This window comes from Streptomyces tremellae (assembly GCF_039540215.1).
GTDB classification, from domain to species: Bacteria; Actinomycetota; Actinomycetes; order Streptomycetales; family Streptomycetaceae; genus Streptomyces; species Streptomyces tremellae.
The window spans coordinates 1-55619 of record NZ_BAABEP010000025.1 but is presented as its reverse complement, the minus strand read 5'-3'; the positions used below and the strand labels follow the sequence as shown (position 1 = coordinate 55619).

The 55619-nt window shown below is 74.3% G+C and carries 52 protein-coding genes and 1 pseudogene (1 of these 53 running past the window's edge); 31 read left to right on the top strand and 22 right to left on the bottom strand.

What is annotated here, in order from left to right; all coding sequences use genetic code 11:
• From ABEA77_RS18475 to ABEA77_RS18455, 5 genes are all read left to right on the top strand, one after another.
• Positions 1–110, top strand: the 3' portion of a protein-coding gene (locus ABEA77_RS18475; RefSeq protein WP_345648470.1) for a GNAT family N-acetyltransferase. It extends 427 nt beyond the left edge of the window; only the last 110 of its 537 coding nucleotides appear in the window; the start codon falls outside the window, past its left edge; its stop codon occupies positions 108–110.
• Between the two features lie 249 nt (positions 111–359).
• Positions 360–1742 (top strand): ATP-grasp domain-containing protein, encoded by a 1383-nt coding sequence (locus ABEA77_RS18470; RefSeq protein ID WP_345648468.1) that lies wholly within the window; start codon positions 360–362, stop codon positions 1740–1742.
• Positions 1743–1855: 113 nt separating this feature from the next.
• Positions 1856–3283, top strand: coding sequence for a pyridoxal phosphate-dependent decarboxylase family protein (locus ABEA77_RS18465; RefSeq protein WP_345648465.1), 1428 nt, complete (start codon positions 1856–1858; stop codon positions 3281–3283).
• Positions 3284–3411: 128 nt separating this feature from the next.
• Complete coding sequence (locus ABEA77_RS18460; protein WP_345648462.1) at positions 3412–4896, top strand: pyridoxal phosphate-dependent decarboxylase family protein; 1485 nt, start codon at positions 3412–3414, stop codon at positions 4894–4896.
• On the top strand, positions 4889–5764 hold the full coding sequence (locus tag ABEA77_RS18455; RefSeq protein ID WP_345648459.1) for a hypothetical protein: 876 nt from the start codon (positions 4889–4891) through the stop codon (positions 5762–5764). The genes ABEA77_RS18460 and ABEA77_RS18455 overlap by 8 nt, the downstream gene beginning before the upstream one ends.
• 18 nt (positions 5765–5782) lie before the next feature.
• Here the strand turns inward: ABEA77_RS18455 and ABEA77_RS18450 are convergent, their stop codons facing one another.
• The 5 genes from ABEA77_RS18450 to ABEA77_RS18430 form a co-directional block, all read right to left on the bottom strand.
• Positions 5783–6202: a PIN domain nuclease gene (locus ABEA77_RS18450; protein WP_345648456.1), complete on the bottom strand. Its 420-nt coding sequence runs from the start codon at positions 6200–6202 to the stop codon at positions 5783–5785.
• Positions 6202–6444 carry a type II toxin-antitoxin system VapB family antitoxin gene (locus ABEA77_RS18445; protein ID WP_345648454.1) on the bottom strand — a complete coding sequence of 81 codons (243 nt, stop codon included), beginning with the start codon at positions 6442–6444 and terminating at the stop codon, positions 6202–6204. Before ABEA77_RS18445 ends, ABEA77_RS18450 begins: the two co-directional genes overlap by 1 nt.
• Positions 6445–6568: 124 nt before the next feature.
• The gene (locus ABEA77_RS18440; protein WP_345648452.1) at positions 6569–7168 is read right to left on the bottom strand and encodes a hypothetical protein; all 600 of its coding nucleotides are present in this window, start codon (positions 7166–7168) and stop codon (positions 6569–6571) included.
• 120 nt (positions 7169–7288) lie between these two features.
• On the bottom strand, positions 7289–8149 hold the full coding sequence (locus tag ABEA77_RS18435; RefSeq protein ID WP_345648450.1) for a TrmH family RNA methyltransferase: 861 nt from the start codon (positions 8147–8149) through the stop codon (positions 7289–7291).
• A gap of 83 nt (positions 8150–8232) precedes the next feature.
• Positions 8233–9624, bottom strand: coding sequence for a beta-1,3-glucanase family protein (locus ABEA77_RS18430; RefSeq protein WP_345648448.1), 1392 nt, complete (start codon positions 9622–9624; stop codon positions 8233–8235).
• Positions 9625–10399: 775 nt separating this feature from the next.
• Here ABEA77_RS18430 and ABEA77_RS18425 point away from each other — a divergent pair.
• On the top strand, positions 10400–11254 hold the full coding sequence (locus ABEA77_RS18425) for an LAETG motif-containing sortase-dependent surface protein (protein ID WP_345648445.1): 855 nt from the start codon (positions 10400–10402) through the stop codon (positions 11252–11254).
• 108 nt (positions 11255–11362) lie between these two features.
• Here the strand turns inward: ABEA77_RS18425 and ABEA77_RS18420 are convergent, their stop codons facing one another.
• Positions 11363–11896, bottom strand: coding sequence for a VOC family protein (locus tag ABEA77_RS18420; RefSeq protein ID WP_345648442.1), 534 nt, complete (start codon positions 11894–11896; stop codon positions 11363–11365).
• A gap of 146 nt (positions 11897–12042) precedes the next feature.
• On the opposite strand from ABEA77_RS18420, the gene ABEA77_RS18415 reads away from it, so the two are divergent.
• The 8 genes from ABEA77_RS18415 (at position 12043) to ABEA77_RS18380 (ending at position 20261) form a co-directional block, all read left to right on the top strand.
• Positions 12043–12867: an IclR family transcriptional regulator domain-containing protein gene (locus tag ABEA77_RS18415; RefSeq protein ID WP_345648439.1), complete on the top strand. Its 825-nt coding sequence runs from the start codon at positions 12043–12045 to the stop codon at positions 12865–12867.
• A 217-nt stretch (positions 12868–13084) separates the two neighbouring features.
• Entirely contained in the window at positions 13085–14332 is a 1248-nt protein-coding gene (locus tag ABEA77_RS18410) for a CaiB/BaiF CoA transferase family protein (protein WP_345648436.1), read from the top strand.
• A 59-nt stretch (positions 14333–14391) separates the two neighbouring features.
• On the top strand, positions 14392–15261 hold the full coding sequence (locus ABEA77_RS18405) for a citryl-CoA lyase (RefSeq protein WP_345648434.1): 870 nt from the start codon (positions 14392–14394) through the stop codon (positions 15259–15261).
• Positions 15254–15955, top strand: a complete 702-nt coding sequence (locus ABEA77_RS18400) for an alpha/beta fold hydrolase (protein ID WP_345648431.1) — start codon at positions 15254–15256, stop codon at positions 15953–15955. The genes ABEA77_RS18405 and ABEA77_RS18400 overlap by 8 nt, the downstream gene beginning before the upstream one ends.
• A gap of 241 nt (positions 15956–16196) precedes the next feature.
• Entirely contained in the window at positions 16197–16403 is a 207-nt protein-coding gene (locus ABEA77_RS18395; protein WP_345648429.1) for a hypothetical protein, read from the top strand.
• A 117-nt stretch (positions 16404–16520) separates the two neighbouring features.
• On the top strand, positions 16521–17693 hold the full coding sequence (locus ABEA77_RS18390) for a serine hydrolase domain-containing protein (protein WP_345648426.1): 1173 nt from the start codon (positions 16521–16523) through the stop codon (positions 17691–17693).
• A 114-nt stretch (positions 17694–17807) separates the two neighbouring features.
• Positions 17808–19424 (top strand): glycosyltransferase family 39 protein, encoded by a 1617-nt coding sequence (locus tag ABEA77_RS18385; protein WP_345648423.1) that lies wholly within the window; start codon positions 17808–17810, stop codon positions 19422–19424.
• 99 nt (positions 19425–19523) lie between these two features.
• A complete protein-coding gene (locus ABEA77_RS18380) occupies positions 19524–20261 on the top strand; it encodes a (2Fe-2S)-binding protein (RefSeq protein WP_345648420.1) in 738 nt (245 codons plus the stop codon).
• A gap of 53 nt (positions 20262–20314) precedes the next feature.
• On the opposite strand, the gene ABEA77_RS18375 is transcribed toward ABEA77_RS18380, so the two are convergent.
• Positions 20315–21382 carry an NAD(P)-dependent alcohol dehydrogenase gene (locus tag ABEA77_RS18375; RefSeq protein WP_345648418.1) on the bottom strand — a complete coding sequence of 356 codons (1068 nt, stop codon included), beginning with the start codon at positions 21380–21382 and terminating at the stop codon, positions 20315–20317.
• A gap of 116 nt (positions 21383–21498) precedes the next feature.
• On the opposite strand from ABEA77_RS18375, the gene ABEA77_RS18370 reads away from it, so the two are divergent.
• Positions 21499–22098: a TetR/AcrR family transcriptional regulator gene (locus ABEA77_RS18370; protein WP_345648416.1), complete on the top strand. Its 600-nt coding sequence runs from the start codon at positions 21499–21501 to the stop codon at positions 22096–22098.
• An 84-nt stretch (positions 22099–22182) separates the two neighbouring features.
• On the opposite strand, the gene ABEA77_RS18365 is transcribed toward ABEA77_RS18370, so the two are convergent.
• Positions 22183–22413, bottom strand: a complete 231-nt coding sequence (locus ABEA77_RS18365) for a hypothetical protein (protein ID WP_345648410.1) — start codon at positions 22411–22413, stop codon at positions 22183–22185.
• Positions 22414–22447: 34 nt separating this feature from the next.
• Between ABEA77_RS18365 and ABEA77_RS18360 the strand changes: the two genes are divergently transcribed.
• Positions 22448–25084: an alpha-L-rhamnosidase-related protein gene (locus ABEA77_RS18360; protein ID WP_345648407.1), complete on the top strand. Its 2637-nt coding sequence runs from the start codon at positions 22448–22450 to the stop codon at positions 25082–25084.
• Positions 25085–25169: 85 nt separating this feature from the next.
• On the opposite strand, the gene ABEA77_RS18355 is transcribed toward ABEA77_RS18360, so the two are convergent.
• The gene (locus ABEA77_RS18355; protein ID WP_345648404.1) at positions 25170–27041 is read right to left on the bottom strand and encodes a phospholipase C; all 1872 of its coding nucleotides are present in this window, start codon (positions 27039–27041) and stop codon (positions 25170–25172) included.
• A 429-nt stretch (positions 27042–27470) separates the two neighbouring features.
• On the opposite strand from ABEA77_RS18355, the gene ABEA77_RS18350 reads away from it, so the two are divergent.
• Together ABEA77_RS18350 and ABEA77_RS18345 are read left to right on the top strand one after the other, a co-directional pair.
• Positions 27471–28493, top strand: coding sequence for a tetratricopeptide repeat protein (locus tag ABEA77_RS18350; RefSeq protein ID WP_345648402.1), 1023 nt, complete (start codon positions 27471–27473; stop codon positions 28491–28493).
• An 80-nt stretch (positions 28494–28573) separates the two neighbouring features.
• Complete coding sequence (locus ABEA77_RS18345; protein ID WP_345648399.1) at positions 28574–29548, top strand: epimerase; 975 nt, start codon at positions 28574–28576, stop codon at positions 29546–29548.
• Between the two features lie 55 nt (positions 29549–29603).
• On the opposite strand, the pseudogene ABEA77_RS18340 reads toward ABEA77_RS18345, so the two are convergent.
• Positions 29604–29804, bottom strand: a pseudogene (locus ABEA77_RS18340) (VOC family protein); the annotation flags it as partial.
• 264 nt (positions 29805–30068) lie between these two features.
• On the opposite strand from ABEA77_RS18340, the gene ABEA77_RS18335 reads away from it, so the two are divergent.
• Positions 30069–32159: a restriction endonuclease gene (locus ABEA77_RS18335; protein ID WP_345648396.1), complete on the top strand. Its 2091-nt coding sequence runs from the start codon at positions 30069–30071 to the stop codon at positions 32157–32159.
• A gap of 107 nt (positions 32160–32266) precedes the next feature.
• On the opposite strand, the gene ABEA77_RS18330 is transcribed toward ABEA77_RS18335, so the two are convergent.
• Positions 32267–33454: an FAD-dependent monooxygenase gene (locus ABEA77_RS18330; protein WP_345648393.1), complete on the bottom strand. Its 1188-nt coding sequence runs from the start codon at positions 33452–33454 to the stop codon at positions 32267–32269.
• Positions 33455–33593: 139 nt separating this feature from the next.
• On the opposite strand from ABEA77_RS18330, the gene ABEA77_RS18325 reads away from it, so the two are divergent.
• Both ABEA77_RS18325 and ABEA77_RS18320 read left to right on the top strand, forming a co-directional pair.
• Positions 33594–34133, top strand: a complete 540-nt coding sequence (locus tag ABEA77_RS18325; protein WP_425588309.1) for a MarR family winged helix-turn-helix transcriptional regulator — start codon at positions 33594–33596, stop codon at positions 34131–34133.
• Positions 34134–34472: 339 nt separating this feature from the next.
• Positions 34473–35636, top strand: a complete 1164-nt coding sequence (locus tag ABEA77_RS18320) for an acetamidase/formamidase family protein (protein WP_345648391.1) — start codon at positions 34473–34475, stop codon at positions 35634–35636.
• Here the strand turns inward: ABEA77_RS18320 and ABEA77_RS18315 are convergent.
• Positions 35621–36487, bottom strand: coding sequence for a helix-turn-helix domain-containing protein (locus ABEA77_RS18315; protein WP_345648390.1), 867 nt, complete (start codon positions 36485–36487; stop codon positions 35621–35623). The two genes, ABEA77_RS18320 and ABEA77_RS18315, sit on opposite strands and share 16 nt — an antisense overlap.
• Before the next feature lie 187 nt (positions 36488–36674).
• Here ABEA77_RS18315 and ABEA77_RS18310 point away from each other — a divergent pair, with 187 nt between their 5' ends.
• From ABEA77_RS18310 to ABEA77_RS18300, 3 genes are all read left to right on the top strand, one after another.
• Positions 36675–37397 (top strand): alpha/beta fold hydrolase, encoded by a 723-nt coding sequence (locus ABEA77_RS18310; protein WP_345648387.1) that lies wholly within the window; start codon positions 36675–36677, stop codon positions 37395–37397.
• Between the two features lie 50 nt (positions 37398–37447).
• Positions 37448–37666, top strand: a complete 219-nt coding sequence (locus ABEA77_RS18305) for a hypothetical protein (RefSeq protein ID WP_345648385.1) — start codon at positions 37448–37450, stop codon at positions 37664–37666.
• Between the two features lie 201 nt (positions 37667–37867).
• Entirely contained in the window at positions 37868–38344 is a 477-nt protein-coding gene (locus ABEA77_RS18300) for a GNAT family N-acetyltransferase (RefSeq protein ID WP_345648382.1), read from the top strand.
• A gap of 97 nt (positions 38345–38441) precedes the next feature.
• On the opposite strand, the gene ABEA77_RS18295 is transcribed toward ABEA77_RS18300, so the two are convergent.
• Positions 38442–39179: an SDR family oxidoreductase gene (locus ABEA77_RS18295; RefSeq protein ID WP_345648379.1), complete on the bottom strand. Its 738-nt coding sequence runs from the start codon at positions 39177–39179 to the stop codon at positions 38442–38444.
• A gap of 142 nt (positions 39180–39321) precedes the next feature.
• On the opposite strand from ABEA77_RS18295, the gene ABEA77_RS18290 reads away from it, so the two are divergent.
• Entirely contained in the window at positions 39322–39900 is a 579-nt protein-coding gene (locus tag ABEA77_RS18290; protein WP_345648376.1) for a TetR/AcrR family transcriptional regulator, read from the top strand.
• A 113-nt stretch (positions 39901–40013) separates the two neighbouring features.
• Here ABEA77_RS18290 and ABEA77_RS18285 read toward each other — a convergent pair whose 3' ends face one another.
• Both ABEA77_RS18285 and ABEA77_RS18280 read right to left on the bottom strand, forming a co-directional pair.
• On the bottom strand, positions 40014–40547 hold the full coding sequence (locus ABEA77_RS18285; RefSeq protein WP_345648373.1) for an ATP-binding protein: 534 nt from the start codon (positions 40545–40547) through the stop codon (positions 40014–40016).
• Positions 40544–40858 carry a hypothetical protein gene (locus tag ABEA77_RS18280; protein ID WP_345648370.1) on the bottom strand — a complete coding sequence of 105 codons (315 nt, stop codon included), beginning with the start codon at positions 40856–40858 and terminating at the stop codon, positions 40544–40546. Before ABEA77_RS18280 ends, ABEA77_RS18285 begins: the two co-directional genes overlap by 4 nt.
• 213 nt (positions 40859–41071) lie before the next feature.
• Here ABEA77_RS18280 and ABEA77_RS18275 point away from each other — a divergent pair, with 213 nt between their 5' ends.
• Both ABEA77_RS18275 and ABEA77_RS18270 read left to right on the top strand, forming a co-directional pair.
• Positions 41072–41950: a helix-turn-helix domain-containing protein gene (locus ABEA77_RS18275; RefSeq protein WP_345648482.1), complete on the top strand. Its 879-nt coding sequence runs from the start codon at positions 41072–41074 to the stop codon at positions 41948–41950.
• Between the two features lie 3 nt (positions 41951–41953).
• Positions 41954–42169 (top strand): DUF397 domain-containing protein, encoded by a 216-nt coding sequence (locus ABEA77_RS18270; protein ID WP_345648367.1) that lies wholly within the window; start codon positions 41954–41956, stop codon positions 42167–42169.
• Positions 42170–42229: 60 nt separating this feature from the next.
• Here the strand turns inward: ABEA77_RS18270 and ABEA77_RS18265 are convergent, their stop codons facing one another.
• Entirely contained in the window at positions 42230–43852 is a 1623-nt protein-coding gene (locus ABEA77_RS18265) for an MFS transporter (protein ID WP_345648365.1), read from the bottom strand.
• A gap of 229 nt (positions 43853–44081) precedes the next feature.
• On the opposite strand from ABEA77_RS18265, the gene ABEA77_RS18260 reads away from it, so the two are divergent.
• Positions 44082–44807, top strand: a complete 726-nt coding sequence (locus tag ABEA77_RS18260) for a pentapeptide repeat-containing protein (protein WP_425588310.1) — start codon at positions 44082–44084, stop codon at positions 44805–44807.
• Between the two features lie 342 nt (positions 44808–45149).
• On the opposite strand, the gene ABEA77_RS18255 is transcribed toward ABEA77_RS18260, so the two are convergent.
• Entirely contained in the window at positions 45150–45692 is a 543-nt protein-coding gene (locus ABEA77_RS18255) for a DUF4232 domain-containing protein (protein WP_345648359.1), read from the bottom strand.
• Between the two features lie 273 nt (positions 45693–45965).
• Here ABEA77_RS18255 and ABEA77_RS18250 point away from each other — a divergent pair, with 273 nt between their 5' ends.
• Positions 45966–46397, top strand: a complete 432-nt coding sequence (locus tag ABEA77_RS18250) for an ANTAR domain-containing protein (protein WP_345648357.1) — start codon at positions 45966–45968, stop codon at positions 46395–46397.
• 241 nt (positions 46398–46638) lie between these two features.
• Here ABEA77_RS18250 and ABEA77_RS18245 read toward each other — a convergent pair whose 3' ends face one another.
• On the bottom strand, positions 46639–47988 hold the full coding sequence (locus tag ABEA77_RS18245) for a baeRF2 domain-containing protein (protein ID WP_345648355.1): 1350 nt from the start codon (positions 47986–47988) through the stop codon (positions 46639–46641).
• A gap of 352 nt (positions 47989–48340) precedes the next feature.
• Between ABEA77_RS18245 and ABEA77_RS18240 the strand changes: the two genes are divergently transcribed.
• Positions 48341–49192 carry a SigB/SigF/SigG family RNA polymerase sigma factor gene (locus ABEA77_RS18240; RefSeq protein ID WP_345648353.1) on the top strand — a complete coding sequence of 284 codons (852 nt, stop codon included), beginning with the start codon at positions 48341–48343 and terminating at the stop codon, positions 49190–49192.
• 225 nt (positions 49193–49417) lie between these two features.
• On the opposite strand, the gene ABEA77_RS18235 is transcribed toward ABEA77_RS18240, so the two are convergent.
• The 4 genes from ABEA77_RS18235 to ABEA77_RS18220 form a co-directional block, all read right to left on the bottom strand.
• Entirely contained in the window at positions 49418–49807 is a 390-nt protein-coding gene (locus ABEA77_RS18235; protein ID WP_345648351.1) for a hypothetical protein, read from the bottom strand.
• Between the two features lie 156 nt (positions 49808–49963).
• The gene (locus ABEA77_RS18230; RefSeq protein ID WP_345648348.1) at positions 49964–51514 is read right to left on the bottom strand and encodes an ABC transporter substrate-binding protein; all 1551 of its coding nucleotides are present in this window, start codon (positions 51512–51514) and stop codon (positions 49964–49966) included.
• Positions 51511–53508, bottom strand: a complete 1998-nt coding sequence (locus ABEA77_RS18225) for a hypothetical protein (RefSeq protein WP_345648345.1) — start codon at positions 53506–53508, stop codon at positions 51511–51513. Before ABEA77_RS18225 ends, ABEA77_RS18230 begins: the two co-directional genes overlap by 4 nt.
• 218 nt (positions 53509–53726) lie before the next feature.
• Positions 53727–54590, bottom strand: coding sequence for a helix-turn-helix domain-containing protein (locus ABEA77_RS18220; RefSeq protein WP_345648342.1), 864 nt, complete (start codon positions 54588–54590; stop codon positions 53727–53729).
• Positions 54591–54692: 102 nt separating this feature from the next.
• On the opposite strand from ABEA77_RS18220, the gene ABEA77_RS18215 reads away from it, so the two are divergent.
• A partial coding sequence (locus tag ABEA77_RS18215; RefSeq protein ID WP_345648339.1) for an SDR family NAD(P)-dependent oxidoreductase occupies positions 54693–55619 on the top strand: 927 nt, incomplete at its 3' end.

The window sequence follows — 55619 nt, the reverse complement described above, 5'->3', positions numbered from 1 at the left end:
TGGGCTTCCGCCATGTGCGGGATGTCAAGGGCGACGACGGGACGGTGACCAGGATGCTGGTCGTGCCGACCGCGGCGGCGGCCGCCCAGGAGGAGGGCGCCGGGGCGTGAGGGCGCCGGGAGGTGGGGCGCAGGGGCCCGGGGGCGCCGGGAGGTGATGCGGGTCGTCCGCCGCGCGCGCGTACCGCCGGCGCCGTGACGCGAACGGATGTCCCCGGACGGCGCGTGCGTGCGGGGGCGTTCAGCCGATGCGGGTGTTTGCGCGGCCGGATTCGCGGAGCGGTGTGTGCGGCGGGCGGCCGGCGTGGCTGACTTCTTCCGGTGCGGGGCCGACGGGGCGCCGGCAAAGGGGGAGGCGCGATGGCTTCGTCGTACGGGGCGGACGTGGCGGCAGGCCCGGCGGGGGCGCGGGACGGCCTCCCGGACGAGGTACGGCTCGACGGGGTCGACGCGGACGAGGGGCTCGCCCTGCTGGGGGAGTTGGTGGACCGGGTGGCGTGGCTCGACCGGTCGGCCTTCCTGTCGGCCTCGTTCGGCCACCCGGCGCCGTGGCTGCGGCACGTGGCGGTGTCGCCGCTGCTGCGGACGGCCGCGCCCCAGCCCCGGCGCGGTGACCGCGCGCGGCCCGCGGGGCGCGCCTTCGCCGTGGCCTTCGCGCCCGAGCACGGGGACCACGCGGTGCGCTGGGCGCGGGCCCACGGGCACCGGCTGCTGGCGCCCGACCCCGCCGTCACCGCACGCGCCGCCGACAAGATCGAGGCGCTCGGGCTGCTGCGGGCCGCGGGCGTCGCGGTGCCCGAGCATGTCGTCGTGCCCGCGCGTGACCGCGCGGACGCGGCGGCGTACTGGCGCGCCGACTGGCCCGCCGCGGTGCTCCAACGCCGGGAGAACAACCTGCTCGGGCAGGGGACCGTACGGGTCGACGACGCGCGCGCCCTGGACGCGGCGCTGCGGGCCTGGCCGGGGCGCGCCCTGCGGCTGAGCCGGCTGGTGTCCGGCAGGTCCCTCACGGTCAGCGCCTGCGTGGGCGGCGACCGCACGGTCGTGGGCGCGGTGTCCCAGCAGCTGGTGGGCCTGCCGGGGCTGGGTGCCGGGTGGGGCACGCACTGCGGGAACCAGCTGCTCGACCCCGCCGACCTGCTGCCTGGCGCCTACCTGCGGGCACGCGCCGCGGCCCACTCCGTGGGCGAGGTGCTGCGCGCCCAGGGCTATCGGGGCGTCTTCGGCCTCGACCTCCTGGAATCCCCGGAAGCGGGCGGCGAGATGCTGGGCGTCGAGATCAACCCCCGCTTCCAGACGGTCTCCTCGCTCGGCCAGGCCGCGGAGCACGCGGCCGGGCTGCTGCCCGCGCTCGGACTGCACGTCCTCGCCTGCCTGCTGCCCGAGCTGCCGCGAGGCCGGGCCAGTACGACGCGGGTGCCGCCGCTGAGCCAGCTGGTGGTGCACGCCGAGCGCGCGGGGCACGCCCGGGCCGTCCCCGCGGCGGGCCGCTACCGGCTCGGCGCTGACGGCGTCGCGCACGGGCCGGACCCGGCGGGGCCCGTACCGCTGCCGCGGCTCGGCGCCGACGAGGCGCTGTGGTGGCCGCACGCGGCGCCTGGGCGGGTGGCCGCGGGGGACGAGCTGGTGCTCATGCAGTTCCCCGCGCACCGCTGCGCGCTCACCGCGGCCCGCCCCGCCCTCGACCCGGCGACCCTGGCCTGGCGCGCGGGCGCGGCCAGCGCCTGGGAGGGCGCCGCGTGAGCGGCGGGGAGGCCGAGCGGGTCGCGGCGGCCGGGAGAGTGCCCCCGGGCCGTGCGTCGCTTGACGATGAAAGGCCATACAGGCAAGGCGAGTTGGCGCTGTCCGCCGGGGAGATGCGGCGGGTTGGCCGGCAGGTCGTGGACCTGGTGGTGGAGCGGCTGCTCGGGGTCGCGCAGGCGCCGCCGCACGCCGTGCTCGGGGTGGCAGAGGCGCGGGAGCTGGTCGGGCGGGAGGTGCCCGAGGAGGGCGCGGACCTCGCGGACCTCGTGGAGCGGGTGGCGCGGGACGTGCTGCCGCAGGGGGTGCGGTTCGACCACCCGCGGTGCTTCGCGTTCGTGCCGACGACCGGCAACTACCCCGCCGTGCTCGCCGACGCGCTGGCCTCGGCCTTCCTCAGTGTGCCCGGCGCCTGGCTGGTGGGTTCAGGCCCCACGCAGATCGAGCTGACGGCCCTCGGCTGGCTCACCGGACTGCTGGGGCTGCCCGACTCGTTCGGCGGGGTGTTCGTCAGCGGCGGCTCGGTCGCCAATCTCACGGCCCTCACCGCCGCGCGGGACGACCGGCTCGGCGGCGACCTCTCCCGCGCGCGGCTCTACTGCTCGACCCAGGCCCACCCGTCGGTCGCGCGGGCCGTGCACGTACTCGGTTTCGGACGCGACCAGTTGTGCGCGCTGCCGCCGGGGCCCGGTCTGCGGCTCGACGCGCGGGCGGTGCGTGAGCGCGTGGTGGCCGACCTGGCGGCGGGGCTGCGCCCGTTCGCCGTCGTCGCGACGGTGGGCACCACCAGCACCGGCGCGGTCGACCCGCTCCCGGAACTGAGCGCCGTCTGCCGGGAGTTCGGCCTCTGGCTGCACGCCGACGGCGCGTACGGCGCGGCTGCCGCGCTCACCTCGCGCGGTCGCGAGCGGTGTGCGGGGCTCGCGTGGGTGGACTCGCTGACGGTGGATCCGCACAAGTGGCTGTTCCAGCCGTACGAGGCGGGGTGTGTGCTGGTGCGCGACCCCGCGGTGCTCCGCGCGAGCTTCCGCATGGACCGCCACCGCCTCGACACCGGATATCTGGCGCCCGCCCGCGCCACGGGCGAGGAGGTCAACCTCGACGACTACGGGCCCCAGCAGTCGCGCGGCCTCAGGGCGTTGAAGCTGTGGCTGTCGCTGTCCGCGTTCGGCGCGGCGGCGTTCAGGCGCGCGGTCGACCACGGCCTCGACCTCGCCGAGTACGCGGGCGCGCGCATCGCCGCCCACCCGGACCTGGAGCTGGTCACCCCGCCGGCGCTGGGCATCGTGACCTTCCGGTACCGCGGCGGCGGCCGCGCCCCGCAGGGCGGCGGTTCCAAGCGGGAGGGCGGCGGGGCCGCGCCGGACGGCGGTCTCCAGGAGCGGGTGAGCGCGGCGGTGTGCGCCACCGGGGACGCCATGGTGCTCACCACCGAGGTGGCGGGGGCGCGCTGCCTGCGGCTCTGCACGATCAACCCGGCGAGCACGGAGGCCGACATCGACCGCACTCTCGCGCTCGTCGCCACCGCGGGCGCCGCGCTCTGACGCCCGGCCACCGGCCCGCGCACCCGCCGCGTGCCACCCCGCCCGCGCACCGGCCGCACACGGCGGCGCACCACCCCTTACCGCAGAGGCCCCGCGCCTCCCACCGACCAAGGAGCACAGACCGCACCATGGACCTCGCACACTGGCTCGGCAGAGCCGTCGAGCAGCACGAGAAGTGGCAGGACGGCCACGGGCCGCGGCCCGGCCACCCCGCGCTCGACGTGGCGGACGCCGACCTGTCCGCCGCCTTCGACGCGCTGGCCGAACGCCTCGACGGGAGCTACCCGTTCTTCCACCCGCGCTACGCCGGGCAGATGCTGAAGCCCCCGCACCCCGTGGCCGTGACCGGCTACCTCGCCGCGATGCTCGTCAACCCCAACAACCACGCGCTGGACGGCGGCCCGACCAGCTCCGCGCTGGAGGAGGAGGTCGTGGAGGCGCTCGCCGCGATGTTCGGGTACCGGGAGCACCTCGGCCACCTCACGAGCAGTGGCACGCTCGGCAACCTGGAGGCGCTGTTCGTCGCGCGCGAGTCCCATCCGGGCAGGGGCGTCGCGTTCAGCGCCGAGAGCCACTACACGCATGCGCGGATGTGCCACCTGCTGGGCGTCGACGCGTACACCGTCCCGGTGGACGCGCGCGGCAGGATGGACCTCGACGCGCTCGAACGGCTGCTGTCCACCGGCGCGGTGGGCACGGTCGTCGCCACGATGGGCACGACCGGGCTCGGGGCCGTCGACCCGCTCCACCGCATCCTTGAGCGCACGCGCCCTGCGGGCGTACGGGTGCACGCGGACGCGGCGTACGGCGGCTTCTTCACCCTGCTCGCCGAGCCGGAGCCGGAGCCGGAGCCCGGGACGGTACCGGGGCTGGAGCCCGGCCCTGAGCCGCGGAACGCCCCGGCGCCCGGCCCCGCCCTCGTCGACCCGGCGCCCTGGCGCGCCCTGCCGTCCTGCGACTCGGTCGTCGTCGATCCGCACAAGCACGGCCTCCAGCCGTACGGGTGCGGCGCCGTCCTCTTCCGCGACCCGGAGGTACGGCGCTTCTACGGGCACGACTCGCCCTACACGTACTTCACCTCTGCCAGGCCCCACCTGGGCGAGATCAGCCTGGAGTGCTCGCGCTCCGGGGCGGCCGCCGCCGCGCTCTGGCTCACGCTGCGCCTCTTCCCGCTGACCCGCGCGGGGCTCGGCCGGGTACTGGCCCCCGGCCGCCGGGCCGCGCTGCGCTGGGCCGGGCTGATCGGGGCGTCGCCACGGCTCGACCTCTACCAGCCGCCCGACCTGGACATCGTGACGTACTACCCGCACGGCGCGCCGCCGGTGCTCAGCAGGGTCGCGGCGGCGAGCGAGGAGATCATGCGGGAGGGCATGCGCGGCGGGGACGACGCGGTGTTCCTGAGCACGTCGCGGGTGAGCGCGGGCGCCTTCACGGCCCGCAGGCCGGACGCCGTCGCCGACGCGGAGGACACCCGCATCCTGCGCAGCGTGCTCATGAAGCCCGAGGCGGAGCCGTATCTGGACCGGCTGCACGCCCGGGTGGAGGCGCTCGCGGCCGGCGCCCTCGGCGCGGCGAGGGCGGGCGCTGCCGTGGGGGAGGCCCGCCGTGGCTGAGTACGAGGGCGGCACAGGCACCGCCGTTCCACCGCCGGAGGACCGCGACCCGATGGCCGTCCTCGCCCTCCCCGACGACCTGCGCTTCCCCGGCACGCCTGCCGAGGTGGAGTACGAGGCGTACTTCAGGATCGGCCGCGCCCGCCCGGAACCCGACCTGTGGACGCGCGCCCTGCTGCGCACCCAGGCGGCGTTCCTCGCCGACCTGCCGGCGACCGGGCTAGGCGACCGCGAACGCGCCGACCTGCTCGCCGGCTTCGTCCTGCTCGGCCACACCGCGCTCGCCGCGGCCCCGCCGCCCGCGGAACCCGCCGACGAGGAGCCGTATCTCCCGCCCTCCTCCGGCGGGATGCCCCCGCTCGGGCGCTGGCGGCTCGGCCACCAGATCTTCCACCTGCTCCTGGCCCTGATGAACTCCCTGCTCGACGAGGCGCTCAGGGCCGCGGACGCCGCCGAGTGGCTCCGCGTCACCGGGCTGCTCGACCGGCTCAGGCTGCTCTACGACGCGGCCACCGCCGCCATGTCGTACGCGGCGGACTTCGGGGACGACCCGCTCGGGGCCTACCGGCGCGAGGTGCGGCCGACCATGGAACCGCCGTTCGTCAGCCCGGGGTTCTCCGGCACGTTCAACCGCGAGCACCGCGAGACGACCCGGCTGCTCCGGCAGCTGCGCCGCGCGCTCAAGGCGGCCGCCCCCGACGACCACGAGCTGCGGACCGCAGCCGACGCCCTGCGCGCGGCCCAGTCCCGCAACCGCGCCAACCACCTGCTCATCTGCGAGCGCTGCGTCCCCGAAGGGGTCTCCCTGCTCAGAGAACACCTCACCGCCCAGCGCCCACCGGACCCGACCACCCCACCCGACGCCTGACCGCACGGCGGGCGGCGATCAGCGGTCGGCGCTTTTGGGCGGCACGACCCACTCGGCGGACTGTCCTGTGAGGGAGGCGATCATGTCGAAGTCGCCGTCGTGGTGCAGGACGGTGCGCCGGTTCAGTTCCGCCGTGGCGGCGATCAGCAGGTCCTGTAGGGACAGGGCCCGGTGGAAGCCCGCGTTGGGCGCGTGGCGCTGTGTTTCGAGGGCGCGTGCGAAGACGTCGTCGCCGGTGGGGAGGTAGTCGAAGGCGTGGAGCCAGGTGCTGATGCGGACGGCCTCGGCCCTGTCGCGCGCCGAGTGGATCATCTCGTACTCGGTGGGCCCGCACACCGCGAGCAGACAGCGCTCGTGCAGGGGCCGCAGCACCTCCTTGACGGCGGGCTTCGTCCAGCGGGCGAGTGCGGACTTGTCGATCAGGTAGCGGTCCTGCATCAGGCGGCGCGGCCTCCGCCACGCTTGAGCGAGCCGTCGGCGTTACGGGGGCCGGTGCTCTCGACGATCTCGTCGAAGTCGAGTTCGCCGGCGTCCATCGCGTCGAAGAACTCCTGCCGCAGGTGCCTCTTGACGGCGTCCTCCATGGCGAGGCGCACGGCCTTCGCCTTGGTCTTGGTGCCGAAGATGCGCATGGCCTCGGCGACCATGTCCTCGTCGAGGTCGATGACCGTCCTGGCCATGGGCGGCTCCTTCCGCGGGATGTCACTGCACACGAAACGATATTGTGATTGCCTCAAAAGCGATATCGTTCGAGGTGTCACCCTTGGCCGGTGCGGCCGGTGCGGCCGGTGCGGTGGGGCGTGGTCAGTGGTCGCGGCGCAGGGCGTAGCCCAGCAGGCGGGAGCGGGCCTCGCGCTCGGGGACGCCCAGGGCCTTGCCCACGGTCTCCCAGGACAGCTCGTCCATCTCCACCGCGTACGCGGCGTCGCCCGCCACCCGCTTGACCGTGCGCTCAAGGGTCGCCACCGCCTTCAGCGCGGCCAGCGGCGCCTGGTCGACCAGGCCGTCGAGCCGGGTCTCGACCTGGTCGAGGAGGTCCTGGAGCCCCGCGGGCAGCGGCACGGAGCGCGACCTCACCTCGTCCAGGTGGCGCTCCCAGTCCGCGTAAGGGCCCGGCAGGTCGATGTCGTACGGGTCCCGCTCGTCCGCGCCCTCGGCCTCCAGCGCGTCCCAGTCGATCGCGTACCGCCCGGCGCCGCGCCAGCCGCACGAGCAGGCGCCGCGCACCTCGCTCGCACGCGGCCGCTTCAGCCGGCCGTCGTAGACCCACCAGTCGCTGATCTCGTGCATGTTGCTGCTGCTGCCGAGGTCCACGTAGACCGGCTTCGGCTCCGTGCCGTCGGCGAGTACCGCGCCCGGCCTGCCCTCGTGAGACCTGCCGAACTCGTCCGTGCTCCAGCCCATGGCCGCCTCTCCGCCCTCTACGGCTGCTCCCCGGCCATTACACCAACAAGGCCGCGGCGGCGGGGTGCTGTCGCGGACAACTGGCCCGAACGAGCGGTGCCCGGCCGGGGAACGCCGGCCTCAGCGGCGCCTGCCGCCGCCCGCAGCCCCGCGCTCCTCCGCCCTGCGCACCAGGTCGAAGCAGAGCACCGCCGCCGCACTGGACACGTTGAGCGACTCGACGCCGCCCGCCATCGGGATGCGCAGGGACCTGTCGACCCAGCGGTCCGCCTCGGGCGAGATGCCCTCGGTCTCGTTGCCGAGGACGAACGCGACGTCGTCCGGGAGGCGTTCGGTGTAGAGGGAGCCGCGGGCCGCGCCGGAGAGGCCGTAGACCCGGTACCCGGCGCCGGAGAGCGCCTCCAGGGCCTCGGCGGCGGTGCGGCAGCGCAGGATCGGCGCGTGGAAGGCGACCCCCGCCGACGCCTTGATCACCAGCGGGTCCACGCCGGGCGAGCCGACCCGGGGCAGCACCACGCCCGCGACGCCCGCGGCGGTCGCCGTGCGCAGGATCATGCCGACGTTGGACGGGTTGTTGACGCCGTCGAGCACCAGGACGCCCCGCCCCTGCGCGGCGCGCTCCCCGGCCGGGCGGTCGAGGAACTCGGCGAGCGGCGCCATCCTCGGTGCCACCACGTCCGCGATGATCCCCTGGTCGTGCTTGCCGTTGCCCGCGAGCACCTTCACCCGGTGCGCGGTCGCGGACCTCACGGGCACCTCGCGCCGTGCGGCGAGGCGCAGGATCCGGTCGAGGTTGTCGCCGCGCGCGTTGTCCGCCACGACCAGCTTGTCCACCCGCAGTTCCCGGTCCTGGAGCACTTCGAGCACCGGCATCCGCCCGTAGACGGTGATGAAGGTGTCCTTGGGGGAGCGGGCGGGCGCGGGGGTCCGGTCGGGGGTCCTTACGGGGCCGCGGGGGCCGGTGGGGCGGGAGCCGTTCATGGGCCGATTGTCCCGCACGGCCGCGGCTGCCCGCGCCCCGGCCGGGACGCGGGCAGCCGCTCAGGGACGGGGAGGCGGCGGGCTCAGAAGCCGACCGCGACCTCCAGCCACTGCGCGTTGCCGTGCGAGATGTACGAGGACTGGCCGGCGACGTCGTCGTACGGGAAGCCGTACGCGAGGTTGTTGATGGCGTGGTCGTGCCAGAACTTCGCGTAGTAGTTGGCCGGGCCCGCCTTGTAGTACTGGCTCGGGTCCGACTGCTGGGACGCGGGCAGCTGCGCCACGTGCCGGTTGAGGGCCGCGCACATGTCGGGGTCGCCGCCCATGGAGCCGGCGCAGCCGAAGATGTACTGGGTGGTCTCGTTGACGCCGACGGACTGCGCGTACGCGGTGAAGTAGTTCGCGTTCACGCCGCCCGGCTGGAAGCTCGGGTCGCTGCCGGGAGCGATGATCCGGTACGGGGCCTGGGTGCGGGCCAGCACCTGGAACTGCTGCGGCACGGCGGCCACGAAGTCCTGGAAGACCTGGTCGCGCGGCTCGTTGAACAGCGCCTGGCTGTCGCCGACCTGGACGTCGTAACCGTCGGTCGCGTGCAGCCGCATCGCCAGCGGCAGGGCCCACGCGTCGACGCGGGTGGTGTTGCCGTTGAAGACGCCGCCGCCGACGGTGAATTCGATGAAGTCCTGGTACTGGCTGGTGGGTGAGCCGACGTAGAAGTACATGCGGCCCGAGGAGTTGGCCGGCATGTCGAGGTAGGGCTGTTCCGCGATGGAGTGGGTCTGCCCGTTGAAGCTCCAGTAGACCTGGCTGTCCGGGTAGGCGCCGTTGGTGCGGTTGAGCACCTTCACCATGATCATGTTCTGGGCGGGCGGGATGGTGCTGGTGTCGCCCCAGAACGCGTCGCCCGGCGGGTTGGTGCCGCCGCCCGGCGGGGTGGTGCCGCCCGAGCCGCCGGTGCCGTACACCTGGAACTCGTAGAGCGAGTAGCCGTACAGGGTGGCCCGCTTGGTGCCGTACATCCGGACGTAGCGGCCCGAGCCCGTGACGTCGAGGGTCTGCACGCCGCCGGTGGCGTTGGTGGTGGAGTAGACCGTCGTCCAGGTGGTGCCGTTGTCGGACGTCTGGATCTGGAAGGCGGTCGCGTACGCGGCCTCCCAGTTGAGCACGACCTGGCTGAGCTGCGCGGTGGAGCCCAGGTCGACCTGGAGCCACTGCGGGTCAAAGAAGCCGCTCGACCAGCGGGTGCCGGTGTCGCCGTCGACCGCGGCGGAGGCGGGGGTGCCGGGCGCCTCGGTGGACGAGGCGGTGGCGGCCCTGCCCTGCGAGAGCAGGGTGCCCGCGGCGTGCGCGGGCGGGGCCTGGGTGAGGGCGAAGAGGCAGGCCGCGAGGAGCGCGACCAGGACGGGAAGGGCCACCAGGGGTCTGGGGCGGAGGCGGACGGGGGGTCTGTGCACCAGCGTGGTGCTGCTCGACATGGTGTCTCCTCACGGGAGCGGGGGCGTCGGAGCCGCGCCCTGCCGCGCGCGCTCGTGCCGGACGTCTCTGAGAGCGCTCTCAGCGGGGCGACTGTTTATATTCCGGCTGCGGTCCGGCCGTCAACGGTTCTGTCAAAGGATCAAGTACTTTGCGCATGCCGGGAGTTGGCGCTGTCGTGGCGCGGCGTGCGCGGGTCCGGCGGATGGCGCCGGGCGCCCGCGGTCCGGGTGCCGGGGCGCCGCGGGACCGGTGTGGTGGAGCTGTGGCGGATTGGTGGCGGCCGGATCCCGCCGGGCCGGTTCCGGCGACGCCGGTTCCGCGTCGGATGTCGACTCCGGGGGCGAACGAGGAGCGTGGCGCGGCCCGATGGGTGTCCCCGTGGGGTCGCGTACGGGGGATCCACGGCCGGAGTGTGAAATTCCGTTTGTGCAGGTGGAGATGGCGCGATACCGCTTGTGCGGCTTTTGCTCCTCTTGCACTCCTCCTTGTGTCACAGCTTTGCTGCAACACCCTCTAGTGATGGTGTGTTTTGCCCAGGCCACTTGTGTCACGTGCGTGTCGGTGCGGCATACTCAGTGCCCCGGCCATCAGGCACGGACACCAACTACCTCGGCGGCGGCAGCTCCTCGTCGACGCGCGCGTCGCAAAGGCCCGCGGCACGGCGTGCTGGGCACGTGAGCACTGCTCGGAACCCGTCACCGCCACGTATTCAGGAGTACCGAAGTGCAGAGTTCATTCGCGAGACGTCTGATAGGTGCCGCCGGAGTGGGTTCCATGGCCGCGGCGCTGACGCTTGCCGGTGTGGGCACCGCGTCGGCCCACGACCGCGGCGGCGACCACGGCGGCGGCCACTGCAGCTCCGTGCAGCTGAAGTTCTCCACCGACGGTGGCAAGACCTGGCAGCAGAACGGCATGCTCGGCAGCGCGCCCGAGAGCATCGTGGTGAAGCTCGACGGCCGCGTCACCAAGGGCTGCGAGTACCCGATCTCGCTCGCCGCCTACAAGACCGAGGGCCCGTCCTGGGAGACCTCGGGGAACCAGTCGTTCCTCGGCGTCGACCAGGGCACCCTGTCGAGCAAGAGCGACACGGTCACGCTCCAGGTCAAGGGCGTCGACGCGTCGACCTGCTTCGGCCAGATCGACCTGTACGGCAACAACAAGGTCTACGACGGCAAGAGCGGCGCCCTGCCGCACTACCCGAACGTGTCCACGCCGGAGAACCTGATCACGGCGTGGAACGGTAAGTACGACAAGTGCGAGGAGGGTGGCGGCTCCACCCCGCCCACCACCCCGCCCACGACGCCTCCGACCACCCCGCCCACGACGCCTCCGGACAGCACCTCCCCGTCGCCGAGCGACTCGTCGAGCCCGTCCACCCCGCCCTCGGACTCCGCTTCCCCGAGCGCCCCCTCGTCGCCCGCGCCGAGCAGCAGCGCGCCGGCGGGCGGCACCCCGGTCCAGCCGTCCGGTTCGCCGGTCGCCCAGCCGGTGTCGAGCACGCCGACCCTGGCGGAGACCGGTAGCGACAGCTCGCAGACCACGACGTTCGTCGCCGCGGGCGCCGCGCTCGTCGTGATCGGCGCCGGTGCCGTGGTCTTCACCCGCCGCCGCAACCGTACGCAGGGCTGACCCCGTACACCTCACGCCGCCCGAGCGGCGAACCGGCCGGACCGCGCCCAGCGGTCCGGCCGGTCGGTGTTTCCGGGCGCGGCGGCCCGGCCTGCGGAGGCGGCGCGCTCAGCGGTAGGTGTTGTTGCTGGTGTGGTCGCCCGCGAGCCAGGACCGCAGGTCCTCGTGGGCGGTGCGCCTGCGCGCGGTGTCCGTCTCCTCGATGCCGGGGGCGTCGAGGGTGAACTCGAGGAGCAGGCCGTTGGGGTCCTGGGTGTAGAGCGAGCGGCAGTAGCCGTGCTCCAGCACGTACGTCTCCTCGGGCAGCCATCCGGCGTCCTTCAGCCGTTGCGCGATGGCGTCCTGGACCTCGGCCGTGACCTTGACGGCGATGTGCTGGAACGGCGAGTGCGGCATCTTCGGCCCGAACTCCCGCTGGTCGGACTCCTCGGCGAACTGGAAGAACGCGAGGGCGCTGCCGTCACCGAGCCCGTAGAACGTGTGGCAGTACGTGCGGACCTTGCCGAACAGCTCGTCGGACTCCTTCCACGTCGCGATGAGCGGCAGGCCGACGAGGTCCTCGTAGAAGGCCCGCGTCGCCTCCTGGTCGGTGGTGACATAGGCGTTGTGGTGCAGGCGGCTCGGCAGGGTCTGGTGGGGCATCGTCGCTCCCTCGGTGACGGGTGCCGGACGACCGTCCGGTCTGCGGTCGGGCGAGTCGACGATTCTCCCTGTCGGGTACGTTGTCAAGGTCCCGCGGCGCACCCCGCGCACCCGCGGGCCGCCCGCACGCCGAGAGGAGCCGGCCCATGCCGCGCAAGGGGACCACGCCCGACTTCATCGAGGCGCTGGCCCGCGGGCTCGACGTCATCACGGCCTTCTCCGCGGACCGCCACGAGATGTCGCTCAGCCAGGTCGCCGAGGTGGCGGGGCTCGCGCGGCCGACCGCCCGCAGGATCCTGCTGACCCTTCAGGAACTGGGGTACGTGCGCGCTTCGGGCGACCCGGGCGCCCTGCGGTACGCGCTGACGCCCAGGGTGCTCGACCTCGGCGTCGCGTACGTGTGCTCCACCGGTCTGTGGGAGGTGGCGAGGCCGCACATGGAGCGGCTGGTGGCGCGGACCGGCGAGTCCTGCTCGGCGGCCCGGCTCGACGGCGGCGACATCGTCTACGTGGCGCGGGTCGCGGTCCCGAAGATCGTGACGCTCGCCGTCCAGATCGGCACCCGCTTCCCCGCGCCCGCGACCTCGCTCGGCAAGGTGCTCCTCGCCGCGCTGGGCCCGCGCGAGCTGGCGGCGGCGCTCGGCGAGCCGTCCCGCGCCGGGGTGGTGCCGGCCAGGAGCCTGCCTGACGAGCGGCTCGCGGCCGAGCTGCGGGAGGTGCGGGCGCGGGGGTGGGCGCTGGCGGACGAGGAGCTGGCGCCCGGCATCAGGTCGGTCTCGGTGCCGCTGCGGGACGGTGAGGGCCGGGTGATCGCCGCGCTCAACGTGAACGCGCACGCCGCGGAGACCTCCGTCGAGCGCCTGGTCGGGCACCATCTGCCGCTGCTGCTCAGGACGGCGGGCGAGATCGGTGCCGACTTCGCCAGGCTCGCCGCGGTGCCGCACGTGACACTCGCACCGAGCGCCACCTGACACCCGGGCCGCCCCGGGCGGTCCGGGGCCGTCCCGCCGCGCGGGCCCCCGTGCCCCCGTGCCCCCCGTGCCCCCCGTGCCCCTCTGTGCCCCTCCGCGCCGGGTGCGCCTTGACGCGGGCGGTGGGTCCGGTGTCCTATCTGAGATATGCGGACACCTGACCGCTGTGCGGACGCGGTGGGGGTACTGTGACGCGGAAACGAGAGGCGGCTCCGGCATGGCAGAGCGCGGGACGGGCGCGGGGGTCGGTCAGAGGGCCGACGCTGAGGCGCCGGACGGCCAGGGACCGGACGGCCAGGGACCGGACGGCCCGCCGCTCGCGGGGGTGCTGGTCGCCGACTTCTCCCGGGTGCTCGCGGGCCCCTACGCGACCATGCTCCTCGCCGACCTCGGCGCCACCGTCGTCAAGGTCGAGGGCCCGGCGGGCGACGAGACCCGCGCCTGGCGGCCGCCGGTGCGCGACGGGGTGTCCACGTACTACCTCGGCGTGAACCGGGGCAAGCGGTCGATCGCGCTCGACCTGCGCGACCCGGACGACCTGGCCGCGGCGCGCGAACTCGCCCGCCGCGCCGACGTGCTGATCGAGAACCTGAAGCCGGGCGGCATGGCGCGGTTCGGCCTGGACCACGCGGCGGTCTCCGCCGCCAACCCCGGGATCGTCTACGCCTCCATCAGCGGCTTCGGCTCGGGCGCCGGCGCCCATGTGCCGGGCTACGACCTGATGGTGCAGGCCGTCTCGGGCCTGATGAGCCTCACCGGCGACCCGGAGGGCCCCGCCTACCGCGCGGGCATCTCCGTCTTCGACGTGATGGCGGGCAACCACGCCGTCATCGGCATCCTCGCCGCGCTGCGGCACCGCGACGCGACGGGCCGCGGCCAGCACGTGGAGGTCAACCTCCTGTCGTCCGCGCTGACCGGCCTTGTCAACCACTCGTCCGCGTACGTGGCCGGCGGCACGGTGCCGTACCGCATGGGCAACGCGCACCCCAGCGTCTTCCCGTACGAGCCGCTGCCGACCGCCGACCGGGACCTGATCGTGACGGCCGCCAACGACGGGCAGTTCAGGGCGTTGTGCGAGGTGCTCGGCCGCCCGGACCTCGCGGACGACCCGCGCTTCGCGCACAACGCGGACCGCACCGCACACCGCGACCAGCTGCGGCCGGTCCTGGTGGAACTGCTCGGCGCGCGCGGCGCCGAGGAGTGGTTCGACCTGCTGGTGGCCGCCGGGGTGCCGTGCGGCCCGATCAACACCATCGACGGCGGCTTCGCGATGGCGGAGCGCTTCGGCCTCGACCCGGTGGTCGAGGTGGGCGAGGGCGACCGCGCGCTGCCCACGACCCGGCACCCGATCACCTTCTCCGCCACGCCCGCGCGCTACGAGCTGCCGCCGCCCGAACTCGACGAGCACGGCGCGGAGCTGCGCGCCTGGCTGGCCGCACCGCACGCCCCGGACGCCACCGCGTGAGCGGCGGACGCCCGCACGGCGCGGCCCCGCCCGGGGCCGCGGAACCGAAGGAGTCCCGTATGACGACCGGTCAACAGCCGCGGCCGCAGGGCCAGGACGCTGGGTATCCCACGGCGCTCGGCGCCGCGTCGCCCACCGCGATCACTCTGCTCGGGCAGGACCTCGCCGCCGACGTCATGGGTGAAGTGGGCTTCGGCGAGCTGGCGTTCTGGCTGGCCGCGCAGCGCCGCCCCACGCCAGGACAGACCCGGGTGTTCGAGGCGGTGCTCGCGGCCCTCGCCGACCACGGCTTCACGCCGACCGCGATCGTCACCCGCCTCACCTACCTGTCGGCGCCCGACTCGGTGCAGGGCGCGCTCGCCGCGGGACTGCTCGGCGGCGGCTCCCGCTTCCTCGGTGTCACCGAGGACACCGGCCTCTTCCTGCACGAGGTGCTCGCCGCGCACGAGGGGCGGCTGCCCGCGGACGACGCGGGGTGGGACGAGCTCGCGCTCGCCACGGTCGCCGCCCGCCGCGAGAGCGGCGCCTTCGTGCCGGGCCTCGGCCACCACGTGCACAAGCAGGGCGATCCGCGCACCCCGCGCCTGATGGAGATCGCCCGCGCGGAGGGCGAGTTCGGGCCGCACCTGGAGCTGTTCGCGGCGATCGGCCGGGCCCACCCGCGCGTCCTGGGCAGGACGCTGCCCCTCAACGGCGCGGGCGTGTGCGGCGCGGCCCTCGCCGACCTCGGTCTCCCGCTGCCCCTCCTGCGCGGCTTCGCGCTGCTCGCGCGCACGGCGGGGCTGATCGGGCAGCTCGCGGAGGAGCTGCGCCATCCCGTTGCCAACGACGTCTTCCTCTCCGTCGACCGCAACAACCGGCCCGTGCCGCCTGAGCCGTACCCCGGCGGCTCCACCGGCCGCGCCGGCCGGGACCCGGGCGATGGCTGAGCCGCCACCCGAGCCGGTCCTCGTGCTGGTGCACGGCGCACACCACGACGGCGGCTGCTGGGACCCCGTGGTACGGCTGCTCGCCCGGCGCGGGGTGCGCGCGCACGCCGTGGACCTGCCGCTGACCTCGTACGACGACGACACGGCCGCGGTGCGCGAGGCCGTGCGCGGCGCGGCGGCCGGCGGCCGGACCGTGGTGCTCGTCGCGCACAGCTACGGCGGGCTGCCGGTCTCGGCCGGCGGCCACGGCGCGGACCGCCTCGTCTATGTCGCGGCCAGGATGCCGCTGCCGGGGCGCTCGCCCGCCGGACTGACCCCGCGCTGGGGCCACCCCGCCTACCGTGCCGCCTGCGAGGTGCGCGCGGACGGCGCGGTCGTGCTGCGGCCCGAGGCGCGCGACGTGCTGTACTCCGCCTCGCCCGCGGCCCTCGCCGACGCGGCGGCCGGCCGCTGGCGCCCGATGTGGAGCGCCGTGCCCGCCGAGCCGCTCGCCGACCCCGCCTGGCTGCGCCGCCCCACGCTGTACGTGGTGTGCGCGCGGGACCGTACCGTACGGGTCGACGCGCAGCGCGCCTGCGCGGCCGAGGCCACCGAGAGCGCCGAACTCGACTGCGACCACGCGCCGTTCCTCTCGGCGCCCGGACCGCTCGCCGCGCTGCTCGCCGGACAGGCCGCGCGGGCGGTCGGCGCGTAGCGGACATCGCGGGCAGGAACCACGCCGAGTGCGGGATCCACCGCTCGGTCCACCGCCGGCCGTTGCCGGTGGCACGGTGGTGCTCCGGCATGAAGGCGATGTCCCGCTCGTCCTCGAAGCCACCGGTGGTCCCGTTGAGCATGCCGCCGGGGACGTTGGGACAGTCCGGCCTGTGTTCGACGTTGTTGCGGCCCACGCCCTCGATCATCGAGGAGTCGGGCGGGTTGAGGCCCGTCACCCAGTGCAGCTGGTCCTCCGCGAGCCTGCACAGCCGCTCGCGCAGCGCGCCGAGACGGGCCCCGCGAGCCTGGACGAGGCCGAGGAGTTCGGGACGGCGTCGCGCCGCGAGCTGTTCCGCCTCACCCTGGCGCCGCCTCACCACCGCGTCCCCCTCACCGAGGTGGACCGCGGCTTCACCCTCCTCCACGACCGCCCCCGGGCTTCGTGACGTGTGTGGCGGCACCGGACGGGACCTGAGGCGCCGGGCGGCCGGGTGTTCCGGGTGCCTGTCCCGCCCCCGGCCGGGGGCCGGGGCGTTGTCGTACCCCGCTGGGAGGATGGCGGCATGACGAAGATCCAGGGCTATGTTGCGGCCGGGTTCGAGCCCGTGCGGGAGGCGTTCGCGGCCAATTTCGTGCGGCGCGACGACATCGGGGCCGCGGTGTGCGTCTACCGGGACGGCGAGCCGGTCGTGGACCTGTGGGGCGGGAGCGCGGACCCGGACGCCGGGGTCCCGTGGGAGCGGGACACGCTCCAGCTGGTGTATTCGGCGACGAAGGGCGCGACCGCGACCGCGGCGCACCTGCTGGCGCAGCGCGGCGAGCTCGACCTGGACGCGCCGGTGGCGTCCTACTGGCCGGAGTTCGCCGCGAACGGCAAGGCGGGCGTCACGGTACGCCAGCTGCTCTCGCACCGGGCGGGCCTGGTCGCCCTCGACCGGCCGGTGCCGCTGGCCGACGCGCTCGCCTGGCAGCCGATGGCGGACGCGCTCGCCGCGCAGCGGCCGCAGTGGGAGCCCGGCACGGCGCACGGCTACCACGGCCGCACCTTCGGCTATCTCGTCGGCGAGGTGATCCGCCGGGTGTCGGGGCGCACGCCAGGGCGCTTCTTCGCCGAGGAGATCGCCGCACCGCTCGGCCTCGACTTCTTCATCGGCCTGCCGGACGAGGAGCACGAGCGGGTGAGCGCCATGGTCTACGAGGAGCCCGCCGTCGACCTCGCCACCGTGCCGCTCGACAGCCTCCCCGAGGAGTACCGCCCGGTTCTCGCCGCCCTGCGCGACCCGGATTCCCTCGCCAACAGGGCCTTCGCGATCACCGACCCTGCCGCGATCGACTTCGACGCGCCCGAGGTCCAGGCGGCGGAGATGCCCGCGTCCAACGGCATCGCCACCGCACACGGCCTCGCCCGGCTGTACGCGGCGCTGGTCGGCGAGGTCGACGGCGTGCGCCTGCTCACGCCTCAGACCGTGGCCGCGGCGACCGCCGAGCAGTCGGCGGGACCCGACCGGGTGATGGTCTTCCCCAGCCGCTTCGGCACCGGGTACGCGCTGCCGACGGAGCCGGCCCCGCTGACGGGCCCCCGCGCCTTCGGCCACCCCGGCAGGGGCGGCTCCCTCGGCTTCGCCGACCCGGAGCGCGGCCTCGCCTTCGGCTATGTGATGAACCACATCGTGGAGAGCCCCGGCGACACCCGTGCCGCGTCCCTGGTGGAGGCCGTGCGGAAGTCCGTGGGCTAGAGGTCCGTGGGCTGGGGTCCTTCGTCTGGATCACGCCCGGCTCGCGACGCCTGCCCCTTCCGGCCGCCGGGCCGGGACCGGGGCGCCGCGGTCCTGCGGGTACGGTCGGATGTCATGCCGCCGCGCGTCCTGACCTCCGCCACCCTGCCCCGACAGCGCGGCGGGACGGCGCGGCCCCGGCCCGCGGGGGCGGGCGGTCGCCGCGGGGCGTGGGGCACGGCGCTCGCTCCCGCGCTGCTCGCGCTCGCGCTCGGCCTGTGGGGCCTCACGCGGCGGGACTCGATGTGGCGCGACGAGTCGGTGACGTACCAGGTGGCGCACCGCGGCACCGGGCAGATACGGGACCTCGTCGGGCACGTGGACGCGGTGCACGGCCTCTACTACCTGCTGATGCACGGCCTGTTCCGGGTCTGGGACGGCGGCCTCGTCGCGCTGCGCCTGCCGTCCGTGGCGGCGACCGCGGCCGCCGCCGCGCTGGTGGCGCTCACCGGGCGGCGGGTCGCCGGCGCCCGCGCGGGCCTGTGCGCGGGCGGGGTGTTCGCGCTGGCGCCGCTGGTGCAGATGTACGCGCAGGAGGGCAGGTCGTACGCGTCGGTGTGCGCGCTCGTCGCGCTCGCCACGTACCTCCTCGTGCGGGCCCTCGACGGCGGCGGCCGGTGGACCTGGGCCGGTTACGCGGCGGCGGGCGCGGCGGCCGGCTGGCTGCACGAGTTCGCGGTCCTCGCGCTGGTGGCGCACGGCGTCACCGTGCTGACCTGCCGCACGGCGCGGTGGGCGCGGCGGCGGTGGGCCGTCGCGGCGGGCGCCGCGCTGGCCGCGGTCGCGCCGCTCGCCGTGTTCAGCACCGGCCAGTCGGACCAGGTGTCCTGGATCGGCGGTCCTGGCGCGGTGCAGTGGGCGCAGATCGCGGCGGTCATGGCGCTCGGCGCCGGCTGCGTCTGCTGCGCCGCGCGGCTGCCGCGCCCGCAGGGCCGCCCGGCAGGACCGGTGTCGCCCGCCCGGCTCGGGCTGCCGCTGCTGGTCCTGCCGACCGCGCTGCTGCTGGCTGCCGCCGTGTACCGGCCCGTCTACCTGGACCGCTACGTCCTCTACTCGTACGTCGGCCTCGCCCTGCTGCTGGGGCAGGTGCTCGACCTGCTGCTCGCGTACCGCCCCGCGCCCGGCGCCGCCGCCGTGCGGCGCCTCGCGCCGTACGGGGTGCGGGCGGTGGCAGCGCTCGCCGTCCTCTCGCTGCTGCCGGTGACGCTGGAGATGCGGACGCCCGAGAGCCGCAAGGACGACGTGGCGGCGATCGCCCGCGCGGTGCGGCAGGTGTCGGCGCGCGGCGGCGCGGACGGCGTGCTGTTCCTGCCCGCGCGCCGGCGCGAGTGGCGGCTCTCCTATCCGGGCGCGTACCGCGGCCTGCGGGATCTCGCGCTGCGCGGCACCCCGGCGGGCACCGCGACGCTGGAAGGCGTGGAGGCGCCCCCGGCCGCCGTGGCGCGCCGGGTGCTCGCCGCCCGCCGGATCGTCGCGCTCACCGACCCGCCGGGCCAGCCCCTCGACACGGACCGCGCGGAGAGGGCCAAACGCGCCCTGCTGCGCGACCACTTCACCGTGTGCGCCCGGATGCGGGCCAAGGGCGCCCAGGTGCTTCTGTACGCCCGCCCAGGCGACTGCCCGGAGGCCGCCGCGCCGGCGCACGGCGCCCCGGTCGCGCCGTGCGGCACCCGGCCGGGCGCCGCACGGTGAGCGGCCGGGTGCCGCACGGTGAGCGGCCGGGCCCCGCACGGTGAGCGGCCGGGTGCCGGCGGGTGGGCGAACCCCGCGCCGCGCCGTCAGGATGGGGGCATGACACCGGCCGCCTCCCGTACGACCGTGCTGCTCGACGCCCTCGCCGGGTACGGGCCGTTCTTCGGCTGCGACAGCCACGCGGCGGGCTCGGCCGTCGCGGACGGCTGGTTCCCGCTGGCCGAGCTCGCCGAGGACCCCGCCGCGGTGCACCGGCGGGTGCGGGCCGTACGGGAGCGGCTCGCGGCCCGGCACGGCGTCCCGCCGGACGCCTTCGAGCGGCGGATCGCCGTGTCCGTGTGCCATCTGGGCTTCGCCGCGCGCCTCGTCTCCCCGGTGCTCGCGCTCGCCGCGCTGCACGACCTGCCGGTGGCGCCGCGCCTCGACACCCTGCGGATGCGCCCGGCGGCGGGCGGCACCTTCCCGCTGTCGCTCCCCCGCGACCTGCTTTCCGGGCCGGGCGTGGAGATCGAGGACGCGGCGGAGGCGCTCGTCGCGGGAGTGCTCGGCCCGCTCGGCGAGGCGTTCGCTGCGCTGTCCGTCTCCCGCCACCTCCTGTGGGGCAACGTCGCCTCCGCGGTCGGCGGCGCGGTCGCCTCGCTGGTGGCGCCCGCACCCGAGCGCGCCGGCCCCGTGCGCACGGCGGCCGCCGCGCTGCTGGCCAGGCCCGAACTGGCGGGGACGTTCACCACGGAGCGGGACGGCGGGCTGCGCCGCCGCAGCTGCTGCCTGTACTACCGGGCCTCGCCCCGCGCGGAGCGCGCCGCCGCTGTCTGCGGCGACTGCGTACTCGGCTGACGCGGGCGGCCTCGCAGGCCCCCGGAGGCCGCCCTCCCCGGTGAAGGCCCCGCTCAGGCCGCGGCCCGCGCGGGGCCCGGCAGGTCCGCGAGGTCCGCCAGGTCGAGCACGAACCGGTAGCGCACGTCGCCCTTGCTCAGCCGGGCGAGCGCGTCCGCGACGCGGGCCGAGGGCAGGACCTCCACGTCCGCGGCGATGCCGTGCTCCGCGCAGAACTCCAGCAGCTCGGCGGTGTGCCGCAGCCCGCCGGTGCCCGAGGACGTGAGCTTCTTGCGGCCGTGGATCAGATCCATGATCTGCACCGTGGCCGGCAGCGGGTAGCCGAGCACGGCCACCGTGCCGTCGAGGGCGGCCATGTGCAGGTACGGGCCGAAGTCGTGCGGCGCGGGCACGGTGTCGAGCACCAGGTCGAAGCGCCCGCGCGCCTCGGGCGACTCGTACCGGTCGGCGGTGAGCACGTCCGCCGCGCCGAGCCTGCGGGCGTCGTCGGCCTTGCCCGCGGTGCGGCTGAGGACGGTGACCTCGGCGCCGAGCGCGGCGGCCAGCTTCACGCCCAGGTGCCCGAGGCCGCCGAGGCCCGCCACGGCAACCCGGCTGCCCGGCCCGATCCCGGCCGTGCGCAGGGGCTCCCACATGGTGATCCCCGCGCACATCAGCGGCGCGGCCGCTGCCGGGTCGAGCGCGTCTGGCAGCCGGTGCGCGAACGTCCCGCGCAGCACGTACTCGCCGCTGTAGGCGCCCCTCGTCGGCGTGCCGTCGACGCGGTCGGTGCCGCCGTAGGTGGTGGTGGGGCCCTCGTAGCAGTAGTTCTGCTGTCCCGCCTCGCACATCGGGCAGGCGCCGCAGGAGTCGACGATGGTGCCGACCGCGACCCGGTCGCCCGGCGCGAGTCCGGTCACGGCGGGGCCTGCCTCGGTGACCGTGCCGGTGAACTCGTGGCCGGGCACGAGCAGGCCCTCGCCGAACAGGTTCTGGATCCGGTGCAGGTCGCTGTGGCAGACGCCGCAGTAGTCGACGCGGACCGCGATGTCGTCGTCGCGCAGGTCCCTGCGCTCGATGGTGACGCGGTCCAGCGCGAAGGTGCCTTCGGCGTTGCTCTGCCAGCCGGTGGTGGTACGCATGGGCTCTCTCCAAGAAACAGACAAACTTTTCTGTCTGTTTTGGAGCCTAGCCCTCCCCGGGCGAAAAGCAAACCGACCTTTCTGTTTGTCGGGGTCGACTTGTTAGGGTCGGCTCCATGCCCGACCTGCCGACCACGCCGCGCGGCGCCGCGACCCGCCGCCGCATCCTCGACGCGGCTGCTGAGGAGTTCGCCGGGCACGGCATCGCCGGCGCCAGGATCGAGCGCATCATCGCCGCCGCGCGCACCAACAAGGCCCAGGTCTACGGCTACTTCGGCAACAAGGAGGGCCTGCTCGACGCCGTCGTCGCCGACTGCGTGGAGCAGAGCACGGACGCGCTGCCCTTCGACGCGGAGGACCTGCCGGGCTGGGCCGTGCGGATCTACGACCAGAACCTCGAACGCCCCACCCTGGTACGGCTGATCGCCTGGATCAGGCTGGAGCGGCGCCCGGTCGGCCGCTGGTTCGACAGTGTCGAGCACGCGCACAAGATCGAGGCCATCACGCGGGCCCAGGCGGCCGGCCGGCTGCGCCCCGGCGACCCCTTCGACCTGCTGACCCTGGTCATCTCCATGGCGAGCGCCTGGTCGCCGGCGAGCAGCGTCTACACCGCCACCGCCGACGAGCCCCCGGCCGAGCACGACCGCCGCCGCGCGCTCCTGCGCGCCTGCGTGGCGGGCGCCGTCGCGCCCGACCCGCCCGCGCCCGCCGCCTGACCCGGGCTCCGGCCGCGGCTCGGGCGGGGCGATGGCTGGGAGGCGCGGACGCCGTCATCTCGTCGGCCTCGCGGACCCGCGGCGTCACGGTGACTGTTTCCGGTCACGGCCTGCTCGGACCAGTTCGAGCAGGGCGGTCGCGATGTCCTCGGGGTGATCGAGGAGGGCCAGGTGGCCGCCCGGCACCATGCGCGGCCTGACGCCGAGGCGGGCGGCGAATTCGGCTCCGCCCCGCGGCGTCGGCGTCACGCCCCTGTACACCCCCGCGACCGCGGTGTACCTTCGCAGCTGACCTTGGCGCTTGAAACGTTTCACTCCTTCGCCTCCCCCTGCGAAAGGCCGCGGAACCATGACCTCAGGGCACCACGACGACATGCGCGCAACCGGCCCCGCGAGACGCACCGTGCTGGCGGCGGGGGCGGCGGGGGCGGCGGGGGCCGTGGCCCTCGGCCCGCTGGACGAGACCGCGACCGCGGCCAACGCCCCCGCCCCCACCCCCGCCTGGCACCGCTACGTGCAGGGGCCCGCGTCCCGTGCCGTCCGCCCGGTCCGTGTGCTGGCCGGCTCCGTCACCGGGGACGTGCGCGACCCCGAGGCACTCCTCACGCCCGGCGGCCGGCCCGCCGTCCTGACCAGGCCGCGCCCGGCCGCCCCGCCCGCATGGCCCCCTGGCACCACGGCCGAGGCGTCGTCCACGCACGCGCCCAACGACGGCGACGACGGCAACCCCCGTACGTACGACGCGGGCAACGCCGTCGACGGCGACCCGGACACCTTCTGGAACGACGACACCGAGGGCGCGGGGCCCGACGTCCTGACGATCACCCTCCCCGCCGCCCGCACGCTCTCCGGCGTGACCGTGCTGTCCGACACGGACGGCGTGCCCACCGACTTCACCGTCGAGGCGCTCGGCCCCGCCGGCTGGCACACCGCGGCGGCCGTCACGGGCAACACCGCGGTGCAGCGGCCCGTGCCGTTCGACGCGCCCGTCGCGGCCACGGCCGTGCGCGTCACCTTCACCGCCGACCAGGACACCCCGCAGGGCGAGTTCACCCGGATCAACGAGGTCTGGCCCGAGGCCGTCCCCGCCGTGGAACCGCCGTCCGTCACCCTGGACTTCGGCAAGGTCGTGGTCGGCCATCCACGGGTGCGGTTCGCGTACGCGTCGGACAACAGCCCCGGCGTGCGGCTGGCGTTCTCCGAGTCGACCCGGTTCCTCACCGACCGCTCCGACTTCACCCGCGGCGACCAGGCGGGCGACCCGGGCCGCGGCACCGACCAGTTCGCGGTGCCCGCACGCGGCGCCGACTGGCGCGACGACCGCCGCGGCCACCGTGCGGGCGCCGACCCGTCAGCCCCCGACCAGCTCTACGCGGACGGGCTGCACGGCTTCCGCTACCTGCGCGTCACCCTCGACGCCCTGCCCTCCGACGCGCCCGTCGCGCAGCCCTGGGGCACCGTCGCGATCGACTCCGTGGCCCTCGACTTCACCGCGTACGTGGGCACGCCCGCGAGCTACCGCGGCTGGTTCCACTGCTCGGACGACGAGCTGAACCGCCACTGGTACGCCGCCGCCTACACCAACGAACTGGTCACCGACCACTTCAGACGCGACGACGTGGACCCGCGCGGCGCCTACTCGCCCAGCCTCGACGGCATGTTGGTGCTGCACGACGGCGCGAAGCGCGACCGCGACCCGTACGTCGGCGACCTCGCGGTCTCCGCCCGCACCCTGTACCTCACCCACGACGACGCGGCGCGCGCCGCGCGCAACGTGCTGGCCGACCTCGCCGACCACCAGCGCGCGGACGGCTGGATACCGCCCGCCTCGATCAACGCGTACACCCTGCCGCTGTTCGACTATCCGCTGTGGTGGGTGGCGTGCAGCTGGGACTACGTGCTGTACACCGGCGACCTCGGTTACGCGCGGCGCTACCACCCGCACCTGGTGAAGGTCCTCGACACCTGGTACCCCTCCGTCACCGACGACGCGGGCCTGCTGAGCAAGGGGCTCGCCGGCACGGACGGGTACGGCGACTACGCCTTCCTCGGCCGTACCGGGCGCGTCACCTACTACAACGCCCTCTACGCGCAGGCGCTCAGGGACGCGGCGGCGCTCGCGGCCCACCTCGGCCTCGGCGCGGACGCGGACCGCTGGCGGCGGCGCGCCGACACGGTCGCGCGGGCCGTCAACACCCACCTGTGGGACGCGGCGGCCGGCGCCTACCTGGACTCGGCCACGGGCCCCGTGCGCCACGCGCAGGACGGCAACGCCCTCGCGATCACCTCGGGCATCGCGGACGCGGAGCGCGCCGCCGCCGCGCTCGACCACCTCGACGCGACGACGCGGACCCGCTACGGCAACGCGTTCATGGACAACGACACCCTGTTCGGCGGGGCATCGCAGCGGGTCTACGCGTTCACCTCCTACCCGGAGTTCGTCGCCCGCTTCGAGACCGGGCGTGCGGACTCCGCGGTCGACCAGATCCGCCGCACGTACGGCTGGATGGCGGGCCACGACCCCGGCACCACCCACTGGGAGGGCATCGGCCCCGGCGGCACGCTGTACGAGGACGCCTACACCAGCTGCGCGCACGGCTGGTCCACGGGCGTCCTGCCCGCCCTCACCCACCAGTTGCTCGGCGCCCGCCCGACAGCCCCGGGGTACGCCGAGTGGTCCGTGCACCCGTACCCGGACTCGTCCGTCACCTGGGTGGAGGGGCAACTCCCCACTCCACACGGACCGTTGTACGTTTCCTGGCGGCGCGACCGCGGCACCTTCACCCTCACCGTCCGCGCCCCGCGCGGCACCCGCGGCGCCCTCGCGCTCCCCGCGGGCCCGCACGCGGTGGTCCGCGCCGGTGCCGCCGTGGTGTGGTCGGGGGGCCGCCCGCGTGCCCGCGGTGCCACCGCCGAGGGCGGGTACGTGCGGCTCGCCGGCCTCGGCGCGGGTACCCACACCCTCACGGCGGCCACCACCGGCTGAGGACCCCCGTGGTGTGTACGTTTCACCGCCCCTCCGGACACACCACGGGGGCGGCGCAGCCCCCGTGGTGCGGTGGTGCGGTGTGTTACGAGGCGCGCCCGCGCCCGCGCCTGCGCAGCACGGCGGCGCCGCCGAGCGCGAGGAGCAGTGCGGCGCCCGCGGCGGCCGGGACGGTCACGGACGGGGAGCCGGCCGCGCGCGAGGCGAGGCCCGACCCGTCGAGCCCGCCGCCCATCGGGCCGGTGATCTTGACGTTCTTCGCCGGCTTGGGGGCCTTCTTCGGGATGGACCTGATGGTGGAGACGCGGCCCTTCTTGTCCAGCAGCACCTGGACGTTGTTGGGCCGCTTGAAGGCGAAGAAGTTCTTCAGGGTGCCGGCGCGCGAGTCGAAGGACGCGTCGCCGATCCGCTTCGTGGACCAGTTCTGCTCGATGAAGCGGGTGATCGACGCCTGCTCGGTCAGCGTGTGGTCGACCGCGTTGGTCTTCGCGTACGGCGAGATGACCAGCATCGGCAGGCGCGGCCCCGGGCCGCAGCGGTCGGCGTAGCCGCCCTTGGCCCTCGGGCCCTGGCGGCAGGCGACCGCGTCGGTGGGCTTGCCGTTGGAGCCCTCGGTGGTGTCCTTGGAGCCGTTGAGCACCGGCGGCGCGACGTGGTCGTACCAGCCGTCGGAGTCGTCGTAGGCGACGACGACCGCGGTGGACCTCCACTCGGCGGACTTCTGGATCTTGTTGATCTCGGTGACGAGCCAGTTCTGCTCGTCGATCGGGTCCGAGTTGCCGGGGTGGGCGTCCTGGTACTGCGCGGCCTTCAGGAACGACACGGCGGGCAGCTTCTGCGCGGCGAGGGCCGCGTCGAAGTCCGTCAGGTCGTAGTTGTGGTTCGCGCGCCCGCTGTGGCCGATCTCGTCCACGCCGGCGGGGGCCAGGTGGTGCGGGTTCGAGGTGGACTTGTAGTACTCGAACGGCGAGTGGTGCGGGCTGTAGTCGACGACCGCGGTGCCGCCGATGTTCTTGTGGGTGGCCTCGCACGTGGCGTACGTGCCCTTGGTGCCGTCCCACGCGGTGGTGGGCCGGAAGCCGCCCTGGAACCAGCCCCAGCTGACCTTCTTCTGGTTCAGCAGGTCGCCGATGTTCTTGCCCTGCATCGCCGCGAGCGGCGTGGCGGCCGTGTGGTTCGTGTCCGAGCAGTCGTCGTAGGCCGGGTCGGGGTCGCCGATGACCGTGCCGACGCCCTTCTTGTCCGGCGAGGCCAGCACGGCGGTGCTCGGCGTCTTGGTCTGCTTCGGCTTCTCGGTGCCGGAGGCGGGGTCGACCGAGATCACACCGTGCGTCTGCCCGGAGATCAGGTTGAGCGCACCGGGCGTCGAGGGGCCGAAGTTGGAGCCGTAGGAGTTGTCGCTCAGCGTGTAGTGCTGGGCGTAGTTCCACAGCGCGGTGGTGGTGTTGCCGTCGTAGTAGTCCATCGAGAGGCCGGGCTCGCCGAACAGGCCGCCCGAGCAGGTGTCTGTCTCGGTGTTCTGGACGAACTTGTCGGCCTTGCCGTTGTTGTACGCGAGTTGCTCGGGACCGTAGTTGTGGTTCTGCGAGCAGGTCTGCGCCTCGTTCGGGCCGAGCCGCTTCGGGGCGTACTGATTCGGGTTCTTCTTCAGCAGTTTCGCGTTCGCCAGGTTGTTCACCTTGGGCGTGCGGCCCGACGCGACGAAGGTCGTGCCGTCCGTGTTGGCGGCCTTCGGGTACGTCGCGAAGTAGTGGTCGAAGGACTCGTTCTCGTCGAAGATGACGACGACGTGCTTGATCGGCGTGGTGGTCTTGGCGCTGTTGTCCCCGGCCTTGTGGGCGGCGGCGGCCGGGGCCACCGAACCGCCGAGCGCGACGAGCGCGGCTGCCGCCACGAGTGCCGCGGCCTTCCCCGCGCCGCGTCGGCCGGGCGCCGCCATGGCTCTTGCACTGAACATCTGTCACCTGTCCATGCGGGCGCATCGGCCACTGACCCCGCGGGCGTGCCGTCATGCGCTGTGTCGGATTTCGGTAAGCATGTTCCGCGAGCCGCACATCCGGGCGCATGGCACGAACCTGGCCGTACGGTGAATGGTTGGTCAGCAGTTCCCCATGAATCGGCTGTGGAACGGTAGGGAGCGGCGGTCGCGACCGCGAAGAAGACCGGCCCTCCGCCGCCGTCCGCCGCGCCGCGGCCCGCCCGCGCCCGCCGACGACTCAGGGCTGACCCCCGCGCCCGCACCGTACGTCTCGCGATGAACACGGGCCCCTCGGCGTAGCCCCTGAGTCGGACGCGGGGACACCACCACCGGCGGACTCGCGGGACCCCCTCCGCTCCCTAGCGTTTCCGGTGAGCGAATCGGCCTTGGCAGAGAGGGAGACCGGACATGTACGGCAAGGCCCGCGCACCCGAGTACCAGGGGACTCTGGGGGCGACCCTGGAAGTGAACTCGTCCTACGAGGAGGTGCTCGCGACCGCGAAGCGCGCCGAGCAGGACGCCGCCACCGCGGTGGAGCGGGCGCGGGCCCTGCTCGCCGTCGCCGAGGCGCACCGCAGGCTGGGGCAGGCCGCGGAGGCGGGGGCAGCCTGGCGGGCGAGCTACCGCGCGGCCCGGGAGGCGGACGCGCCCGCCGCGATGGCCTGGGCGCTGTGGAGCGGCGGCACCCTGGCAAGGCAGTGCGGCTCGCTGCCGCTCGCGCGCCGGCTGCTCGGACTCGCGGTCCCGCTGGCCCGCGCGGGCGGCGACCGCACCGCGCGGGGCTACGCGCTCGCCGGGCTCGCCGAGACCGGCCGCATCCAGGGGGACTACGAGGCCGTCGCCGACCTGCACGAGGAGCTGCTGCGGGAGGCGCGGGCGCACGGCGAGGCCCGGCACATCGTGTGGGCGATGTCGGGGATCGCGCAGATGTGCCGCAACACCGGGGAGTGGGACCGGGCGCTCGCCCTCTTCGAGGAGTCCGCCGGGATCGCCGCGGAGGCGGAGGACCACCGCGGCTCGGCCTGGTCGCTGCGGGGTGTCGCGGACGTCCTCTCGTTGCGCGGCGAGACCGACCGCGCGCTGCTGATGCTCTCCCGCGCGGCCCGCACCTGCCGCGAGATGCACCTCGCCTCCGCGCTCGCCTACAACCACAAGATGCGCGGCAACGTCCTCTACCGTGCGGCCCGCTACCCCCAGGCGCGCCGCGCCTACACGGTGGCCCTGACGGAGTTCGCCGCCATCCAGGAACCCAGGGGCACCGCACTCGCCCGCCTCGGCCTGGTCAAGACCCTCGCCCAGCTGGGCCGCCCCACCCCCCTCACCCTCGCCGACCTGGACACCCTCGACGCCGAGTTCACCCGCCTCGGCCTCTCCTACGCCCGCCGCACCATCACCGAGTTCCGCACCCGACTCCCGGCACTGGCGGCGTGACCCGCCGCCGGGGTGGGGTCCCCGCCGGGTAGCAGGGGCCGGATTCTTGAACGTGTTCAAAAAAGAGTTACCCTCGTGGTGTGAAGGTGCTGCTTCCCGGGGGAACCGGGCATGTCGGGCGGGTGCTCCAGCGGGCGTTCGCGGGGGACGGGGACGAGGTCGTCGTGGTGACGCGGCGGCCGGGGGCCGGCGGGGCCGTGGCCGGCCCGCGGGTGCGCGAGGTGGGGTGGGACGGGCGCACCGTGGGGGAGTGGGCCCGGGAGGTCGACGGCTGCGACGTGGTCGTCAACCTCGCGGGGCGCAGCGTGAGCTGCCGGTACACGCCGGCCAACCTGCGGCAGATGAGGGACTCGCGGGTGGACTCCGCGCGGGCCGTGGGCGAGGCGGTCGCGGCGGCCACGCGGCCTCCCCGCCTCTGGCTCCAGATGAGTACGGCCACCCTCTACGCCCACCGCTTCGACGCGCCCAACGACGAGGCGACCGGCCTCGTCGGGGGCGGCGAGCCGGGGGTTCCCGGCTACTGGGGCTACAGCGTGGAGATCGCCCGCGCCTGGGAGGCGGCCCAGGCCGAGGCCGCGACCCCCGCCACCCGCAAGGTCGCCCTGCGCGCCGCCATGGTGATGGGCCCGGGGCGCGGCAGCGTCTTCGACGTGCTGTCGTGGCTGGTGCGGCTCGGCCTCGGCGGGCCGGTGGCGGGCGGGCGCCAGTACGTGTCGTGGATCCACGAGGACGACTTCGTACGGGCCCTGCGGTTCCTGATCGGGCGCGAGGACCTGTCGGGGCCGGTGAACCTCGCCGCGCCGGGGCCGCTCCCGCAGCGCGCGTTCATGCGGGACCTGCGCGCCGCGTGGCGGGTGCCGGTCGGTCTTCCGGCCACCCGCGCGATGGCCGGCGTCGGCGCGTACGTCCTGCGCTCCGACACCGAGCTGCTGCTCAAGAGCCGCCGGGTGGTCCCCGGGCGGCTGACGGAGGCCGGGTTCGCGTTCGCGCACGGGGAGTGGGCGCCCGCCGCCCGCGACCTCGTCCGCCGCGCCAGGGGCGCTCGCAGGGCCTGATCGCGCACGGGGCGCGTGGACGGTGGCCCGCGCCGTCGCCGTGGGCGAGCGCCCCTCACTTACCGTCCGCCGCCGCGAGCAGCGCCGCCGGGTCCGGTTTCTTCATGGTGGACATCGCCTTCATCGCACGGCCGACGCGCGCCTGGTCCGGGCCGGCGATCAGGTCGGTCGTGGCGGCGGCGGGGACGACCTGCCAGGACAGGCCGTACGTGTCCTTGAGCCAGCCGCAGGGCCCCTCCTGGCCGCCGTCGCCGACGAGGCGGTCGGTTGCCGGGCCGGGGACGCGGGCGGCGGCACGGTCGGGGGTCGCGGGAGCGCCGCACCGCCCGGCGTACGCCTCTCTACGGTGGATAGGACCCGCGGCGCGCGCGAAACTCATCGATGCGACCGGTACGCGGCGGGCAGGCGCGGACGCACCGGCGCCGACTCGGCCGCCGTCCTGGACAATTGGGCTTTCGGATGAGCAGTGCGAGCGGAGCGCGGCGGTGGGCGCGCCTCCGCGTGGGGAGGGTCGTGGCGAATGAGTCGAGGTGCCGGCGGTCTGGCGGGGAGTTGGGCACAAGCGCAGCGCCAGCAGCAGCGGCAGTACGAGGCGCAGCAGCGCGAGCGGGCCGCGTACCAGCGTGAGCAGGCGCGGCAGCGGCAGGCGGCGGCGCGCGCCGACCGGCAGCAGCAGGCCCGGTACAAGCGGGAGCGCGAGGCGGAGGCGCAGCGCCGCACGGCCGAGCTCGAAGGGCGGGTGGCGGAGCTCGGGGGGCTGCTGGTGAAGGGGTGCGGCGCCGCGCCGTTCCGTACGGCGGCGCTGCTGCGGACGCAGGGCGCGCTCGAACCGTTCGCGCCGGGAGCACTCGCCCAGCCGGTGCCCATGCCCGACCCCGCGCGCTACCAGCCCGAGGGGCGGGGCTGGTCGCACGCGCGGCGGCAGGAGGCGCGCCGCGAGGCCGAGCAGCGGTACGCGCACGACCTGCAGGCCGCGCGGCACGCCGAGGACCAGCGCAGGCGTCAACTCGACGGGTACCGGCGGCAGTACGACGCCTGGGCGGCGGGCGTACGGGCCGAGACGCAGCGCCACAACGACGCGGTGCGCGCGATGGAGGCGGGCCTGCGCGACGGCGACGCGGAGACGGTGGTGGAGTACTTCACCGCCGCGCTGTACGCGTCGACGGCCTGGCCCGACGAGTTCCCGCGCCAGGTGTCGGCGGCGTACGACAGGGCCGCGGCCGAGCTGGTGCTCGACTGGGAACTGCCGCCGTACGACACCGTGCCTGAGGCCAGGGCCGTACGGTATGTGGCGAGCGCGGACGAGGAGCGCGAGGTGTCGCGGCCTGCGGCGCAGCGGCGCGCGCTGTACCGGGAGGCGCTCGCGCAGTCCGCGCTGCTGGTGCTGCGGGACGTGTTCGCGGCGGACGAGTTCCGCACGGTGGGCGCGGTGTCGTTCAACGGCTTCGTGGACGGACCCGATCCGGCGACGGGCCGGCGCACCCGGGCCGTGCTCGCGTCGGTCGCGGTTCGGCGGCCGGACTTCGACGCGCTCAACCTGGAACTGGTCAGTCCCGTGGACTGCCTCGTCGACGGGCTCGGCGGCCAGCTGTCTTCCAGACCAGACCAGTTGGCGTCGGTCACGGCGGTGCGCCGTCCTGACGAGGTGAGTACCGGCGTGGTCGTGTCGCACGGCGGCGGCGAGGAGCCCGACCTCTTCGAGATGGACCCGCTGGAGTTCGAGGAGCTGGTGGCCGACCTGTTCAGGGCGCGCGGCATGCGGGCGCTGACCACCCGCAGGTCGGGCGACGGCGGTGTGGACGTGGACGCGCTCGACCCGGACCCGATCAGCGGCGGCAAGATCGTGGTGCAGGTGAAGCGGTACCGCAACACCGTGCCGCCCACCGCGGTGCGCGACCTGTACGGCACGGTCCAGGACCAGGGTGCCAACAAGGGCCTGCTGGTGACGACTTCGGGCTTCGGTAACGGGTCGCGCGCCTTCGCCAACGGCAAGCCGCTGCAACTGGTCTCGGGGCCCGAGCTGGTGGAGCTGCTGCACCGGTACGGGCTGCGCGGCAGGCTCGGGCCCGCCGCGGGCGTACCGGCGCAGCGCGCGGGCGACGCACTGGTGGACGCCTCGGCCGACCCGGACGCCTGCACGCTCGGCATGATCTGGGCGGGCGGTGTGGCGCTCGACGTGTGCGCGCTGGTCTGCCGGGGGACGCGGGTGCTCGGCGACGACCACTTCGTGTTCTTCAACAACCACCGCACGCCGGACGGTTCGGTCGCCATGGTCGACCCGGTCGGCGGTGACCGCGCGGCGATCCGCGTCGCTTTCGACCGGCTGCCGGCCGGCGCGGACCGGCTCGTGCTGGTCGCCGCGGTGGACCCGGTCGCCAACCCGGAGGCCGACCTGTCGGGCTTCACGGAGGCGGGCATCAGGCTGCGGGACGCGGCGGGCGCGGAGCTCGACCGGCTCGACGTCTCGGACGGCAGGCCCGGCGAGACCGCCCTGGTCCTCGGCTCCTTCCGCCGCCGCGCCGGCGGCGACTGGGACTTCGTCGTCGGCGGCAAGGGCTACCGGGGCGGTCTTGAGGCGCTGGTCGAGGACTTCGGGATAGAGGTGGAGTAGCCCGCGCGGGCCGTCCCTCCGTGGCAGCCCCGGGCCACGGATCCCGAAGGCCCGCCCGGAGCCGCCGGCGTCCCGAGCCGCGTCCGCCGCCCCGAAGCCCCGTGCCGTCAGGCGTAGTCGGGCAGTTCGATGGCGGTGTGCGCGGCGCGCTGCTCGTCCACCGGCAGGCCCGCCGGGTCGCGCAGGGCCGCGTTGCGTGCGTCGATCATCTCCTGGGTGGCGGGGGTGACGACGGTGCCGCCGCTGCCCGCCAGGGCCTGGTTGCGCTCGGCGAAGGGCCGCACCACCCGCTCGTACGCGGCGAAGGCCTCCGTGTGGTCGGCGCGGGTGGCCAGCTCGCCGGCGAGCACGTACGCGCCGACGAGGGCGACGCTCGACCCCTGTCCCGAAAGGAACGACGTGGCGTGCGCGGCGTCGCCCGCGAGGGCGACGCGCCCGCGCGACCAGGTCGGCAGGTGGATCTGGCTGACGACGTCGAAGAACACGTCGTCGGCCTCGCGCATCGCGGCGACCAGCTGTGGCACGTGCCACACCTGCTCGGGGAAGGTGGCGGCGACCAGGTCGCGCTGGGCCCGCGGGTCACGGAACGCCTCGATCGGGGGCTCCTCCTGGCGGAAGGTCAGGAAGCCGTGCAGCCGGTCCGACGGCTCGTGCGCGTAGAGGACCGCGGCCCTGCCGGGCTCGTTCCAGATCACGCCCTCGTGGGCGAGGCCGAAGTCGTTGCGCAGGGTGAAGCCGGCGAAGACGTAGCCGAGGTAGTGGTGGTACGGCTCCTCGGGGCCGAGGACCAGGCCGCGGGTGTGCGAGTGCAGCCCGTCCGCGCCTATCACCAGGTCGAAGGCGCGGCGCTCGCCGCTCTCGAAGGTGATGTCGACGTGGTCGCCGCGGTCGTCGAGCGTGGCGATGGAGTCGTTGAAGCGGAACGCGACGCGGTCCTCGACGGCGTCGGAGAGCGCGCGCGCCAGGTCGCCCCTGCGTACTTCCAGGTCGAGGCCGCCGTCCCCGCCGCTCACGGACTCGGGGCGCAGCGAGCCGACCGGCTTCCCCTCTCCGTCGAGGAACGAGATGGTCTGGGTGCCGACGTGCGCCGCGCGCAGTTGGGGGAGCAGGCCCATGCGCTCGACCACGGCGCGGGCCGAGCCGCGGATGTCGATGGCGTAGCCGCCGCCGCGCAGGGCGGGCGCCTTCTCGACGACGGTGACGTCGAAGCCGTAGCGGTCGAGCCAGTAGGCGAGGGCCGGGCCTGAGATGCTGGCGCCCGAGATGAGTACGGTGCGGTGCGCGGAGTTCTTCACGAGGCTTCCCCTTTCGAAGCTGCGGCGCCAGCATGTACCTCACTTAGGTATCTTTATGGAGGGCGTGCGTAGCCCTTCGTGGAGGCGCCGTGGAATCGACTGTACATATACCTAACTTAGGTATGCAAGTGGAGGTGTGATGGCCGCAGAGGAACCGGCCGTGTCCGAACCCGCCCATCCCGACCGGGGCGCGGACGCCGCCGCGGAGGTCGCGATGGCCGTGCTGCCGCGACTGACCCGGCTGAGCAGCGCCATCACCCGCGGCGGCATCGCCGAGCGGGCCATCGAGGCGGTCGGACTCTCGCTCGACCGGCCCGCGGTGGGGGTGCTCACCACCCTCCACATGGCCGGCCGGCCGCTGCGCGTCGGGGAGATCGCCGAGCGCATGCACGTGGTCGGCCCGCATGTCACCCGGCACGTCCAGGGGCTTGAGCGGCGCGGCCTCGTCCGTCGTATCGCCGACCCGAACGACCGGCGCGCCAGCCTGATCGAGCCCACGGAGGAGGGCGCAGAGGCGGCGAACCGGTACGCGGTGTCGATGATCGGCTGGTTCACCGAGGCCATCGCCGACTGGTCGGAGCAGGACCGCGAGGACCTGGGCCGGCTGCTCGCCCGGCTCGCCGACGACGTCACCACCCGCCTCGCGACGCTCGACGAACGGCCCCGCACGGAGGACTGAGCCGACGCGCCCCGGGTGCCCCGGACATCACGCCCCCGGGGACCACGGGCCCCGGGCTCACGCGCCCCCGGGCTCAGGCTTCCGTGTCCGCGCGCCTCGGGCTCATTGGTGTCCCGTGCCCGCGCGTCCCCCGGGCCCGGCTTCCCGGGCCCGCCCTGGGACGCCTGGCGATCGGACGGCGACGCGGATTCCCTGTGGACCCACCGCGCCCCCCTGTGCGCTCGGATGGGGGCGGCCCCGCTCCGGTGAGGCGGGGCAACGCCCCCGAAATGGCCGCGCAATGGGGCGAATACAGAGCAAAGTTAGCGTTCCCGCCGTTCCCACACGGCAAGGAGCCACGTGAACACCACAGATCCCCGGCCCGTCGGCACCGCCGGACTCAGCAGACGCAGACTCCTCGCGACGGGCGCCGCGGCCGTCACCACCGCCGCGGCGGCGGGCATCGCGATACCGACGAGCGCCGCCGCGGAGCCAGGGCGCAGGCCCGCGGCCCCGCACCGCCCGCGGCCCGCACACCATCTGCCCTCCCGCCCCGACACGGTGGCGTGGGGCTACCTGGACGCCGCGCTCCCGCCCGTGCTGCGGGTGGCGCCTGGCGACGTCGTCACCATCGACACCCTCTCCCACCAGGGCATGATCAACGGCGCCGACCCCGTGACGTTCTTCGGCCGCTACGGCGTCAGGCGCGGGGACGTGCTCAAGGACGCCGTCGACGTGTACGCGGCGAAGCAGCCGGAGCCCGGCATGAGCGTGCACGTCCTCACCGGGCCCGTGTACGTCGAGGGCGCGCGCCCCGGTGACGTGCTCGAAGTGCGCGTCCTGGACTCGCGGGCCCGCGTCCCGTACGGCGTCAACAAGACAGGCGCGGGCTCCGGCGTCCTGCCCGATTTGCTGACCGGCGACTCGACCAAGGTCATCCCGCTCGACCTGAAGCGGAAGCTCGCCGCCGTCACCAAGGACGTGCACGTCCCCATCGAGTGCTTCCAGGGCATCATGTGCACCGCGCCGGCCCCCGGGCTCGGCAAGGTCAGCTCACGGCCTCCTGGGCCGTTCGGCGGCAACATGGACCTGCGCGACCTCACCGCGGGCTGCACCCTCTACCTGCCGGTCTTCAACGAAGGCGCCCTGTTCTCCACCGGAGACGGGCACACCGCGCAGGGCGACGGCGAGGTCGACGGCACGGCCATCGAGACCTCGCTGACCAGTACGTTCCAGTTCTTCGTGCACAAGAACGTGCACGCGCCCTGGCCGATGGCCGAGAGCCGCACGCACTACATCAGCATGGGCATCGACACCGACCTCGACACGGCGCTCGCCCTCTCGCTCCAGCAGGCCGTCGACTTCCTGCGCTCGCACCGCGGGATGTCCGCGGCCGACGCGTACACGCTGTGCAGCGTCGCCGTGGACTTCGAGATCGCCGAGGCCGTCAACTACACCAAGGTCGTCCACGGCAAGATCCCCAAGTCCGTCTTCCGCGATGTGCCGCGCTACTGGGCGGACTGAGACCGCGCCACGCCCCGGGGGCCGCGGCCGCCCGTGTCCGCCGCGGCACCGGTCAGGCGGGCGAGGGCCGCGGCGCTCTCGCCCCCGGGGTCGGGGTGGTAGACGACGAGGGTCTGGCCCGCTGTGCCCGCGACGGCGAGCCGCTCCCTGTCCAGCAGCAGGCGCCCGGCCTCCGGGTGGTCGACGCGCAGCGGCCCGCCCGTGCACACGTGCACGTCGTGCCTGGCCCACAGGCGGCCGAACCTCGGGCTTGCGAGGGTGAGTTCACGTACCAACTCCGCGCACCGCGGGTCGTCGGACGCGGCGGCGACCGACTCGCGGAAACCCGCGACCAGCTCCTCGGTCGCACTCTCCCAGTCCGGGTAGAGCGCCCGGTCTGCCGGGTCGAGGAACGCGTCGCGCAGCCGGTTGCCGCCCACCGCGAGGCGCGGCGAGAGCGCGGTCGCCGCGGCGTTGGCCGCGAGGATGTCGAGGCGCCGGCTCTCCACGAACGCGGGCATCGGCAGCGCCGCGACGAGCCGCTCCGTGCCCGGCGGCACGGTCTCGTACGCGCCGCGCCCCTCGGGCCGGTACGCGGCGGCGCCGAGCCGCAGCAGGTGCGCCGTCGCGTCGGCGTCGAGCCTGAGGGCGCGGGCGAGCGCGGTGAGCACCTGCGCCGAGGGGTTGCGGTCGCGGCCCTGTTCGAGGCGGAGGTAGTAGTCGGCGCTGATGCCCGCGAGCAGCGCGACCTCCTCACGGCGCAGGCCCGGCACGCGCCGGACCCCGGTCGACGGCAGGCCGGCCTCCTCCGGCGTGACGAGCGCGCGGCGCGCGCGCACGTACTCGCCCAGCGGATTCGGTCTCTCGGCCATGGCTCCACCGTACTTCCGCCGCGGCCTTGCGCAGGTCGCGTGCCTGGTCCTCCCGCCCCCAGGACCGCGGGGGCTCTGGCCCGGCGCTCCGGCCGGCGGCAGCGTGGCCCGCGGCCCGCCCGGTGGGCGGGCGCCGCGCAGGCCGGTGGACGGCGGGGCGCGGGAGAGCCACCCGAGGAGTGTGAGCATGACGACGTATCTGCTGGTGCACGGCGCCTTCCACAGCGGGGAGTGCTGGCGGCGGACGGCCCCGCTGCTGACGGCGGCCGGGCACCGGGTGTACACACCGTCGCTGACCGGCTACGGCGACCGGGCGCACCTGCTCGGCCCCGAGGTCGGGCTCGACACGCACGTCGAGGACATCCTGGGGCTGATCGGGGCGGAGGACCTGACCGACGTCGTGCTCGTCGGCCACAGCTACGCGGGACTCGTCATCTCGGCCGTCGCCGACCGGGTGCCAGGGAGGATCGCCCGGCTCGTCCACCTCGACGCGATGGTGCCGGGGGACGGCGAGAGCGCGGCCGAGGCGCTGCCCGCGACCCGGGCCATGATCGACGCCGCCCTGCGGTCCGAGAGTGGCTGGCGGGTCCCGCCGCCCAGCGAACTGCCGCCGCCGGACGGCCTGTTCGGGGTGACCGACCCTGCGGACCTGGCCTGGCTGCGCACCATGCTCTCGGACCACCCGGTGCGCTGCCTCCAGCAGCCGGTGCGGCTGGCCGACCCGGCCGCCGACGCGATCGAGCGCACGCACATCCACTGCACCTCGCTGCCGAAGGGGTTCGTCAGGCCGCCCGTCCCGCCGCGCCAGCCCAACGGGAACCCCTCGCAGGTCTGGGAACTCCCCACAGGACACGACTGCATGATCACCATGCCGCGCGAACTCGCCGACCTCTTCCTCAAGCTCGCCTGAGGGGCAGGCATCATGAAGGAACAGTGCGGCGCACGGCACGTGGAGCACTGGTGAGCGGCCGGGACCGCGCGGGCCGTGCCCCGGGACGCCCTGGGGGCGGACGGCACCACCGGAGTGAGGCGATCGAGGCCCCGCCCGCGCTCGCCGCGGCGCAGGCGCGCCACGAGGGGGAGGTGGGCCGCGCGTTCGTCGCCGCGCTGCCCGCCGACGCCGCCCGCTTCCTCGCGCGCCGGCGGCTGCACCGTGCCGGCCCGAACGGTACGGCCTGACCGCGCTCGTCTTCGTCCTGCTGACCCGCGTCCTCGGCCTCGGCCGGGAGCGTGCCCGCGCCTGGACGCTCGCGCGGGTGCTCCGGGACGGCCTGTGGGCCCTGCGGGCCCTGTGGGACGGCGCGGCGCCCGGCGAGCGCGAGGTGTCCATCGGCCGGACGCCGCTGGCGCGCTGAGTCGGGCCCGTGCAAGGTGGGACGCGTGATTCGCAGCGCAACCCCCGCCGACGTGCCCGTGATCCACGCCATGGTCCGCGAACTCGCCGACTACGAGAAGGCCCTGCACGAGGCACGCGCCACCGAGGTCCAGCTCCACGAGGCACTCTTCGGCGAACGGCCCGCCGCCTGCGCGCACGTGGCGGTCGACGACCGCGACGGTACCCCGGTCGGCTTCGCCCTGTGGTTCCTCAGCTTCTCCACCTGGCGCGGCGTCCACGGCATCCACCTGGAGGACCTGTACGTGCGGCCGGGCCACCGCGGCGGCGGCCACGGCAAGGCGCTGCTGCGCACCCTCGCGGCGCTCTGCGTCGACCGTGGCTACGAGCGCCTCGAATGGTCCGTGCTCGACGGGAACGAACCCTCCATCGCCTTCTACCGCGCGCTCGGCGCCCGTCCCCAGGACGGCTGGACGGCCTACCGCCTCACGGACGAGCCCCTGCGGGCCCTGGGCACGGCCTGACGCCGCCCCCCTGGAGCCCCGCCCGTACAGGGCCCCCTCGTTACCGCCCCCGGCCTGTACCTGCCCCGGCCCGTACCGGCCCCGCCCCCCTCCGCCGTCACGCCTGCGCCGTGGACCGTACGACGACCTCGCCGATGTCGACGCCCTCGGGCTGCTCGATCGCGAAGGCAATCGCGGACGCGACGGCGGAGGGCGGCATGGCGATCTCGTCGCGCTGCTCGATCATCGCCGCGGCGGCCTCCGGGCTCGCGCCCTTGCCGACCCCCTCGGTGTGGGTGAAGCCGGGGGAGATCAGGGTGACGCGCAGGCCGGGCCCCGACTCCTGGCGCAGCCCCTCGCTCAGCACCTTCACCGCCGTCTTGGTGGCCGCGTAGACGCCCTGCGGGGACTTCACGACATGGGCGGCGGTGGAGGCGACGTTCACGAACTGGCCCGAGCCCTGCCGCCGGAAGACGGGCAGCGCTGCGCCGATGCCGTTGAGCAGGCCGGTGACGTGGGTCGCGACCATCGCGTCCCAGTCGTCCTGGCGCAGCTCGTCGAAGGGTGAGACGGCCATCGTGCCCGCGTTGGAGACCAGGACGTCGAGCCGGCCGAAGCGCTCGACCGCGGTCTCCGTCAGCCGGGCGAGGTCCGCGCGGCGGGTGACGTCGATGACGGTCCCGACCGCCGTGCCTCCCCGTGCCGTGATCCCGTCCACCACGTCCGCGAGCCGGTCCTCGCGCCTGGCCCCGAGCACGAGCCGGGCCCCACGCTCGGCCAGGTGCGCGGCGGTGGCCGCGCCGATGCCGCTGCTCGCGCCGGTGATCGCGATGACCTTGCCTTCGATACCTGACATGATCAAATTCTTTCCATGAGGGGATACGCGCAGGTCATGGCAATGGCCTACGATGAAGTGGGGACGCCCCCGCTTCATTGAAGGCTAAGTGGGCGCGCCCCCACTTGGCAAGCGGGGCGAGAACGCGGAGGGAGGGCGGCCAATGGCGGCGGACGGCGCACAGCGCCCGTTGCGAGCCGACGCGCGACGCAACAGGGAGAAGATCCTCGCTGCCGCGGTGCGCGTGTTCGCCGAGGAGGGGCTCGACGCGCACCTGGAGCGCATCGCCAGGGAGGCGGGCGTGGGCAGCGCGACCCTGTACCGCAACTTCGCCACCCGGGAGGCTCTGATCGAGGCGGTGTACCGCAACGAGGTGGCCCAACTGTGCGACTCCGTGCCGGGCTTGCTCGCGCAGCACCCGCCCTTCGAGGCCCTGCGAGCCTGGACGCGCCTCTTCCTCGACTACGTCACCGCGAAGTTCGGCATGGCCGACGCCCTGCGCGCCATCGCCGTGGCGGGCGGCGACCCCTACGGCAGGAGCCGGGACATGATCCAGGCCGCGATCGCCGCACTGCTCGACGCGTGCGCGGCCGCGGGGGCTGTCCGCACCGACGTCGGCCCCGCCGACCTCGCCGCCGCGCTCGAAGGCATCGCCCTCACCTCGGGAGCCCCCGACCAGCGCGACCGGGCCGAGCGCCTCCTCACCCTCACCCTCGACGGCCTGCGCACCGCCCACCCGTGAGCCCGGCGCGCCGCGCTTCGAAGGTCTGGTGGATGGGGTGGGCCGTAGCCCGCCCGTGCGGGAGTTCCCGCCGGATCCGTACGACGGGTGGCGTCGGTGTCCGCCGGTGATCGTCACCCGGCCGCGCTGAGGTCCGGCAGGCGGCGGAGGCCGTCGAGGACGCGCTGCGCGAACGCGAGATCGGCGAGCGGAGGCGCATCGGCGGCCCGCGTGAGCGCGAGCCGCGCCCACACCACTTTCCCGCCGGCCACGGAGCGGTGGACGTCCCACCGCTCGCTCAGCGCCTCCACGAGGAAGAGGCCCCGGCCGCCCTCGGCGTCGGGCGTCTGCTCGGGCACGACGGGCGAGCCGCCCGCCCTGTCCCACACCTCGACATACAACCGCGTGTCCACCAAACGCAGTTGGACCCCGATGATGTGATGCGCCCGCACGTCCTGCCACCGTGGCGAGGGGTCGGTGAGGCCGGTTTCCTTGACCGCGTTGGTGGCCAGTTCTGAGACGATCAGCTCGGCGCTGTCGACCTGTTCGGCGAGCTGCCAGTCCGTCAGCGTCTGCCGGACGAAGGCGCGGGCGAGGCTGACGGCGGTGAGCACGGCGGCAAGTCGGATGCTGCACGCGGCGAACCGCCCCGGTGCCGGTGCGCTCATCCCTCGCTCACCTCGAACACATCGGCGCGGGCGCCGTCCACGAGGTGTGCCCACAGGTGGTCCTGGAGCAGCCTGTTGACGCCCAGATGCCGGACGGACGGCATCACGACGGCACGCGTACCCGTGCGGTTGAGCGCGTCGACCAGTTCGGACAGGACGGCGATGCCGCCTTCGTCCGCCTCCCGGTAGACGCGGACGAGGCGATATCCCTCGGTCCCGGCCCATCGCGCTAACTGCTGCTCCTCACGCCTGACTTCGAGGTCGGGCGCCGCCTCGCGCACACGCAGGTAGCCGAAGACCGGTGGATTCATCGCGCGAACTCCCTCGCCGTGCGATCACTTTTCGTGTTCGCGGCTGACTCGTGGGTTACCGAGTGAAGCATCGTAAGGATCGTTCTGCAAGACTACGTTTTTGAGTAATCATTCCGAAGTGGTCGAACTCTTATGCGGCGTTGCGGATCGCAACCTCTGACGATTACATTCCGGGTGCAAGTGGCACTCGTATGGAAGGAAGGCGGGCAGCCTGTGAGTGGCGCGACGACCGGTTCGACGGTCCCTCGACGGCAACTCGGCCGACACCTGCGCGATCTGCGCAACGCGTCACGCCTGACGGTGCGCGCCGCCGCCAAGCAGTTGGAGTGGTCGGAACCGAAGATCTGGCGCATCGAGACCGGCCAGGTGTCGCTTCGCAGCCTCGACGTGGAGGCCATGTGCAAGGTCTACGGCGCGGACGCCGAGCTGACCAAGGGCCTCATGGGCCTGGCCAAGGAGACGAAGAACCGGGGCTGGTGGCACTCCTACGGTGACGTGATCCCGGAGGGCTTCGACCTGTACATCGGGCTCGAAGAGGCAGCGGAGCGGTTGTCCTGGTACTCCTCCGAACTGGTGCCGGGCCTGCTTCAGACACGCGCTTACGCCGAGACCTTGATCCGCGAGGACAACCCTGGTGTGCCGGACGAAGAGATCGCTCGGCGGGTGGAGGTGCGTATCGCACGGCAGGCGCTCTTGACGAGGGTGACGGCGGCACCCACGGTTGAGGTCGCTCTCAACGAGGCCGTTCTCCGCCGTCCCGTAGGGGGCAGCACCATTATGAGCGAGCAACTGCAACGGTTGGTCGAGTTGAATGAGTTGGACAACGTGGCTGTCCGCGTCGTGCCGTTCAGCGCGGGCCTGCACGCGGGCATCATGTCCGGCCCGTTCGTCAGGATGCGCTTTCCGGCCAACGGCGGCGGTCGGGACACGGAGCCGCCGACGGTGTACGTGGAGGGCTTCACCGGGGCCCTGTATCTCGACAAGCCACATGAGATCGATCGTTATGACCGAGCGTTCACAGCGATCTGGGGCGCCGCCTTGAACCACGAGGACACGCAGAGCCTTCTCCGCCGAGCAACAAGGGAGCTGTAAGCAGTGAAGAGTTCCGACCTGACGGGTGCGGTGTGGCGCAAGAGCAGCCGCAGCAACGGCCAGGCCGAGTGCGTCGAGGTCGCGTTCCTCGATGACGGCCGCGTGGCCATGCGGGACAGCAAGGACAACGGGGGCGGGCACGCTCTCGTCTTCGCGGCCGGGGGGTGGGCCGCGTTCGAGGGCGGCGTGCTGGACGGCGGGTTCAGGCGGCGGCCGTAACCGGCCCCCGGCGGTGAGGAGCTCCCGGCCCGGGGTTCGGGGTGGGAGCTCCTCGGCGGGTCAGAGCGCCGTGACCTGGTCCGAGGCGCCCCGGTCCGCGGAGGTCGCGGCGGGGCCGCTCCTGCTGCCGGGCCTGGCGTTGATCATCAGGAAGGCGGTCACCGAGGCAGCGAGCATGATCAGGGCCGCCCAGCCGATGGCGACGGTGAAGCCGTGGGTGACGCCCTCGTTGGTGAGCAGGCGGCGCTGGGCCGCGGTCAGGCGGCCGTTGTTCTCGGCGACCGCCGCGGGGATGTGACGGGCGAGCCAGGAGCTCGTGATGGTCGCCGCGATGGTGTTCAGCAGCGCGGTGCCGATCGAACCGCCCACCTGCTGCGCCGTGTTGACCGTCGCCGAGGCGACGCCCGCGTCGCGCGGCGCGACCCCGGAGGTCGCGGTCGAGATCGCCGGCATGAAGACGAGGCCGAGACCGAGGCCCAGCAGGAGCGTGCCGGGCAGGATGTGCGCCGCATACGTCGAGTGCACGTCGAGGAACGTCAGGAAGTACAGCGCGCCCGCCGCCATCAGCAGCCCGGGGCTGATCAGATAGCGCGGCGCGACGCTGTTCAGCAGCCGCGCGGAGATCTGCGTCGAGGCGAGGATGATCATCCCGGACATGGGCAGGAACGCGAGGCCCGCCTTGAGCGCCGAGTAGCCGAGGACGTTCTGCAGGTAGAACGTCATGAACAGGAACATCCCGAAGAGGCCGATCGTCGACAGGCACGTCGTGAGCACGGCGCCGCCGCGCGAGCGGTCGCCGATGACGTGCAGCGGCAGGAGCGGGTGCGCCGCCCGGCTCTGCCAGGCCGCGAACACCGCGAGCAGCGCCACGCCGCCGGTGATCAGGGCCAGCACCAGGGGCGACGACCAGCCGCGCGACTCCGCCTCGCTCAGCCCGTACACGATGGCGATCAGGCCGCCGCAGCCGAGGACCACACCGGGGATGTCGAGGCGCGCCTCGCGGTTGCCCTCGCGGTCGTGGAGCAGTGCGAACGCGCCGACGAGCGCGATCACGGCGATCACCACGTTCACGTACAGGCACCAGCGCCAGTCGAGGTACTGGGTGAGCACACCGCCGAGCAGCAGGCCGATCGCGGCACCGCCGCCGGCGATCGCGCCGTAGATGCCGAACGCCTTCGAGCGCTCCCTGCCGTCGGTGAAGGTCGTCGTCAGCAGCGAGAGCGCGGACGGCGCGAGGACCGCGGCGAACACGCCCTGGAGCGCGCGGGCGCCGAACAGCATGGCCGAGTTCTGGGCGGCACCGCCCAGCCCAGAGGCGATCGCGAAGCCGACCAGGCCGATCATGAACGTGCGCTTCCTGCCCACCAGGTCGGCGATCCGGCCGCCGAGCAGCAGGAGCCCGCCGAAGGCGAGGGTGTACGCCGTGATCACCCACTGCCGGTTGCCCGTACTGATCCCCAGGTCGCGCTGGGCGGACGGCAGGGCGATGTTCACGATGGTGGCGTCGAGTACGACCATCAGCTGCGCCAGCGCGATGACCGCGAGCGCCCACCAGCGGTGCGCGTCCTGCTGGGGCCCGCCGCGCTCGGTGGCCGCAGGCCTGTCCCTGGTCGCCCCCGCGGAGGCGCGGGGGTCCGGGCCGGGGGTGCCTGACGGGGGTGTGGGTGTCGCCGGATTGCTCATCGAGCGTCGTCCTAACAGGAGGATCGCGTGAGGGGGCCCGGACGGGACCCCGTACCCGATTATTATTCATGGTGTGATGAATTAAGTCACCGGGGTCGTGGCTCTCTCTTTCTGGCGGGGCGCCGCCCGCCCTTTCGAGCATGCCAGCACCGGGCGCGGCCTGCGATTCGGTGCGGGGAGCCCCTGCCGTGCGGGCCGCACTGTCAGGGGGATGCGCCAGGATGGGCGGATGGTGGCGAAGCCGACGAGGGCAGCGAAGACGACCGGGGCGGCGAGGAAGGCGGCCGGCGGCCGGCCCGCGGGCGACCGGGTGGCGGCCGCGCGCCGCCCCGAGGTGCGGCTGCCCCCGCTGGTGCCGTACGCGGGGGGACTTGAGGCGGACGGGGACTTCGACGGCGTCGAGTTCCTCGCCGCCGACCTGACAGGGCAGTCGGGTCCCGGCGCGCGGTTCATGGACTGCGCCCTCACGGACTGCGCGCTGGACGGGGCGACGCTCGGCCGGGCGAGGTTCCTCGACTCGGTCCTGACCCGAGTCCGGGGCGTCGGCACCGAGCTCGGTGGGGCGACGCTGCGGGACGTCGAGGTGGTGGACGCGCGGCTCGGCGGTACCCAGCTGCACGGCGCGGTCCTCGAACGGGTGGTGGTCAGGGGCGGCAAGATCGATTACCTGAACCTGCGCCAGGCCCGCCTCGCGGACGTGGTCTTCGAGGGGTGCGTGCTCGCCGAGCCCGACTTCGGCGGCGCCACGCTCACCCGCGTCGAGTTCCGCGACTGCGTGCTGCGGCGCGCCGACCTGACGGCCGCGACCCTGGGGGACGTGGACCTGCGCGGCGCCGGCGAGCTGGACATCGCCAAGGGCTTCGACCGGCTGGCGGGCGCCGTGCTCAGCACCGCGCAACTGCTCGACCTGGCACCGGCGCTCGCGGCGCACCTGGGTGTGCGGGTGATCGACTGAGGCGTCCGCGGACGCGGTCCCGGGCATTTTGAAGGCCCCGGTCTGGGGGGATGACCGGGGCCTTCACAGTGCTCCGGTGCGGCCCCTGGTGTGGGGGGAGGAGGCGGGTGTGAGTCCGTCTCCCGGGGCCGTGCACCGGCAGCGTTCCGTCTGCCCCCGCCCGCACGATCTATGTCATGTCCCCGGGAAAAAGAACCGGGAAAATTTCCTGCGCGCCCGCCCCACGCCCCTGAGCTGCGCCTTTCAACGGGCCGCCGCCGGGGTGTCCTTGGTGCTGCCGGGAAGTGGTCGTCCGCCGCCGTCGGACAGCGGCCCGCGGGGTGGCGCCCCGGCCGCCGGCTGTCAGCCGCGCAGCGGTACGTCGATGGAGAGCGCGGTGACCTGGAGGACCCCGCCGTCGACCCGCTGGTTGAAGGGGACCGTCAGGTGGGTGGTCGCCGCGGGCGGGGTGATCTCCAGGTACGCGGCGGTGTCCGCGGAGTCGGTGTGCGTCCAGGACAGCACGGACTGGGCCCGGCGCCCCGGCGGGAGGATGAGCGTTCTGACCGCGGGGGTGTCGGCGTACCACGTCGGCCCCCACTCGGTTCTGGTGGGCAGGGCCCGGTGCCCGGGGCCTTCGAGGCCGAGGCCGGGGTAGCCGCGCAGGGCGCAGGTGCGGTGGCTGGTGTTGGTGAGCTGGAGGGTGCTGCCGGCGTGGTTCATGCCACCCGCCAGGGGCTGCATGAGCTTCGCGCTCAGGTCGGCGGTGCGGCAGGTGGGGGTGCGCGGGCCCGCAGGCGCGGCGCCCGGCGTGGCCGAGGCGGTGGCCGCGGCCGTACCGGCGAGCAGCAGCGCACCCGCGGCCGCCGCGGCGGCGGTACGGCCCGTGCGACGCGTGTTCCGCATCTTTCGCATGTTCGGTTCTCCTTCTTCCGACACCTCGCCCCCTGATCTCGCGCACTGGGCACGCGGACGGCGCCGCCACGGCTGCCGGGACGAGTACCGCTACGAGTACCGCCCGCGCGGCTCCGGCTCGCGCGACCGAGCACCCGCTCACCCGGACGGTTCAAAGAAGGCCGGGGCCGCGCCCGGCGCTTTCCGTACGGCCGTGGGCTGGCCCCCGCGCCCCGGCGGGGGCAGGCTGGAAGCGCACCGGGGGAACTGCGGACAGGGACGCGCATGAAGGATCAGGGGAGCGAGCGGATGCCGGACGGGGCACCGCGCGACGAGGCGGTACCCGCGGGCCCGCTGGCGGGCGGCGACTGGGAGGCTTCGGACGAGGCGCAGTTCCGCGCCGTCGAGGCGACGCTTGAGGCCGAGGGCCTGCGCCGCGAGGTGGACGGGCTGCGGCACGCGCTGGAGACCCACCCGGTGATCGACATGGCGCGCGGGGTGGTCATGGCCGCGGGCAGGTGCACGCCGGACGAGGCGTGGCGCGTGCTGGTGGAGGTGTCCCAGCACACCAACATCAAACTGCGGGACATCGCGCAGAGCCTGGTCGACGGCGTGGAGGGCCCGTCCCCCGCCCCACAGGTCCGCGAGGCACTCAACGCGTCACTCCGCCGCCTGAACGCCACCCGCGACGGCAACGGCGACCCCCCGCGCCCCTGAATCGGTCCCGTCCCTGACCGGCCGGCCCCGCCCCGAGCGGCCCGTCGGCCCTGCCCCGCAGAGCGCCTGACGGCTCAACCCGCGCGCGGGTCCGTACGGGCCAGGGCTGCGTGGCGCACCGAGACTCGTGCCCGCCCCGAGCCGGGGCCGTACGGGCCGCGCCCTGTGGCGCACCCGCCGTACGCACCGCCGCCGCGCAGGACCCGTACGGCAGCGTGCCCGAACAGGGCGCCCCAGGGGGCTACGCGCCGCTGCCCGGCGCGGCCGTGCCGTTGTCGGCGGCGCTCTCCGGGGCCTCCTCCTGGCGGGACGTCGCGTACGGCCAGCGCAGCAGCGCGCCGAGGCCGCCCGTCGGGCCCTGGAGGCGGCGGGCGCGCTCCTGCCGGGCGCGGAGGGCCTCGTCGTCGTCCTCCTGGGCCCGGTCGGGGGCGGGCCCGCCGATGCCGTCGCCGCGCTCGTCGGGGGCGGGCCGTACGAGGACGACCTCGGCGCCCGTCATCGTCGCGGCCCGGATCAGGGCGTCGTCCGCGCGGGCGGAGAACGGCTCGGGCGCGCCCAGGTAGCGCGTGTCCGTGCGCCGCATGGCGAGCTGGTCGGGGGCCGCGCCCGCCCAGACCTCGCGGTTGGCGTCCGACCCGTCCGGCTGGAGGAACAGCGTGCCGATGCGGTGTTCGCGCGCCGCCTCGACGAGCGCGGGCACGCCTTCCGCCGCGTCGGCGCGACCGCCGGACGCCGCGGTGCCCGCGCGGAAGCGGTCGAGCTCCTCGGCCGTACGGTCCTCCGCGTAGGCCCGCATCGCCTCCGCCACGTCCTCGTCGAGCAGCCTGCTGTCGGCGCCTGGCGCGCGTCCGCCGTGCGGGGACTCCACGACGGTGGCCTTGAGCCCGCGCGGCAGATGGACCCGCACGGTCCGCCGCTCGCGGTCGTCGCCCGCGAGCAGCACCAGGTCGGCGCCGGTCTCGGCGAGCTTGGCCGTGAGGGCGTCCGCGGTCGTGCGCGCGTTCTGCTCCCAGGTGTTCTCGACGCTCAGCTGGAAGTGCCGCTCGTCCCACTCGGACGTGGCGGTGCGGTGCACCGGCCAGTCCTCGCCGTCGACGCTGCCGAGCGGCCTGCCGCGCCCGGTCGGCGTGCGCAGCTCGAAGTCGGCGCCGATGCGGTCGATGTACGCGACGAGGCAGCGCGGCTCCGGGGGCGCGAGTTCGAGCAGCGGCGCGACGTGCGGCAGCTGCCCCCAGCTCACCGCGGTCTCCGTCGCCGGCGCGAGGGTGAGGGGCGGTTCGAGTACCACCTCGCCGTCCGTGGCGAAGATCGCGAGGCCGCCCGAGCCGCCGGGCGCGGAGCCCCCGTGGCCGCCGGGGCCGCGGGAGCCGCTCGCGCCGTCCGTGCCGTCCGCCGCGTACGCGTCGAGTGCCCCGCGTACGGCCTTGCAGGTGGCCTCGTCCGCGCCCCGCGCGGCGAGGTCGTCGCAGACCTGCCGGCCGAGCAGTTCGCGGCGGCCGTTCGGGGCCTGGTCGGCGGCAGAGGCGTCGACGTACACGGAGGCCCACGGACCCGGGCGTTCGTACAGGGGCGCGAGGGGTGCGAGGTTCATGTGCTCCTCCTGGTGGCCAGCGGTTTCGGTTGACCGGCGCCAGCAGCGCCTGGAACGCGGCGGGTACCCGGCGACGTCGGCGCCATACGTCATACGTCAGACGTCGCAGAGGCCGGCCCACCCTCTCCGCGTACGCCACACCCGTGCGTCACCGGGTTCGACACCTTCCCCGCACACTCGACCTATTTGTGAGGTTTTATCCATTTCATACCGGGGATGTATCCGTTGTGCTTCGGACCGGAGGCATGTCCGCGGGAGCGGTCGGCTGCCTGCCTCCGGACGTGTGCGCGTCTGGTTCGTAAGTCGCCCCCCGCGGTAGGAGTCCGTACCGTTCGAGGATGGGTGAGCACACATGGCAACGAGCGTGTCTTCCCGCACGGCCGCCGCGCGGCCGCGGACCGCGCCGAAACACCCCCACGACGACGCGCCCGACACCTCGGAGGCCTTCGAGCGGCTGGCGCGGCTGACCGGCGAGGGGCCGGGGGCTGAGGCCGAGCGGGAGCGCATACGCCAGGAGGTCGTCACCGCCTGGCTCCCGCTCGCGCACCGCATGGCGTGGCGCTACCGCAACCGCGGCGAGTCCCTGGAAGACCTGCGGCAGGTCGCGGCGCTCGGCCTGGTCAAGGCCGTGCGGCGCTACGACCCCGCCCGGGGCATCGCCTTCGAGAGCTACGCGGTGCCCACGGTGGACGGCGAGTTGAAGCGCCACTTCCGCGACTACATGTGGACCGTGCACGTGCCGCGCCGCGTGCAGGACCTGCGCGGGCGCATCCGCAGGGCCCGCCAGGAGCTCGCGCAGACCGGTGAGGTGTCGGGCCGCTCCCCGACGAACGCGGAGATCGCGGCCCACGCGAACCTCACCGAGCAGGAGGTCGCGGACGGCATGGAGGCGATGGAGAGCTTCACCTCGCTGTCGCTCGACGCCCAGTTCCACGGCCCCGCCGACTCCTACGCGCCCGCGCTCGCCGACACCCTCGGCGAGCCCGACCCGGCGATCGACGTGGTGATAGACCGGGAGACCGTCAAGCCGCGGCTGAGCGAACTGCCGCCGCGCGAGCGGAAGGTGCTCTACCTCAGGTTCTTCCGCGACATGACGCAGAGCAAGATCGCCGAGGACCTGGGTGTCTCGCAGATGCACGTGTCCCGGCTGCTGAGCCGCTCCTGCTCCCGCATCAGGGAAGAGGTCATGGCCGACCGCGCCTGATCCGGGCCCCGTACGGCCCCGGCACACGCCGGTGCGCGCCGTACGGCCGAGTACCGGGCGCGCCGCCCCGGGCACAGGGCGGCGCGCCCCCACGCAGGCGCGCGGGCCCTTCCGGGCACCCCCTTGCCCCCCTTGCGCTGCCCGCTCCCCGCGGCGGCATGAGGGCCAACGGCCCGAGGTTGTGCGGCCGCGGGCCCGGCGCCGCGGCGCCGGGGGCCGACGGGCTCAGTCGTCGCGGGCCGTGCTCGCCGCGAGCCAGGCGGCGATGCGGTCCTGTTCGCCGGGGCCGGGGCGGCCGTCGAGGGGAAGCACGTCGCCGTGCGCGCCCGTCAGCTCCGCGGCGCGCTGCGGCGAGCGGCCGATCCAGCTCATGCACAGCCGCACCGCCTCGGACACCACGCCCGCGGGTACCTCGGCGGTGAAGTGCGCGGTGTCACGGGTCGCGCGCAGCGGCCCCGCAACGCCCGGAGCGCCGAGTTCCGCGATGCCCCGCAGGAGCGCCTCGGCCGACGACGCCCACCAGGCCCCGGGCGTGGCCGCCCCCGGTCCCGTCTCCGCGTCCCCGGCCCTCAGCCCGACCGTGATCCTGACCCGCCGTGATGGTGTGCGCATCATGTCCCCGCCGCCGTGCGACCGCTCCCGGGCCCCGGCTCTCCGCGACCCCGTGGCCGGCCAGTATCTCCGCGCACCGCGTCAGGACGGAGGCGGCGCCACCGCACCGCCCCCGGGCGGGAGGCGTCCGTCCGGATCACCGCCCTGTCCCGCGGCGCCTCACTGGGGCGCCGTGCAGTCGGCCGGCGGCGGATGTCCCACCGGCCACGCGAGACCCGCGAACCGGGCCTTCTTGTCGGCCGGATCGAGGCGGACCACGGCGACGGCCTTGTCATAGGCGTTGCCGTTGTTGTCGAGGCAGATCCAGCCGCTCGCGCCCTTCACCGGCGTCAGGCCGTGCATGTTGTCCCTGGCCGCCCCGACCTCGCGGAGACTGGGGACGGTGACGTCGTTGCCCAGGGTCACGTTGCGGATCTCCCTGATCGCGGTCCACACCGAGTCGTGGGCGATGATCGTGCGGGAGTCCGCGAGTCGGACGTCCGGCAGGCCCGAGTCCCGCAACGCGTCGGTGAAGGCGGCGTAGTCCGTGGGTGAACCGCCCGTCGTCGGCGGGCTCTTGCGGTTCTCCCATGCCTCGGGGTGGGCGAGAGCCGCGTACTCCACGGTGATCCCGGACTTCAACGCGTTCCAGTCCAGGTCCCGGTCCTCGGCCAGGAGGGACGCGTTCGAGCCGCTGATCACCGTGTAGTCCTTGGGGCATCCGCGGGCCCCCAGCGCGTTGACGAACTGCCGGAGCTGCACCGGCCGTCCGGCGAAGTAGATGACGTTCGCCCTGGCGACACAGATGTTGGCCAGCTTCTGCCCGAAGGTGTTGGAGAGATTGCCGGGGGCGGCCTCGTCCTCGGGAGACCGGTAGGGCTCCGTACGGGCATGGGGGGCCAGGTCCTCGAACGCCCTCTTCAACGTGTTGATGTACGGGTCGTCCGTGCGGGAGTCCTCGACGATCATCGCTTCACCGGGGTCGGCCTTCCGGTAGCGCGCGAGGGCAGTCGCCTGATCCTTGTTGTCCGGCGCCACCCGGACCAGGTTGGGGAAGCGGTTCGGGTCCGCCGCCGTGTTCGACAGGTCGTCGGCGGTCACCGGCCCCTCGACCACCGGGATGCCGTACGTGCGGGTGAGGCGGCGGATGGTCCGTTTGGTCGCGTCCTGACTGAGGTTGAAGCCGGCGACGGCCCGCAGGCTGTCCTTGCCGGACCGGGCCATGCGGGCGAGCTGGTCGCTGACCTTCTCCCCCTCGGCGTACCCCCGGCCAGGGTTGGCGAGAACCAGGCGGATCGGCGGAGTCGCCGTGTTGTCGGAGTGGTTGGCCCGCCACTGGGCGGCGTACGCGCCCTGCACCTCCTCCAGGATCTGCTGCTGGTCCGTTCCGCTGTCCGCGATCATGGGGATCATCAACGCGACGGTGGCGTAAGGATGCCGGGCCGCGTCCTTCACGACCGACGCGTTCGCCGTGTGGATGCGGCCCGTCACGTCTTTGAGATACGGCGCGAACGTGTAGCTGCCGTCGGTGACCCCGACGCACTCGTCCGCCTCGCCGTAGCGCGCGACCCCCGGAGGGCCGCACGACGGGTGAGCCTCCGGGGTGAACCAGACGACGGCCCGCCAGCCGGCCAGTCCGACGACGGCGATGCCGAGGACGGCGAGCAGCGTCTTGAGGAAGTTGCCGGGAGGCCACCGGAAGAGGGCCTTCAGGACGTGCAGGAGCTTCATGGGTCACATCCTTCGGGAATCGGCAGGTCCGGGGCCTGGACCGGTTTCCACAACAGAGGCGGCCAGGTGGTGTACGCGTCGAAGTACACCGCGTGCGACTCTGGCGGGCAGTTGGTCGCGAGCACACCGAGATCCAGTGTGATCCGGCTGATCGTCCGCTCGTCCGGCACGGCCAGAGGGGAGGAGAGCGCCCACAACCCGCGGACGAGCCGGTCGATGGTCCGGTGGACGGCGAGCCCGTCGGGCCCGCAGGCCGGGCATCCGGCGGGGTCCGCGGGCGGCACGCTCCCCTTCGGCTGGGGGGCGGCGCAGACGAGGTTCAGGGCCTTCAGCCACGCGCAGGCGTCGGCCCTGGTGTAGAGCCGGTGGAGGGAGCGCACCACGACGTCGCAGCTGCCGAGGGCGAGCGCGTGGTGCAGGTAGCGGATGTCGTCCGAGTGGGCGCCGGGCCCGAGCGGGTGCCGGGAATCCAGCCGGGTCAGCAGCCGGTGGTGGATGGCTTCCCACGCGGGCAGAGCCCGCAACTCGTGCAGGAGCAGCGTGCGCAGCGTCGGGTTCCCGACGAACGGCCCCGCCGTCCGGGGCCAGGCGGGGCTGGGCCAGTGATCGGAGATCAGCCGCTGCCTGGCCTCGTCGGCGGCCAGGCTGCCGCTCGCGCCGTCGGGGTAGCCCCGGGCCAGGTGGCGGGCGTCGGGGGCGCTCAGCGCCGGAGCGTAGTGGATCAGGCGATCGCGGGTGGTGGCGTCGGGCACCAGGGACCGCAGCAGGGATTCCGCGACGGTGGGCCCGGCGCGTCCGGCGGCCGGCAGGTCGAGCAACTCGCCCGCAGGGGGCGGGTCGCCCGCCCGTATGCGGGGCGCCGTGGCGCGGACCAAGGCGTGGGCGACCCCGGCCCGCCCCGCGCTGACCCGGGCTATCACGTCCACCAGGCGCGTGGCCGGCTTGGTGTCCCTGAACATGCGCATGATCTCGTCGGGTCCCACCGGATCGATCTCGACCGGTAACCACCACGCCTCGGGTCCGGCGGCCTCCACATGCTCCGGCACCGCCCAGAGAGCCCCGCGGCCCACGCCGCTGAGTGGGGGCAGCCCCGCTCCGTCCCCCAACGCGGTGACGATCACCACCAGATGATTCCGGTGCCGGGCGACTGCCAGCCGACGGTGGCCTTCCAGCAGCAACTCCATGACCTCGGCACCGATCCGGTCGTGGACGTTGTCGAGCAGCACGAGGGGGCGGTGGACACCGTCGAACCTGAGCAGCGGTCCGTAGTGGTCCGAGACGTCGGCCAGCAGTGCCGTGGCGAGGTACTGCTGGGCGCGCGTCCGGCCGCCGGACGCGACATCCCGGAACTCGACGGCGAGTTGCACCAGCTGATCGATCCCGTCCCCGTTGGGGGCCACGTTCTGCCTGGCCCACCACTTCCGGGCGGTGTGGTTCGTCCGCCCCCTGAACAGCGACTCCGTGACGGCCGGGACAAGTGCCTTGACGGCGGAGGCCAGCGAGGCCAGCCCCGTCAACGCTCCGACCGCGTCGACCACCGCGTTGGTCCAGGTCTCCACGAGGCCGGGCGCGGCGCCCCGGTCGGCGGTCAGCACACCGTCGAGGCGCGCCCGCGCCGCGCCCAGCTCCGCCGGGGCCCCGGCCTCCCAGCCGCTGATGGCCGTCAGGCCGTGGACGAGGCGGGGGAACTCCAACGGCTGGCCGAATCTGGAGGGCCTGCGGCGCAGTTGGGACTCCAGGTAGTACAGGAGGTCGGAGACCGGTGAGGCGTTCTGCGTGCCCTCGGCGCCCGGCTCGTAGAGGTGGGCGAGGCCCGGGTGGCCGAAGCCGGGGCTCGCCAGGTCGACCCGGGACAGGGGGATGCGCTGGCTGTAGGCGTCGTACAGATACCGGGTGATCGCGGTCTTGCCGGTGTACCGGCCGCCCGCGAGTTCCAGGACCGGCCCTCCGGCCGGGAACGCGAGTCTGACGTTCTTCCCGTCGCTGTGACGCACCCCCACGAGACGGGGTACGAGATCTCGCAACAGGGCATCTCGTCCGCACAACTCCACCATGTCTCCCCCGGTGTCGTTCCTCCCCGTTCCGCCATGGTCGAGTGGCAGATTCTCCAGCCCTCGCAGACCGCTGAGGGAGGAGTGAACATGGAACGGTAAGAGCCTGTTTCCCAAGGCGGGTTGAGGGGAAACATTATGCAAATGCCGTGAGGATCCCCCTACCGCGTCCGCAGCCCGAGCCCGCTCGCACCGGGTGCCGCCTCGCGGGCCAGGTGGGCGAGGAGATCCAGCTTCTCGTGGTCCTCGGTGCCCGCGGGGGAGTGGTAGGCGACGAGGACCTGGCCCTGGGTCCCGGGGAGTTCGAACTTCTCGTAGCGCAACGCAAGGGCGCCGACCTGGGGGTGGCGGAAGCGTGAGGTGCCGCTCGTCTTCAGGCGTACGTCCTGCCGCGCCCACAGGGTTCTGAACCGGTCGCTGCGCAGGCTGAGTTCGCCGACGACCTCGACGAGGCGCGGATCGTCGGCCGCCGCGCCGGCCGTCGCGCGCAGATAGGCGACGACCTTCGCGGTCATGCCCTCCCAGTCCTCGTACAGCTCGCGCATCCCGGGTTCGAGGAAGGCCGCCCGCAGGGTGTTCACGCCGGGTGCGAAGTACGGGCTGAGCGCGGTGGCGACCGCGTTGGCGGCGAGCGTCGTCAGGGAGCGGCCCTGCACCAGCGCGGGCGTCGAGGGCCAGCTGTCGATCAGGCTCTGCACGCCGGGGGACACCCGCTCGGGCCGCGCCGCGCGCCTGCGCCTCGCGGGCGGGGCAGGCCGCCCCAGGTCGTAGAGGTAGCGCTCGGCGTCCGCGTCGAGCTTAAGCGCCCGCGCCAGGGCGCCGAGCACCTGGTCGGAGGGGTGCTGGTCGCGGCCCTGCTCAAGGCGCAGGTAGTACTCGACGCTGATGCCCGCGAGCAGCGCGACCTCCTCGCGCCGCAGCCCCGGCACGCGCCGCCTGGCGCCCGCGGGCAGCCCAGCGTCCTCGGGGCGCAGGCGCTCCCTGCGCACCCGCAGGTAGTCGCCGAGCCTCGTGGTGGTCGCCATGCCTCCACCGTACGGCCGCCCCAGGCGCTCAGCCTGTCCCCGCCGGTACCAGGGTCGGCGGGGTATCACCTCGCGCGCCGCGTCCCGCGCACGCTGGCGGGCATGGACACCGAAGACACCGGCGACCCCACTGCCACCACCCGCCTCACCGCGCCCTTCGGCTTCGCCTCCACCGCTGACGAGGTGCTCGCGGGCGTCGACCTCTCCGGCCGCCGCGCCCTCGTCACGGGCGCCACCTCGGGCGTCGGTACGGAGACCGCCCGCGCGCTCGCCGCGGCCGGCGCGAGCGTGGTGCTCGGCGTGCGCAGCACCGCGGCGGGGGAGCGCGCCGCCGCCCGTATCAGCGCCGCGACCGGCAACCCACGGGTCGTGGCGCGCCACCTCGACCTGGCCGACCTGTCGTCCGTACGGGCCTTCACCGCGGACTGGCCCGCAAACGAGGCGCTGCACATCCTCGTCAACAACGCCGGGATCATGGCGCTGCCCGAGCTGACCCGCACCCGCGAGGGCCACGAGGCCCAGTTCGCGGTGAACTTCCTCGGGCACTTCGCGCTGACGGCGGGCCTGCACCGGGCCCTGGCCCGCGCGGGCGGGGCGCGCGTCGTCTCGCTCAGCTCGAACGCGCACACCGGCGCGCCCGTACAACTCGCCGACCTGGACTACCGCTTCAGGCCGTACGTGCCGATCCTCGCGTACGGGGAGTCGAAGACGGCGGACGCGCTGCTCGCGGTGGAGGCGACCCGCCGCTGGACCGACGACGGCGTCCTCGCCAACGCGGTGCACCCCGGCGCGATCGCGACCAACCTCCAGCAGCACACGGGCGGCCTCCAGACCCCGGTCGAGCGCCGCAAGACGGTCGCGCAGGGTGCGGCCACCCCGGTGCTCGCCGCGGCCTCGCCGCTGCTCGACGGGGTCGGCGGCCGCTACTTCGAGGACTGCGCGGAGGCCGGGCGCCTCACGGAGCGGCCCCCGCTGTTCTGCGGCGGGGTCGCGCCCTTCGCGCTCGACCCGGAGACCGCGCACCGCCTG

Excerpts from the sequence above, each read along its gene's own strand:
- ABEA77_RS18470 (WP_345648468.1), top strand. The coding sequence starts at position 360 with ATGGCTTCGTCGTACGGGGCGGACGTGGCGGCAGGCCCGGCGGGGGCG.
- ABEA77_RS18465 (WP_345648465.1), top strand. The coding sequence starts at position 1,856 with ATGCGGCGGGTTGGCCGGCAGGTCGTGGACCTGGTGGTGGAGCGGCTG.
- ABEA77_RS18460 (WP_345648462.1), top strand. The coding sequence starts at position 3,412 with ATGGACCTCGCACACTGGCTCGGCAGAGCCGTCGAGCAGCACGAGAAG.
- ABEA77_RS18450 (WP_345648456.1), bottom strand. The coding sequence starts at position 6,202 with ATGCAGGACCGCTACCTGATCGACAAGTCCGCACTCGCCCGCTGGACG.
- ABEA77_RS18445 (WP_345648454.1), bottom strand. The coding sequence starts at position 6,444 with ATGGCCAGGACGGTCATCGACCTCGACGAGGACATGGTCGCCGAGGCC.
- ABEA77_RS18440 (WP_345648452.1), bottom strand. The coding sequence starts at position 7,168 with ATGGGCTGGAGCACGGACGAGTTCGGCAGGTCTCACGAGGGCAGGCCG.
- ABEA77_RS18435 (WP_345648450.1), bottom strand. The coding sequence starts at position 8,149 with ATGAACGGCTCCCGCCCCACCGGCCCCCGCGGCCCCGTAAGGACCCCC.
- ABEA77_RS18430 (WP_345648448.1), bottom strand. The coding sequence starts at position 9,624 with ATGTCGAGCAGCACCACGCTGGTGCACAGACCCCCCGTCCGCCTCCGC.
- ABEA77_RS18425 (WP_345648445.1), top strand. The coding sequence starts at position 10,400 with ATGGCCGCGGCGCTGACGCTTGCCGGTGTGGGCACCGCGTCGGCCCAC.
- ABEA77_RS18420 (WP_345648442.1), bottom strand. The coding sequence starts at position 11,896 with ATGCCCCACCAGACCCTGCCGAGCCGCCTGCACCACAACGCCTATGTC.
- ABEA77_RS18415 (WP_345648439.1), top strand. The coding sequence starts at position 12,043 with ATGCCGCGCAAGGGGACCACGCCCGACTTCATCGAGGCGCTGGCCCGC.
- ABEA77_RS18410 (WP_345648436.1), top strand. The coding sequence starts at position 13,085 with ATGGCAGAGCGCGGGACGGGCGCGGGGGTCGGTCAGAGGGCCGACGCT.
- ABEA77_RS18405 (WP_345648434.1), top strand. The coding sequence starts at position 14,392 with ATGACGACCGGTCAACAGCCGCGGCCGCAGGGCCAGGACGCTGGGTAT.
- ABEA77_RS18400 (WP_345648431.1), top strand. The coding sequence starts at position 15,254 with ATGGCTGAGCCGCCACCCGAGCCGGTCCTCGTGCTGGTGCACGGCGCA.
- ABEA77_RS18390 (WP_345648426.1), top strand. The coding sequence starts at position 16,521 with ATGACGAAGATCCAGGGCTATGTTGCGGCCGGGTTCGAGCCCGTGCGG.
- ABEA77_RS18385 (WP_345648423.1), top strand. The coding sequence starts at position 17,808 with ATGCCGCCGCGCGTCCTGACCTCCGCCACCCTGCCCCGACAGCGCGGC.
- ABEA77_RS18380 (WP_345648420.1), top strand. The coding sequence starts at position 19,524 with ATGACACCGGCCGCCTCCCGTACGACCGTGCTGCTCGACGCCCTCGCC.
- ABEA77_RS18375 (WP_345648418.1), bottom strand. The coding sequence starts at position 21,382 with ATGCGTACCACCACCGGCTGGCAGAGCAACGCCGAAGGCACCTTCGCG.
- ABEA77_RS18370 (WP_345648416.1), top strand. The coding sequence starts at position 21,499 with ATGCCCGACCTGCCGACCACGCCGCGCGGCGCCGCGACCCGCCGCCGC.
- ABEA77_RS18360 (WP_345648407.1), top strand. The coding sequence starts at position 22,448 with ATGACCTCAGGGCACCACGACGACATGCGCGCAACCGGCCCCGCGAGA.
- ABEA77_RS18355 (WP_345648404.1), bottom strand. The coding sequence starts at position 27,041 with ATGTTCAGTGCAAGAGCCATGGCGGCGCCCGGCCGACGCGGCGCGGGG.
- ABEA77_RS18350 (WP_345648402.1), top strand. The coding sequence starts at position 27,471 with ATGTACGGCAAGGCCCGCGCACCCGAGTACCAGGGGACTCTGGGGGCG.
- ABEA77_RS18335 (WP_345648396.1), top strand. The coding sequence starts at position 30,069 with ATGAGTCGAGGTGCCGGCGGTCTGGCGGGGAGTTGGGCACAAGCGCAG.
- ABEA77_RS18325 (WP_425588309.1), top strand. The coding sequence starts at position 33,594 with ATGGCCGCAGAGGAACCGGCCGTGTCCGAACCCGCCCATCCCGACCGG.
- ABEA77_RS18315 (WP_345648390.1), bottom strand. The coding sequence starts at position 36,487 with ATGGCCGAGAGACCGAATCCGCTGGGCGAGTACGTGCGCGCGCGCCGC.
- ABEA77_RS18310 (WP_345648387.1), top strand. The coding sequence starts at position 36,675 with ATGACGACGTATCTGCTGGTGCACGGCGCCTTCCACAGCGGGGAGTGC.
- ABEA77_RS18295 (WP_345648379.1), bottom strand. The coding sequence starts at position 39,179 with ATGTCAGGTATCGAAGGCAAGGTCATCGCGATCACCGGCGCGAGCAGC.
- ABEA77_RS18290 (WP_345648376.1), top strand. The coding sequence starts at position 39,322 with ATGGCGGCGGACGGCGCACAGCGCCCGTTGCGAGCCGACGCGCGACGC.
- ABEA77_RS18285 (WP_345648373.1), bottom strand. The coding sequence starts at position 40,547 with ATGAGCGCACCGGCACCGGGGCGGTTCGCCGCGTGCAGCATCCGACTT.
- ABEA77_RS18280 (WP_345648370.1), bottom strand. The coding sequence starts at position 40,858 with ATGAATCCACCGGTCTTCGGCTACCTGCGTGTGCGCGAGGCGGCGCCC.
- ABEA77_RS18265 (WP_345648365.1), bottom strand. The coding sequence starts at position 43,852 with ATGAGCAATCCGGCGACACCCACACCCCCGTCAGGCACCCCCGGCCCG.
- ABEA77_RS18260 (WP_425588310.1), top strand. The coding sequence starts at position 44,082 with ATGGTGGCGAAGCCGACGAGGGCAGCGAAGACGACCGGGGCGGCGAGG.
- ABEA77_RS18255 (WP_345648359.1), bottom strand. The coding sequence starts at position 45,692 with ATGCGGAACACGCGTCGCACGGGCCGTACCGCCGCCGCGGCGGCCGCG.
- ABEA77_RS18250 (WP_345648357.1), top strand. The coding sequence starts at position 45,966 with ATGAAGGATCAGGGGAGCGAGCGGATGCCGGACGGGGCACCGCGCGAC.
- ABEA77_RS18245 (WP_345648355.1), bottom strand. The coding sequence starts at position 47,988 with ATGAACCTCGCACCCCTCGCGCCCCTGTACGAACGCCCGGGTCCGTGG.
- ABEA77_RS18240 (WP_345648353.1), top strand. The coding sequence starts at position 48,341 with ATGGCAACGAGCGTGTCTTCCCGCACGGCCGCCGCGCGGCCGCGGACC.
- ABEA77_RS18235 (WP_345648351.1), bottom strand. The coding sequence starts at position 49,807 with ATGATGCGCACACCATCACGGCGGGTCAGGATCACGGTCGGGCTGAGG.
- ABEA77_RS18230 (WP_345648348.1), bottom strand. The coding sequence starts at position 51,514 with ATGAAGCTCCTGCACGTCCTGAAGGCCCTCTTCCGGTGGCCTCCCGGC.
- ABEA77_RS18220 (WP_345648342.1), bottom strand. The coding sequence starts at position 54,590 with ATGGCGACCACCACGAGGCTCGGCGACTACCTGCGGGTGCGCAGGGAG.